This window comes from Crenobacter oryzisoli, assembly GCF_030385785.1.
Classification (GTDB): domain Bacteria; phylum Pseudomonadota; class Gammaproteobacteria; order Burkholderiales; family Chromobacteriaceae; genus Crenobacter_A; species Crenobacter_A oryzisoli.
Window position 1 is genome coordinate 1 of record NZ_JAUEDK010000031.1, and the last position, 55,100, is coordinate 55,100.

The window sequence follows — 55,100 nt, forward strand, 5'->3', positions numbered from 1 at the left end:
GCCTTGACGGCTTGCTGGCGCATGACCTGGAGGGTGTGGTGGTCAATCCCGCGGGCGTCAGAGTTTCGTTTGCATTTCATGAAGAAAATTATCACATGAAATGGCATTACTTTCTAAAAGGTTAGTATCTGACAGGTTCTTCCTGCCTTTTCCTCAACGCTCACCACGAGAACTCTTTATTCCCGCAGCTTGAGGTGATTTGAAGCCCGCTCCTGTAAGCCGACTTCGAGGGGCCCGCCCTCATCTTCAATGAAGCATTGCTTCCGCAACCGCAGCGGTCGCATTCGTAGCACACCATGGACGCCCCAAATTTGCCAAGCGCTCATTTCATGGTGGCTCGAAGGTAGAGATTGCAGCCGTACATGCGGATTTTATGGAGACGTTGTGTCTCGATCCCTGATGGATTCCGCTGACTGAGTCCTCAGCAACAAAGCGCACTCGCAGTGCCTTGCATAAGTCAGGTTTGCTCAGTCACGGTCTGACCTGTATCGCCATCACATCATGATTGCCTGGGCAATCGGTAGGAAAGCCTTTCTTGTTGCTGACGGGGTTCAGTACAGGCGTTCACGCGGCCAACGGGGCCGGTACACCATACTGCCGATCATGGGCCAGCAGCACCCAAACGATCCGGGCATTCTTGTTGGCCAGCGCTACCGCCGAAATATTGCGGTTCCGCCGGCTCAGCAGGCGTTTCAGCCAACTCTCCGCCTGATCGCAGCGGCGCTCGATATGACTAATGACGGCCCGGGCGCCATGGATCAGCAGGGTGCGCAGGTAGACATCCCCCCGTTTGCTAATGCCCAGCAAGACCGGTTTGCCACCGCTGGAATGCTGACGGGGCACCAGGCCCAACCAGGCCGCCAGCTGTCGACCGTTGGCAAATGAGCGTGCATCGCCAATGCTCGCCACCAGTGCCGTGGCGGTGATCGGGCCAATGCCTGGGATCGCCGCCAACCGCTGCGAAGGTTCGCTCTGGCGATGCCACAGCTGAATCTGTTTCTCCAGCTCGGCCACCTGTTGATCCAGAACCCGAAGATGATCGGCGAGTCTGGTGACCAGCTCTCGCATCATCCCCGGTAGCCCATTGTTGCTATCTTCAAGCACCATCGGCAGGCGCTGCCGCAGCGAGGCCAACCCAACGGGAATCACGATCCCGAATTCGGCCAGCAAGCCGCGCAGCTGATTGGCCTGGGCGGTGCGCGCTTTGACGAACCCGGCGCGGGCGCGGTGCACGGCCAGCAAGGCTTGTTGCTCGGCTAGCTTCACTGGCACAAAGCGCATGTTGGGACGGGACACCGCCTCACAGATCGCTTCAGCATCAGCCGCATCAGTCGTGCTGCCTTTGACATAGGGCTTCACGAACTGGGGAGCCATCAGTTTGACCTCGTGCCCCAAGGCGGCCAGCTTGCGTGCCCAGAAGTGCGCGCTGCCACAGGCTTCCATCCCGACCAGACAGGGCGGCAGGTTGGCAAAGCAAGCCGCCAATGACGAACGAGCGACCTGCTTGCGCAGCACTACCTTGCCGTGCTCATCGACACCGTGAATCTGAAACACGTTCTTGGCCAGATCCAGACCGATCGTTCTAATGTTCATGGTGACGCTCCCTTCATTCAGTGAGGTGGTAGCAATCTCACTGTGGCACCGCGATGCCGGCCTAGGAAGGGGGCGTCCATTTCATTAACGAAGAGCAAGAGCCCTTAACTCGGCAAGCCAAACGACAAGGGTAATCATTCCGCTGATGCCCACTCACCGAGACAGCAGCATGAATCACGCCCATAGGAAATCTTTGGCATGACCTACCGGCCACCTCCCCTATGTGGAAGTTGACCGTAACCAGGGTGACACCAGCCAGCTTTGAAGACTGTCGACGCAGGAGCGGCCATTCATCGACGCCAGCCGAGAAATCTAACGCAGGTCTGGACTGAAATTGACTTGGTGGCTACGACGAAAGCATTGCGCACCGCTACCGCTATCCTATGCAGCAGAAGAGACGACCGAGTGAGAGCGACAGATCCATCAGGGCTGGCAAAGCCAACAAGGGCCTGATCGCCACCGATTTCTACCTGAACAAAAAGGCAAGAAGGCCGCACCGCCGGAAAACCACGTCCCCTCATAAACAGCTGCCCGACACTATCGGCGCCACACCAGACCCGAACGATAGGAAACGCAAACAGGCTGAGTGAGTGGCCAACCAAGCGACCACCAATTGGAGCAAGGACCAAGTTCGCCCGCTTGCATGGAGACATGGCATGTGAGTCATACCCCCAAGAAGTGGCTGTCAGCAAGGACGACATCTCCACGGCCTGTGAGCAATTCAAGGCACGGGTGCCACAGCCGGAAGGCGGCAGCCCGCACAGCATTTTGCCCACACAGACATATTGGGTTGGTAGAACACAACACAGCAATGTAGACGGAAAGCACGGCCAGCCGGAACGAGATCAATCACCACTGCAGCTGCACCCAAGCACAAAAGAGGAAACCACGACAGAACTGCCACATTTACTCCGTCGAGTTCGACGACTGGATGGTGGACACACTCATCCATCGCGCCCACCCCAGAGCGCATGCACAAGGCAATGACCGAAGAGCAGGAACCGACCCTTTTCGGCAAGAGGAACAAGAGCGTCAGCGCCGAGGAAGCCGGTCGCCGTCGGCAAAACCCTTTTTGCCCCCTCGGAGCTACACGGCAAAGACGCGCCAACTCCGGATGACTTGACCTAGTGTTTACACGAGCTAAGCGATTAGCTCAAAGAGCTTGAAGGCGAGCCAGGATAGATCAAGGCCAAAGAAGCGCCGACAGCAAATATCTTCGACGAACAGATACTTTAAGCACCGACACATTCGCCAATGCGATCAGAAATACAGAGGACAATAAAAAACTGCGCTTGCGGATGAGTCATTTCATCGACAAGGCGTATTGAATGGTGTAGATGTTGAGATGAAACATCGGCCGGACAGAATCATCGGGACAAATGAAAAGAGCCGTGAACCAACGGTTCACGGCTCAATATTTTGGCTCCCCGAGCAGGGCTCGAACCTGCGACCTGCGGATTAACAGTCCGTCGCTCTACCGACTGAGCTATCAGGGAACAACTTTCAAACTACAAAACCAGCATCGAGCTAATTTCTAAAACCTGGCTCCCCGAGCAGGGCTCGAACCTGCGACCTGCGGATTAACAGTCCGTCGCTCTACCGACTGAGCTATCAGGGAACGTTCTCATTTAAGAGAGGACGCATTATATGAATTGCCACTTAATACGTCAAGTCTTTTGTTTTATTTTTCCTAATTAAAAAAAGCCCACCGCTAAGCGGTAATGCCGTTCACTTAAGGAAAAAGCACCGCCCACCAAGGTGGAAAAACGGTGCTTTTTTGTTACTTCCAAGCGTTCTTCGAAGCTAAAATCCGGACTGAACGGCTTAAGTGAACGGCATTAACCGCTAAGCGGTGGGCTTTTTTTGGCTCAGTGACGGGTCTCCACTTGCACCAACGGAGCACCCACAACCTCACTCGCTGTCGACTGGCGGGCAACATCACGGCGACGCGGACCAGACTGCACTTCCACAGTCGCTTCTGGAGCCCTCTCAACATTTGTGGTAGTCACCATCACCAGGCCACCCAGATCGAGTTCCGCCGGCGACACCACCTCGGACGACTTAACAAGTTGCTCGGCCTGAACCGCAACCGGCTCTTCGCTCACCTGAGCCTTCACCGGTACAACAGCCTCGTGGATTTCAACCTGGGCTGAAACAACCTCGGCTGCCACAACCGGAGCTACCGAGACTTCTTCCACGATTTCAACCGGAGCAGGCTCAGCCTCCTCAACAACAGAAGCCGAAACAGGAGCAGGCTGGGATGCTACGACCTCTTCCAATGCCTGCTTCTGCTCTGCAACTTCCGGCTTCGCAGGTTTCGTCTCAACAGCAGCCGCTTCAACCGCCACCGACGAAACCGGCTCTGCCACAGGCTCTTCAGCCACTACGACAGGAGACGGAGTCGCTACCGCCGGGACTTCTTCAGTCTTGGTCGAGGCCACAGCTTCGGCCTTCTCTACAGTTTCGGCAATGACTTCAACCACATCAACACGCGACTCCACTGCGGTCTCTTGCACAGCAGGAACCGGCTCAACTACGGAAGCCTCCACCGCCATGGCTGCAGCGGCTGCAACCTCGCCAGCTTCCGTGCCTTGAACCACCCCACCCTCTTCCGGACGGCGATCGCGACGATTGCGACGACGACGACGTTCGCTACGCTCTCGCATTTCCGCTGCGGGCTCAGTAGCCGGAGCGACGACGTTCTGCTCTGCTTCGCCTTCCGCCTTCAGTTGCTCGGTACGAGCCCGAGCCTCGGCTTCAGCCACCTCTGCGGCAATTTGAACACCTCGACGACGATCCGGCTGCGGCTCGCGGCGCGGCGCTTCCGTCTGGGGCTGCTGACGTTCACGCGGCTGACGTTCTTCGCGCGGCTCGCGTGCCGCACCTTCACGCTCCTTGTTACGCTCGCGACGCGGCTCCTGGCGTTCGCGTCCCTCTTGGCGGGCATCCCGGCGACCACCCTCACCGGCTGCAGCGGCCTCGCCTTGCTGGCGACGACTACCGCCACGCTCGTCCTGCTGGTCGGCTTTACCACGGCGCTGCGGCTCTTCTCGCTCACGCTCGCGACGCTGGCCCGGCGCATTGCGACGACCTTCGCTGCCACCTTGGCGCGGCTTGTTTTGCGTCACCTCGCGGCGAGCCGGCTTGACCGGATGCTCGACCTTAGCTTCGGTAACGGCTGCTGGTTCACCCACCAAGCCCTTGAACCAGCCGACGATACGCTCAATCAGTCCAGGCTGGGCCTGCACCACCGGAGCTGCCACGGGCGCTTTTTCGACGGCAACCGGGGCCGGCTGCTGCGGGGTGATGCCCTTGACCGCCGGCTCCTGCCGCTCGACCTTCGGCTTGTCCAGGCCAAACACCAGCTTGCTCTCATCGGCTTCCGGCGCCTCAACGCGGCGGTAGCTCGGCTGGTCTTCAGTTTCCAGCAGATCATCGATGCGAACACGAATGATGTTATGGTTCGGCGTTTCCAGATGCACGTTCGGGATCAGCACGATGCTGACACCAAGGCGCTCTTCCAACGAGTAGAGCTCGATGCGCTTCTCGTTGAGCAGGAAGGTGGCCACGTCGACCGGCACCTGCGCGTGAACCGCGCCGGTGTTCTCCTTCATCGCCTCTTCCTGGATGATGCGCAGGATGTGCAGAGCCGACGACTCGGTGCCGCGGATGAAGCCGATGCCATGGCAACGCGGGCAGGCGATGTGGCTGGTTTCGCCCAGGCTCGGCTGCAGGCGCTGACGCGACAGCTCAAGCAGGCCGAAGCGAGACAGCTTGCCCATCTGCACGCGGGCGCGGTCGTGCTTCAGAACCTCGCGCAGGGTGTTTTCCACCTCACGCTGGTTCTTCGGGTTTTCCATGTCGATGAAGTCGATCACGATCAGGCCGCCCAGGTCGCGCAGACGCAACTGACGGGCGATCTCCTCGGCCGCTTCGACGTTGGTCTTGAGGGCGGTCTCCTCGATGTCCGCGCCCTTGGTGGCACGGGCCGAGTTAACGTCGATCGACACCAGCGCTTCGGTGTGGTCGATCACGATCGCCCCGCCGGACGGCAACTGCACGCTGCGCGAGAAGGCGGTTTCGATTTGGTGCTCGATCTGGAAGCGCGAGAACAACGGCACGTGGTCCTTGTAGACCTTGATGCGATTGACGTTGTTCGGCATTACGTGGCTCATGAACTGGCGAGCCTGCTCGTAGATTTCTTCGGTGTCGATCAGCACTTCGCCGATGTCCGGCTGGAAGTAGTCGCGGATCGCACGAATGACGAGGCTGCCTTCCTGCAGGATCAGGAACGGTGCATTCTGGGCACCGGCGGCGCCTTCGATGGCGCGCCACAGTTGCATCAGGTAGTTCAGGTCCCACTGCAGCTCTTCGAGCGAACGACCGATGCCGGCGGTACGGGCGATCAAGCTCATGCCATTCGGCACTTCGAGCTGACCCATCAGCTCCTTCAGTTCCTGTCGCTCTTCACCCTCGATGCGGCGCGATACGCCACCACCACGCGGGTTGTTCGGCATCAGCACCACGTAACGGCCAGCCAGGCTGATATAGGTGGTCAGCGCAGCGCCCTTATTACCGCGCTCGTCCTTTTCTACCTGTACGACGACTTCCATGCCTTCGCGCAGTACGTCCTGAATGCGCGGACGGCCACCTTCGTAGCTCTGGAAATAGGAACGGGCCACCTCCTTGAAAGGGAGGAAGCCGTGGCGTTCGGTACCGTAATCGACAAAGCAGGCTTCCAGCGAAGGCTCGATCCGGGTGATCACACCCTTGTAGATATTGCCTTTGCGCTGTTCCTTGCCAACGGTTTCGATATCGAGGTCGACGAGCTTTTGCCCATCGACGATGGCAACGCGAAGCTCTTCGGCCTGCGTTGCGTTAAACAGCATTCGTTTCATTCATGTCCCCGCGCGGCACTCACGCTAGGGAAGCAGCAAGTATTTGACGGCCCAGTGTCTAAGATGGGCGCTATCCGTCAGAAGAGTCCGGGTAAAGATCGCAAGAATTCGTATGGTTACAACTCAAGCCGACTTCCTGTGTGGGTTCCACAAACCGCCCGGGTGGTCTTGCGCTACAGGCTGAAGACCCGGGATTCAGCCAACCTTGTCTGGCTGGCAAATACCCGGCGGCAGGCGGTCGTGCCGGGTCAAACTTTGCTGCAAAATCCCCCGACGGGCTTGGCGTCAAGGGAGGGAAGCTGGTGAGTGCGCAGTGCGTATAAATGCATTACCATCGCTGCTTTTCGGTGAGCGAGACAACCGTGGCTGCGGCCTGGAGAGTACGGCGTCAGGTCAGGGACTAACCCTGCCGGCCGAACTGGCATTTCCGCAGCGGCGCTGCATGCCATTTTCGCATGCAACCGTGTTTTGCCTAAAGGTCGCATCAATCGCCCAAAAACAGGGCGCTGAGCGCCGAAAGTATAAGCAATATGACTGATAACCGCAAAGATTCTGTCACGTTCCACAAGGTGACGGAAGACGAAGCCGGGCAACGCATCGACAACTTCCTGATGCGGCTGCTAAAAGGCGTACCCAAAAGCCATCTTTACCGCATTCTGCGCTCCGGCGAAGTCCGGGTGAACAAAGGCCGCATTGACGCCTCCTACCGCCTCGAGGGAGGAGACGAGCTACGCATCCCCCCCGTGCGCGTTGCCGAGCGGGCAGAAAAAGCCGTGCCTGCCGGCCACTTCCCTATCGTGTTTGAAGACGATGCACTATTGGTAATAAACAAACCGGCCGGTGTTGCCGTGCACGGGGGCAGTGGCGTGTCATTCGGCGTGATCGAGCAACTGCGCCGCGCCCGTCCCGAAGCGCGTTACCTGGAGCTGGTGCACCGTCTCGACCGCGAGACCTCCGGCCTGTTGATGGTCGCAAAGAAACGCTCGGCGCTGGTCAAACTGCACGAGATGATCCGCAATGATGTGCCGCAGAAGCGCTATTTCGCGCTGGGCCTTGGCGCCTGGCCAAGCGATGTGAACCATGTTCGTCTGCCACTCTACAAGTGGCACACGCCGGAAGGCGAAAAACGCGTCCGGGTGCAAGAAGGCGGCCAATACGCGCATACTGTGTTTAAAGTCATCGAGCGTTTTGCCGACCTTACTCTGGTGGAGGCGCTACTCAAGACCGGCCGCACTCACCAGATTCGTGTGCATATGCAGGCAATCGGCTGCCCGATTGCCGGTGACGAGCGTTACGGCGACTTTGCTGCCAACCGCGAACTGGCTCGTGACGGGTTAAAGCGCATGTTCCTGCATGCCGCCAGCTTGAAGCTGCCGCACCCACTGACCGGCGAGCCGCTGGAGCTGAATGCCCCGCTCCCGACTGACCTGACCTCGTACATTGAAAAGCTGCGCAGCCATGGATAAACCGTTTGACCTGATCGTGTTCGACTGGGACGGCACCTTGATGGACTCCACCGCCCACATCGTCCACACCATCCAGGCCGCTTGCGCCGACCTCGGCCTCCCCGTTCCTGAGCGCGAACGTGCCAGCCACGTGATTGGCCTGGGGCTAATCGATGCGATGCGTTACGTCTGCCCAGGTCTCCCACCGTCCCGCTATGAGGAAATGGTGCACGCGTACAAGCATCATTACGTACTCGGCACCGAGACGATCGAACTGTTCGACGGCGTGCGCGAAGGGTTGGCCGAACTGAGGGCCAGCGGCGTGTTCCTAGCCGTCGCCACAGGCAAAGGACGCCCCGGCCTCGATGACGCCCTTGCGCGCACCGGACTGACATCACTGTTCGACGCCACTCGCACCGTCAACGAGTGTGCATCGAAACCTCACCCCGAAATGCTGCTATCACTAGCCGACGAACTGGGCGTCGAAAACCGCCGCACCCTGATGGTCGGCGACACCAGTCACGACCTGAACATGGCCAACAACGCGGGCACCCGTGGCGTCGGCGTCAGCTACGGCGCCCATCCAATCGACGAACTCTTGGCTTGCAACCCGCTGGCGATCTTCGACAGCTTCCGGAGCTTCCACGCATGGCTGCAACCGCAACTGGGCTGATTTGTCGCTCCGACGCGCTGGCCGACGGCGGCCTCGGTGTACGCTTCACCATCACGCTGGAGGATGGTCGCGAGGCGCCGGCGTTCGTGGTTCGCCACCAAGGCTCCGTCTATGGTTGGCTAAACGCCTGCCGCCACCAGCCCGCCCAGCTCGACTGGAAAGACGGTGAATTCTTCGATCTGAGCGGTCAGCATCTGGTGTGCAGCATGCACGGTGCACTTTACCTTCCGGATAGTGGCCTCTGCGTGGCTGGCCCCTGCCGAGGCGCCAAGCTGGTCTCAGTGGATGTCTGCGAGGCCGACGGCGAGGTGCGGCTCGGCGCATGACAAGCAATTTGCTAGACTCGGCTTCATTAGCCCGCTGGAGATAATCGCGTGAACGAACAGCCCAATTGGGATCGCAGTGTCATCGAAAAACTGGCCATGTCGGCACTGACCGAGCAGCGGCGAGCCCGGCAATGGAGGATCTTCTTCCGCCTGATCTGGCTGCTACTGACCCTGACCCTGCTGTGGGCAATCTTTTTCCGCGACAATGAAAAGGTCGATGCACTGTCCAGCAGAGAGCACACTGCACTCATCAACCTTGATGGGGTCATCGACAGTCAGAGCGACATTGCCAACAAGCTGATCGATGGACTGGAGGCCGCCTACAAGGACAACGGCACCAAGGGGGTGATCATCCGCGCCAACAGCCCGGGCGGCTCACCCGTGCTGTCCGGTCTTGCCTATGACGAGATCCGCCGCTTGCGCAAACTCCACCCGACCATCCCGGTCTATGTGGTAGTCGAAGATGTCTGTGCATCGGGTTGCTATTACATCGCCTCGGCGGCCGACAAGATCTTCGTCGACAAAGCCAGCATCATCGGTTCGATCGGCGTGCTTCAGGACGGTTTCGGTTTCACCGGCGCGATGGCGAAGCTTGGCGTTGAACGCCGCCTGTTGACAGCTGGCCAGAACAAGGCGATGGGCGACCCGTTCTCGCCGGTAAATCCGAAGCAACAGGAAATCGTCAAGACACTGCTCAATGACATCCACCAGCAATTCATCACGGCCGTCAAGCAGGGCCGCGGCAACCGTCTAAAGGCAGACCCGGACATGTTCTCTGGTCGCATCTGGATTGGCGAACAGGGTGTACCGCTTGGCCTTGCCGATGGCCTGGGCAACGTGCGCTCGGTGGCTCGCGATATCATCAAAGCCGACAAGCTGGTTGACGTCACCCCGGAAGATGATATTACCCGCCGTGTAGCTCGCCGCTTCGGCGTCTCGCTAGGTGAGGGCTTCCGTAGCCTGTTCGAAACCCGCTTGTTTTAAGCCACCAGGAATACACCATGGCGCGACGACCCTACCAGGAAGAGCCGGACAACCATGAACGGTGGCTGGTTTCCTACGCCGACTTCATTACCCTGCTATTCGCCTTTTTCGTGGTGATGTATGCGATCTCCTCGATTAATGAGGGCAAATACAAGGTACTGTCGTCGGCAATCCTGAATGCATTCCGACCGGTTGGCGATCTGTCGATTGGCGCGACCCCGCCCACCGGGGGCGCCAATACCATGATTCAGGTGCCAAGACCCAAGCCGGTCGCTCAGGCGATCAAGGACCTGAAGGCGAAGGAGCAAGCCAAGATGACGGGCCTCGTCACCGATCTAAATAAGGTGCTCCGGCCATTGGTGACAGGCGGACAGGTGCAGATCTCCCAGACCGAACAGGGTGTGGCGATCCAGATCAAGGACAGCGCCCTGTTCCAGACCGGCCAGGCTACACCGTCACCACAATCGGTCACAGTGCTCGCGCAAGTCGCCAAAGTGCTGTCGCCGGTCGACAATCCGATCCGCGTCGAAGGCTTTAGCGACAATGTCCCCATCAGGACAACCACCTATCCATCCAACTGGGAACTATCAGCTGCCCGTGCCGGCAGCGTAGTGCGCCTGTTCCAGGAGAACGGCATCGTTGCACAGCGATTGGTCGCTATCGGCCGCGCCGAGAATCTGCCGATCGCCGACAACGCCCAGTCGGAGGGGCGCGCCCAAAACCGCCGCGTTGCAATCAGCGTGTTGACCCACAAGGACCCAATCACGACGCGCGACGCCAGCGAAATCATGGCAGACCAATGAGCCGACCCATAACCCCGCTTTGCGAGAAGACCCTATGAGCACCCCGATTCACGCTGTCGCACTCGACCAGCTGTTCAACAACGCCCGCACCTTCAGCCACTGGCAAGCGCGCCCAGTGGCCAAAGAGACGCTGCAGCAATTGTTCGACTTGCTGAAACAGTGCCCGACAAGCGCCAACTCATCGCCGGCGCGTTTCGTGTTCGTACAGGGCCAGGAAGCCAAGGAAAAACTCAAGGCCTGTTTGTCCGAAGGCAACATCGAAAAAACAATGGCCGCGCCAGTCACAGTGATCGTAGCGATGGACATGCGCTTCTACGAGCACATGCATACGCTATTCCCTCACGCCGATGCGCGCAGCTGGTTCGAAGGCAACCAACCGGTGATCGACGCCACCGCGTTCCGCAACAGCTCGCTGCAGGCGGCCTACCTGATCATGGCTGCGCGCTCGCTCGGCCTTGACTGCGGCCCGATGTCCGGCTTCGACGCCAACCTGCTTAACGAAACTTTCTTCCCCGACGGCCGCTTTAAGGTCAACCTGCTGATTAATCTCGGTTACGGCGACGCCAGCAAGCTGCACGAACGCTCGCCGCGCTTTGCCTTTGCCGACGTCTGCCAAGTACTGTAAAGCCGTCAACACCCCTACCAGACCCGGTATACTACCGGGTCATTTTTTTGAAGATTATTGAAGAGACTGCCCGATGCTCTACCCGCTGTTGCGCCCCCTGCTGTTCTGCCTCGATGCCGAGGCCGCTCATGAGGCCACCCTGAAATTGCTGGATCAGGTCCATGCGCTGAAACTCGACGGCTTGCTCAGCTGCTCGATTCCGCGCCAGCCGGTGGAAGCGATGGGACTCACCTTCCCCAATCCGGTCGGCCTGGCAGCTGGTCTCGATAAGAACGGTGCACATATCGATGCGCTGGCCGCTCTCGGTTTCGGCTTCATCGAGATCGGCACGGTCACGCCGCGCCCACAAGCAGGCAACCCCAAGCCGCGCCTGTTCCGGGTAGCATCGCATCAGGGCATCATCAACCGGATGGGGTTCAACAACCACGGTGTCGACGAGCTGCTCGAAAACGTACGCAACTGCCGCTTCAAGGGCATTCTCGGCATCAACATCGGCAAGAATGCCACCACGCCTATTGAGAACGCTGTTGACGATTATTTGATCTGCCTCGACAAGGTCTACGCCTACTCGAGCTACATTACCGTCAACATCTCGTCACCAAACACCAAGAACCTGCGTCAGCTGCAGGGCGAAGACGAGCTGACCGCCCTGTTGTCGGCTCTGAAACAACGCCAGACTGAGCTGGCCGACAAGCACGGTCGTTATGTACCGTTGGCGGTAAAAATCGCGCCGGACCTCGACGATGAGCAGATCGCCGCCGTGGCACGCACCCTGACTACCCAGAAAATCGATGGGGTGATCGCCACCAACACGACGCTATCGCGTGAAGAGATCGCCGGCCACCCGCTGGCTGGCGAAGCCGGCGGCCTGTCCGGCCGCCCGGTGCGCGAACGCTCAACCCAGCTGATCCGCAAGCTCGCCAAGGAACTCGATGGTGCCTTGCCCATCATAGGAGTAGGCGGCATCCTGCATGGCACGGATGCCGTAGAGAAGATTGAAGCAGGCGCTGCACTGGTACAGCTCTATAGCGGCCTGATTTACCGTGGGCCGGCCCTAGTCGCCGAATGCGCCCAGGCATTGGCTAACGCTAAACGATAAAAGCAGCAGTTCGCAAAGAACTGCTGGCAAGCATGAGGAGATAAAGACATGGTTAAACAGCTAACCCGTATGACGCTGATCGGTGCAACCTGCCTTGGCGTTTTGGCGGGCTGCACCACTTCCGACTCCGCCGCCGTTTACTCCAAGAGCCAAATGCGCCAGGCGCAAAACGTCGAGTTCGGCACTGTCGTGTCGGTGCAGAATGTCAAGATGGAGGGAGAAAACAACGAATTGCTGACCGTTGGCGGCGCCGCCCTTGGTGGCCTAGCGGGCAGCGAAGTCGGCCATGGAAATGGTTCGATTGCCGGCGCCATCGTTGGCGCTCTGGCCGGCGGTTTCGGCACCAAAGCTATACAGCATAGCGCGGGCACCAAACCGGCGCTGGAAATTACGGTTAAGCTCGACCGCACTGGTCACATGATCTCGATCGTGCAGGAAGCTGATATCCCGTTTGTCGCGGGGCAGCGTGTCCGCGTGCTGACCGGTGGCGGCAACGACCGTGTCTCGCCGATGTAAACAAGCGATTGCCAGAAAAACTTAAGGGGCGTATACGCCCCTTTGTTTTTTTGACCTATATGCTTCCTGCTCCTGCCTCACTCGCGACGGAAGGGTTGCCAACGACCGTCGATCAACGCCTCTAAAGGCTGGTACGCCGACTTGTAGGTCATCTTGCGGCAGTTTGCGATCCAATAGCCCAAATAGAGATAGGGCAAGCCCAGCTGCTCGGCCAGATCCAACTGCCAGAGCACGTTGTAGACCCCGTAGCTTGCGTGCAGATCGTCCGGTTCGTAAAAAGTGTAGACTGCCGACAGCCCATCGGACAGATGGTCGACCAGACTGACCATCTTCAGGATCCCCCTCTGGCGGAACTCGACCAGTGAGCTTTCCACCCCGCTTTTCAGAATGAACTCGGTATATTGCTGCGGGTCGTCCTCGGCCATGCCGCCACCAGCGTGCCGCGAACGCTGGTAACGTCGATACAACAGGTAGTGATCGTCATGGAACTGCAATGGCAATAACCGGGCAGTCAGATCGTTGTGCCGTCGGAATGCCCGCCTCTGGCTGCGGTTCGGCTGGAACCGCTCAACTGGCACCCTTACCGGCACACAGGCCTTGCAGCTGTCGCAATACGGACGATAGGTGTACAAGCCACTGCGACGAAAACCGAGCCGCACCAGCTGGCTATAGACAGGGGCATCGATCGTATCGGCCGGGATCGCCACCTGCGAGCGCGCCTGCAAGCCGGGCAGATAGCTGCACGGGTAGAGGGCGGTCGCGTAAAAATGAATGGCGACCGCCTGCTGACTCGGGTCACGATGGCTCATTCTGGTACCGATAAGTCCACATGGCGTCCGGCTGCGGCAGGACAATCTGTTCCTTCAGCGTAGCAAGAAAACGCTCGCGCTGTATCAATTGCGCCCCCAAGCTCTCAAGGTGAGGGGTATGCATCTGACAGTCGATCATGCGCACACCGCAGCTCGCCAGATGGCGAGCCATGTGCACGAAAGCGAGCTTGGACGCATCCCGACGGCGTGAAAACATCGACTCGCCAAAGAACATCCGGCCCAATGCCACGCCGTAAAGACCCCCGACCAGCTCGCCCTCCTCCCATACTTCGAACGAATGAGCGTAACCATGCTGATACAACCGGCAATACGCATCAATCATCGTCGGTACGATCCAGGTGCCTTGCCGACCATCACGAGGACTGCCACACGCCTCCATCACAGCTCGGAATGCGTAGTCGGTCCGGACTTCATAGGGGCGATTGCGCAGCGTCTTGGTCAGCGAACGGCTGACCTTCAGCGCTTCGGGAAACAGCACCATCCGCTCGGCCGGCGACCACCAAAGAATGGGGTCGCCTTCGCTGAACCACGGAAAAATGCCATGAGAATAGGCGGCTAACAAGCGCCGCACAGAGAGGTCGCCACCGGCGGCGAGCAGGCCGTCTGGGTCGGCCAGTGCAAGCTCGACCGGCGGAAACACCGGCTCGGGACCGAGCCAAGGGATCACGGCTTATCTACGGGTGTGCTTGCCGGCGCAGTCGGGGCACTCGCCGTACATATAAAGAGCATGGTCAATGATGCGGAAACCGTGCTGCTCGGCGATGCGATCCTGCAGCGCCTCGATTTCCGGATCGAAGAATTCGACCACTTTGCCACAGCTGATGCACACCATGTGATCATGGTGACCGCCTTCGTTCAGTTCGTAGATCGCCTTGCCCGACTCGAAGTGGTGGCGCACTAGAATGCCCGCCTGCTCGAACTGGGTGAGCACTCGGTAGATGGTGGCAAGACCGATATCGATATTCTCGGCCGACAGCTTGCGGTAGACATCTTCAGCCGACAGGTGCCGAACGTCGCTGTGCTCGAACAGATCAAGAATTTTCAGGCGCGGACCGGTGGCTTTCAGGCCAATATCTTTGAGGTGACTGGCTTTGTTCATCATGTTATAAAGTGGGCACGTTTCTGCAGGATATGATAAAGCCTTTTAATGGCTTTGCCTAATTCGACAGCCACTCACTACCCCGAGTACACAATCCCAAAAGTATGCGAGTTCTGATTATAGCCGCGGCCCTCATCCTCGCCGGCTGCGGCAGTTACAGCCCTACCCAATGGGTGCCGTCTTACAAAATGGATATCCCGCAGGGCAACGCCGTCACCGAAGATGCCGTTGCCAAGCTGAAACCAGGCATGACCCGCGCCCAGGTACGCTTCGTGTTGGGAACACCGCTTTTGACTGACCCGTTCCATGCCAACCGCTGGGACTATGTGTATGAAGTGTCCAAGGGGGGCAAGCTCCTGGAACGCAAACACCTCACTGTCTATTTTGACGGCGACAAAATGACCCGTTACGAAGGCGAGGTTCTGCCAGCCGAGCGCGCGATCCTGCCTAGCGGCAATGCCAACGCGCCGATCGCCGCCTCTGCCCCTACCCAGGAAATCAAACCATGAGCAAAGCGCTGAATGTCGTGATCGTCGGCGCCGGCGGTCGCATGGGCCGTACGCTGATCGAGTCGGTACTGTCCACCCCGAACACCAAGCTGCACGCCGCCATTGATCGCAGTGGCTCCGACTTCATCGGTCAGGATGCCGGCCTGTTTGTCGGCAAGAAAACCGGCGTGATCGTCTCCGACGATCTGGCTACCGCCCTCGATGGCGCCGACGTGTTGATCGACTTCACCCGTCCCGAAGCCACCCTCGACTATCTTGCTGCCTGCACTAGCCGTGGCGTGAGCATGATTATTGGGACCACCGGTTTCGACGATGCCGGCAAGACCGCGATCAAAGCCGCTTCCGAGAAGATCCGCATCGTTTTCGCTGCCAACTACAGTGTCGGCGTCAACCTGACCTTCAAGCTGCTCGACATCGCGTCGCGCGTGCTGGCTGAAGACTACGACATCGAGATCATCGAGGCGCATCACCGTCACAAGGTCGACGCTCCATCGGGCACTGCCTTGCGCATGGGTGAAGTGATCGCCAACGCGCTCGGCCGCGACCTGAAGCAGTGCGCGGTTTACGGCCGCGAGGGCGTCACCGGCGAGCGAGACCCGGGCACCATCGGCTTTGCCACCGTACGCGCCGGCGACGTGGTCGGCGATCACACTGCCCTGTTCGCCACCAACGGCGAACGCGTCGAGATCACCCACAAGGCCTCGAGCCGAGCCACCTTCGCCAATGGTGCTGTCCGCGCCGCCCGCTGGCTAGCCGACCAACCCGTCGGACTCTACGACATGCAGGACGTGCTCGGCTTGCGCTAAGCCCGCGAGGCCGGCCATTGAGCCGGCCTTCTCATTCTGCGATGCCCTACTACCGCTCCCTCCTGCTTTCCTTCTTGCTGCTTGCGCTGGCGTTGCTGACCGGCCTGCTGCTTGACACCCCGATAGGCTCCAGTCTGCCCAGCCTATTCGGCCACGCTCACGACCCCCTTACCCGCCAACTGCTGCTGGAATTGCGTTTGCCGCGCGTACTGAGCGCAGCCGCCAGTGGCGCCCTGCTCGCCTGCGCCGGTGCCGCGGCCCAGTACCAGTTCCGCAACGCATTGGCCGAGCCTGGCCTGATTGGCGTGTCAGGCGGAGCGGCCCTTGCTGCGGCACTGGCCCTGGAAGCCGGGCTTGGAGGCGGCCTGGTGGCCATGACGGCTTTCGTCGGTGGACTGGTGGCACTCTGGCTGACCTGGCGGCTGGCCGGCCCGCGCAGCCCCTCCAGCCAATTGATTTTGGCCGGTGTTGCGATCAATGCACTGACTGGCAGTCTCTTAACCCTGCTGATCGCTACCCTGCCCGATGATTCTCTGCGCACCGTCACATTCTGGTTGATGGGCAGCTTTGCCAGCGTCAACTGGCGACAGGCATCGGCCTTGTTGATAGCCCTGCCGCCGGTCTGGGTGCTGTTATGGCGGCATTGGCGCTACCTCAACCTGCTGCAACTTGGCGATGCGGCGACCTTTCACGCGGGGTATCCGCTGGCCAGAGGCAGGCTACAAGTCGTTGCGCTGGCAGCACTGGCAACCAGCCTGGTCGTTGCCAACTGCGGCATGATCGGCTTCGTCGGCCTGATGGCGCCACACCTGGCTCGATTGATCACTGGCGCCGATGCTCGGCGCGTCCTGCTACTGGCTCCTCTGCTGGGCGCCTTGCTTGCTGTCATTGCTGACACCATCTCGAGATTGGCCATCGCCCCCGCCGAGTTACCGGTCGGCGTCATCACCAGCCTTGCCGGTGCGCCTTTCTTTCTATGGTTGATGCGACGCGCGCTGATGGGGTCGGATAATGCTCGTGCTTGAGCACGCTTCGCTGCGCGATCGAATCGAAGACGTCAGCCTGCAGTTGCGGCCTGGCGAGGTATTGGCACTAATCGGGCCGAACGGCGCCGGAAAGAGCAGCTTGCTCTCGCTGTTGTCGGGGCTGACCATGCCAGATCGAGGACAGGCATTACTAGGCGACACCCCATTGCGGCACCTGAGTGCCGGCCACCTTGCCCGCCACCGAGCGGTATTGGAACAGCGGACGGAGGTCGCCACCGGGTTTACCGTGCGGGAAGTGATTGCAATGGGCAGCTATCTACATGGACATGCCAACACCACTGCCCTGGCAGTGGCGTTGGCCCGCGTAGAGGGATTACTGGAGCGGCGGCTGAGTACGCTGTCAGGCGGCGAGACACAGCGAGTACTGCTGGCGCGAGCACTGGCCCAACTGCTCGGTTCGACGGAGAGCGAACGCTATCTGCTACTCGACGAACCGACCGCCGCACTCGATATCGGCATGGCCGACGGACTCATGCTGCAGATCGGCCGCATCGCCAAACAGCACCGGATCGGCGTGCTGGCCGTGGTGCATGACCTCAATCTTGGATTGAGGCACGCGGACCGCGTTGCACTCCTCGACCGGGGCCACCTTGTTGCATGCGGCCCTACGGCAGAAGTCATGCAGCGCTCCCGCTTGGAGGAGGTCTACGGCGTCCGCCTAGCGGAGCTGATTCACGATGAGCACGAAGATCTGCGCGCTTTCGTGCCTCTGCCCCCTCACGAAAGTTGAAGTTCTCGATGTCCAGTGGCACAAGAGAAGGTCTGCCGGACATGACCCTGATCGTCGACACTTTCCAGCCTTACGTCGAACCCCCATAGCCGTGCAACATGGCGCAGCACTTCCTCGGCACTCTCCGGCTCGAGCGGCCGGCGGTTGTGCATGCTATGGCGCAAGGTCAGACTGCGGTCGCCGCGCACATTGACCGACCAGACCTGAATATTCGGCTCGCGCGAGCCGAGGTTGTACTGTTCGGCCAACAGCTGACGGATCTCGCGATAGCCTTCCTCGTCGTGAATCGCCTCGACCTCGAGCTTGTCGTCCTGATCGTCGTCGCGGATCGCGAAGAAGCGGAAATCGCGGATCAGCTTGGGTGACAGGTACTGTGAAATAAAGCTCTCGTCCTTGAAGTTCCGCATCGCGAACTCGAGTGCGTCGCGCCACGGCGTGCCGGCAATATCGGGAAACCATGCGCGATCCTCGTCAGTTGGCTCTTCGCAGACGCGACGGATGTCCTGATACATCGAGAAGCCCAGCGCATAGGGGTTGATGCCGCGGTACCACTGGGCGTTGACCGGTGGCTGGTACACCACATTGGTGTGGCTTTGCAGGAACTCCATCATGAAACCGTCGGTGACCAATTTCTTCTCGTACAGGCGGTTCAGGATGGTGTAGTGCCAGAACGTTGCCCAGCCCTCGTTCATCACTTGGGTCTGCCGTTGCGGGTAGAAGTACTGGGCAACTTTGCGCACAATCCGCACCACTTCACGCTGCCACGGCTCCAAGAATGGCGCCGACTTCTCGATGAAGTAGAGCAGGTTTTCCTGCGGTTCGGGCGGGAAACGCAAGGCAGCCTGGCCGCCATCACCTTTATCCCGTTTTGGGATGGTGCGCCACAGGTCGTTGACCTGCTGCTGCAGATAGTGCTCGCGCTCGGACTGGCGCGCCTGCTCCTTGGCCATCGACAGCTTCTGCGGCCGCTTGTAGCGGTCGACACCGTAGTTCATCAAGGCATGGCAGGAATCGAGCAGCTCTTCCACTGCGTCGATGCCGTAGCGCTCCTCGCACTGCGACAAGTATTTCTTCGCAAACACCAAGTAGTCGATGATCGCTGACGCGTCGGTCCAGGCCTTGAACAGGTAGTTGCCCTTGAAGAAGGAATTGTGACCGTAGGCGGCGTGGGCGGTGACCAGCGCCTGCATCGTCATGGAGTTTTCTTCCATCAGATAGGCGATGCAGGGGTTGGAGTTGATCACGATCTCATAGGCGAGCCCCATGTGACCGCGCTTGTAGCTCTTTTCGGTGGCGACGAAGTGCTTGCCGAACGACCAGTGGTGGTAATTGACCGGCATGCCGACAGACGAATAGGCATCCATCATCTGCTCGGCGGAGATCACCTCAAGCTGAATCGGGTAGACGTCGAGCTTGAATTCATCGACCGCGATCTCACGTATCGCCCGCTCGTACTCGTCAATCAGTTCAAAGGTCCATTCGGACCCGGTAGAAATCGGCGTCATGACCGTCCCCTTCGCATGGACTAACGAGTCGGCGTCGGCTGCCGTTTGAACAGCTCGCGGAACACCGGGTAGATGTCGCCCGCCGAATGGATTTTCTGCATCGCGAAATGGCGGTGCCGTTCCTGAACCTTCAGGTATTCGTACCAGAGGTTCTGCGGCTCGCCCTCGGTGATTTCGATATAGGCGTAGTACTGGCAGGCAGGCAGGACCGCTTCATCGAGGATGTGGGCACAGTTGGCCGAATCACTGTCCCAGTTGTCCCCATCCGATGCCTGCGCGGCGTAGACATTCCATACATCGCTTGGGTAGCGCTTGGCGAGAATCTCCTTCATCAGGTTGAGCGCCGATGAGACTACGGTACCACCCGACTCGCGCGAATGGAAAAAGTCGTGTTCGTTGACCTCGACCGCACTGGTGTGGTGGCGAATGAACACCAAGTCGATCTTTTCGTAATTGCGCTGCAGGAACAGGTACAACAGGATAAAGAAGCGCTTGGCCATGTCCTTCTTGGCCTCGTCCATCGAACCGGACACGTCCATCAGGCAGAACATCACTGCCTGGCTGGTCGGTTTGAGCTGTTTCACCCGGTTGTTGTAGCGCAGGTCGAACGGATCGATGAAGGGGATGCTGCCCAGCCGCTCACGCAGAAAGTGCAGACGGCGACGGCGCTCGCGCACTTCGAAGCCGCTCTCTTCGTCGGACTCGAGAAGGGTGTCAAGCTCCTCTTCGGTCTTGTTGATCTCTTCCAGCGTCGGAGCCGCCATGGCGACGCGACGTGCCAAAGCCCCACGCAGCGAGCGCACGATATTGATATTGGCCGGCGTACCGTCGTTGGTAAACCCGGCACGGACGCTCTTGAGCTCGTCGATGCCCATCAGCTGATTTTTGACCAGATTTGGCAAAGCCAGATCATCGAAGAATACGTTCATGAATTCTTCGTGGCTCAGCTCGAAGGCAAAGTCATCCTCACCCTCGCCATCCTTGCTTGCCCGGCCGCCACCGCCGCTACCGGAGCCACCCTGAGGGCGACTGAAACGGTCCCCCTTGATGAACTCTTCGTTGCCCGGATGTATGTGATCCCAAACGCCGCCCTTCCCGTGGTGGAAGATCGGTTCGGCAATATCCTTCACCGGGATGGAGACCTTCTCTCCGCTCTCGATGTCGGTGATGCTGCGTCCCTTGATCGCCTTGGAGACCGCTTCCTTGATCTGCGCCTTGAAGCGACGCAGGAAACGCTCGCGGTTCACCGTGGATTTGTTCTTCCCGTTGAGACGCCGGTCTATGATGTGCGACATGGTCACCTCGCCTTTGTCTGATTGCTCCCGTTACGGTCGAAGCCATCCGGCCAACTCCGGGCGGGGAGTTGGCCGAACGCTCTTGAGCGCGGCCTCGAGCCAAACGGGCGGGGGTCAGGAAGACTTTCTGACGCGCAAATACCATTCGCACAGCAGCCGCACCTGCTTCGGCGTATAGCCCTTCTCCACCATGCGATTGACAAAGTCCTCGTGCTTCTTCGAGTCGTCGACACTGGCCTTGGCATTGAACGAGATCACCGGCAGCAACTCTTCAGTATTCGAGAACATTTTCTTCTCGATGACCGTGCGCAGTTTCTCGTAGCTGGTCCAAGCGGGGTTCTTGCCTGCATTATTGGCCCGCGCGCGCAGCACGAAGTTGACGATCTCGTTTCGGAAGTCCTTCGGATTGGAAATACCCGCGGGCTTCTCGATTTTCTCCAGCTCAGCATTCAGCGCCGTGCGGTCGAAGATTTCACCGGTGTCCTGATCGCGATATTCCTGATCCTGTATCCAGTAGTCGGCAAAGGTCACATAGCGGTCGAAGATGTTCTGACCGTACTCTGAGTAGCTTTCAAGATAGGCCGTCTGGATTTCCTTGCCGATGAAATCAACGTACTTCGGTGCCAGGTATTCCTTGATGAAGGTCAGGTATTTCTGCTCGGCCTCCTGCGGAAACTGCTCCCGTTCGACCTGTTGTTCGAGCACGTACAACAGATGCACCGGGTTGGCCGCCACCTCGCTATGGTCGAAGTTGAACACCTTGGACAGGATCTTGTAGGCGAAGCGGGTCGACAGGCCGCTCATACCCTCGTCCACCCCGGCAAAATCGCGGTACTCCTGAATCGACTTGGCCTTCGGATCGGTGTCCTTGAGGTTTTCTCCATCGTAGACCTGCATCTTGCTATAGATGCTCGAGTTTTCGGGCTCTTTAATCCGCGACAGGACGGCAAATTGCGCCATCATTTTCAGCGTTCCAGGAGCGCACGGTGCGTGAGCCAAGGACGAGTTGCGGATCAGCTTGTCGTAAATGCGGATTTCGTCAGACACGCGTAGGCAATACGGCACCTTGACGATGTAGATACGGTCGAGGAAGGCCTCATTATTCTTGTTGTTTTTGAACTGCTTCCATTCGGATTCGTTCGAGTGAGCAAGGATGATGCCCTCGAACGGAATCGCGCCAAAGCCTTCCGTTCCCTTGAAGTTGCCTTCTTGGGTCGCGGTCAAGAGCGGGTGCAGCACCTTGATCGGCGCCTTGAACATTTCGACGAATTCGAGCAGACCCTGGTTGGCGAGGCACAGACCGCCGGAGTAGCTGTAGGCGTCCGGGTCGTCCTGCGCATATTTTTCCAGCTTGCGAATATCGACCTTGCCGACTAGCGAGCTGATGTCCTGGTTGTTCTCGTCACCTGGTTCGGTCTTGGACACGGCGATCTGCTTGAGCACCGACGGATAGCGTTTCACCACGCGGAACTGGCTGATGTCGCCGTTGAACTCCTGCAGCCGTTTCGCCACCCACGGGCTGGGGATGGCACGCAGGTAGCGACGCGGAATGCCATATTCCTCTTCGAGGATGCTGCCGTCCTCATCATGGTGGAACAGGCACAGCGGTGAGTCGTTGACCGGGCTGCCTTTCAGGCAATAGAACGGCACCCGCTCCATCAACTCCTTGAGCTTTTCGGCTATCGACGATTTACCGCCACCGACCGGACCGAGCAGATAGAGAATCTGTTTCTTTTCCTCGAGGCCTTGGGCGGCGTGGCGGAAGAACGCCACCACCTGCTCGATTACCTCCTCGGTGCCGTAGAACTCGCGAAAGGCCGGGTAAACCTTTATGACCTTATTAGAGAAGAGCCGGGACAAGCGCGGATCATGCCGGGTGTCGATAAGCTCGGGCTCACCGATCGCCATCAACATGCGTTCGGCCGCCGTGGCATAGGCTGCCGACTCGCGTTTGCACAGTTCCAGATATTCTTGGACGGTGAGCTCTTCTTCGCGGGTACGGTCGTAGCGGGCGGAGTAGTGGCTGAAGATATCCGATTGCATGGCTCGCCTCCTGGCTCATACAGGGGAGCGCACGAGTTGCGCCACGCATCTCGCGATCCCCTTGTTGATTTAGAGTGTTTACTACTGTGGCGGTTCTTCTTTAGTTTGGGTATAGCACACAGCCCCTCCATGCCAACGGCAATCCACAAAAAAATTCGTGGGTTCAAAATGCCGTGGCGTGACAGGGAAAAAACCTTGCGATCAGGGTTCTCTCTCGACGATCGTCGCGCCTATTTCATACAGTAGACCGCTGACGATTTCGCTGCAGCGGCGCACTTCAATATCCAGGTAAAACGGCTGAATCAATTCTCCCGCGCTCGGCAACGGCAACAGTACGACGCTGAGACGCTCACCCTGCTGCGGTACATATGATGAGCGCAAGGCGATGCCATCGACCGACAGATCGACGCAGTGGCCGTAGGTCGTCTCCCCGCTGACTTGCGACTTGATCCTGGCCTTGCAACCAAGCGGGATACGACGCGATGACCGCAGTTCACGCGGCAAGAAGGAGTAATTCACCTTTTGAGCGAGCCCGAGAGATATGCTGTTAACCAGTGTAGGCCAACAATTGTCTTGCTGTCGGTGATTCTCCCGTCCAGTGACATAGTCAGCACTTCTGACAACGGCATCGTCAACACCTCCAGGAACTCGCCATCGTCCAGTTGGCGCTCGGTCTGGGTTAATTGCTCGGCAAGGTAGTAGTGGATCACCTCGTTGGAGTAACCGATGCAGGGGTGAGCGGTGCCGAGGAAGGTCCAGCGCTCTGCCTGGAAGCCGGTTTCCTCGAATAGCTCGCGCTCGCCTGTGACGGCAGGGTCCTCATCTGGGTCGATTTTGCCTGCAGGAATCTCGATGAACTCCTGGCCGACCGGGTAGCGGTACTGACGCTCCATCACCAGCTGGCGGTCTTCGGTCAGTGCCAGCACCGCCACTGCACCTGGATGCAATAGAAATTCACGCTCGGTGCGCTGGCCGTCTGGCAGGCGCACGGTGTCGCGGCGAAGGGTGAGAAATTTGCCACGGAAGGAGACGGTTTCCTCGAGCGGGGTTTCGACTAGCTCCACAGGTTTCCTTTCTAAAACAGATTAATAGCGCCCGGCTGGGCTGTTTGGCCAAGGTCGATATTGCATGACAACAATCGCACTACCTCTCAACTTTACCTTGCCAAAACCGGGCAAATAATTTAAACAAACGTTTGAATAGCAAGCCGGTTGCCGCGTAGGCGGCTGGCACCTTACACCCGGGTCGTGTCCTCACGGCCGCTACAAACGGAGATTTCAGCATGCCTGCCTACACCGCCCCGCTGCGTGACTTTGCCTTCGTGCTCAACGAGCTGATCAAGGTCCAGGAGGTCGTCCCTACGCTACCCGGGTACGGCGATGCCACCGAAGATGTCTATGCCTCCTACCTGGAGGCGGCAGCCAAGTTCTGCGAAAGCGAGCTCGCTCCGATCAATCGCAGTGGCGACGAGGCCGGCTGCACTTTCAATCCGGCCGACCATAGTGTGACCACGCCAGTAGGGTTTGCCGCAGCTTATCAGCAATACTGCGAGCTGGGCTTCCCCGGCCTAGATTGCGACCCAGCCTACGGTGGCCAGGGCATGCCGAAGACGCTGGCGTTCCCGGTGATGGAAATGCTGACCTCGAGCAACGTGGCCTGGTCGATGTACCCCGGTCTGTCGCACGGCGCCTACTCGGCGATTCATGCCCACGGCACCGCCGAGCAGAAAGACACCTATCTGCCTAAGCTGGTTTCCGGCGAGTGGACCGGCACCATGTGTCTGACCGAACCGCACTGCGGCACCGACCTGGGGCTGCTCAAGACCAAGGCGGAGCCGAACGGCGATGGTAGCTACGCGATTAGCGGTACCAAGATCTTCATCTCGGCCGGTGAGCACGACCTGGCCGACAACATTATCCACCTGGTGCTGGCACGCCTGCCGGATGCACCGAAGGACGTGAAAGGCATCTCGCTGTTCATCGTGCCGAAGTTCCACGCCGACGGTAGCCGCAACGGTGTGTTCTGCGGCAGCCTGGAACACAAGATGGGTATCAAGGCCAACGCCACCGCAGTGATGAACTTCGACGGCGCCAAGGGCTACCTGATCGGCGAGCCGAACAAGGGACTGGCCTGCATGTTCACCATGATGAACGCGGCGCGCCTGGGCTGCGGCATGCAGGGCCTAGGCTTGGGTGAGGCATCGTTCCAGGGCGCGCTGACCTATGCCAAGGAACGCCTGCAGATGCGCGCTGCCAGTGGTCCGGCCTGCCCGGACAAGGCAGCCGACCCGATCATCGTCCACCCGGACGTGCGCCGCATGCTGCTGACCCAGAAGGCCTACACCGAGGCTGGCCGTGCGCTGACCGCTTTCCTGGCGCTGCAGCTGGACATCGAGGAGAAGCACCCGGATGCCGACCATCAGAAAGAAGCGGCCGACCTGGTCGCCCTGCTCACTCCGGTGGCCAAGGCGTTCATGACTGACAACGGCTACATCGCCACCAATATGGGCATGCAGGTGTTCGGCGGCCACGGTTTCATCCGCGAATGGGGCATGGAGCAGCTGGTGCGCGACTGCCGCATCTCGCAGATCTACGAAGGCACCAACGGCATCCAGGCGCTCGACCTGATCGGCCGCAAGGTGCTGCTCGACCAGGGCCAGAAGCTGCGCAAGTTCAGCGGCCAGATCGTGACATTCTGCAAGGCGCAGGAGGGCGACGAGCGGATGCGCGAATTCGTTGAGCCGCTGATGAAGCTCTTGAAGGACACCGGCGAGCTGACCATGCACATTGGCATGGCGGCGATGAAGAACCGCGACGAGGCCGCCGCGGCCGCCACCGACTACCTGCGTGTGATCGGCCATGTGACCTACGCCTGGCTGTGGGCGCGAATGGCCAAGGTAGCCTTCGAGCAGGGCGACGGTGCCGAGCCGTTCTACCAAGCCAAGATCACCACCGCGCGTTTCTACTTCGCGAAACTTCTGCCGGAGGTGCACGGTCTGATCGCCAGCATCAAGTCGGGCGCCGTCCCGCTGATGTCATTGGACGCCGAACACTTCATCTTCCAGTAACAAAAACTGGAAATAATTTCCAAAGCGGCCGGTTGGCCGCTTTATTTTTGCACAAAGATATTGATAAAACTCGGGACCGCGTAGCAGAATGATCCGATCGGCATAAGACCGAGTGTGCAAAGACACACAAAATACAAAGGAGACAACAATGGAAATCCGCAGCGCAACCCTGGCAGACACCTCCCTCCTCAACCGCTGGACCCGCCAGCTGCAAGAGGAGCAGGGTCGTAGCCCCTCCTTGGACGAACTGCTGGCGATCCTGCAGCGCCAGACTCTTCTGCACGACAGCGACTGCCGCCTGTATATTTTCCGCGATGCGGAAGGCGATCTCGGATATGCATTGGTTCGCGAAGAGGGGGAAGAGTTGGTACTGCAACCGTTCTTCATTGCACCGGAACGCCGCCGTCGCGGCCACGGCCGTACCGCGTTCAACCTGCTACGCAAACAATTGCCACGCAACCGCAAGCTGACAGTGACGGTGATGTCGCGCAATACTGGTGGAATGTGTTTCTGGAAACGGATCGGCTTTGCCGATTATGCGGTCAATCTGCAGATTCAGCCGACGCTGCCCTGCGCAGCCTGAGTCTCCGTTCGGCCAGCCCCAAGGGTGGTCGAAAACAAAAAACCCACGCTGGCGTGGGTTTTTTCATTCCGGTCAGCCGGTTCAGGCCTTGCCGTGGCAGGCCTTGTACTTCTTGCCGCTGCCGCACGGGCACGGATCGTTGCGGCCGACCTTGTCGCCTTCGCGGCGCACGGTGGTCGGGGCGGCCTTCTTGGCCTGCCAGTAGTTGTAGACGGCCTGTAGCGAGGTGGTCAGGTCATCCTTCAGCTCGTCGAGGTCTTCCTCAGTGAATTCGACCAGCACTTCGCCTTCCTGCTCGAACATGCCGCCCAGCGCCATCATCGGATAGAGCAGGTCTTCGAAGCCTTCGTCCTCGACTTCGAACCAGTCGGTGTCGACCACGTCGAGCGCGAACAGGTAGGCGTTACACCACGGCAGGTAGTCGGCCTCGCCGTCGTCGCCCTCGTACAGGGTCAGGTCGATCTCCTGCCCTTCGGCCAGGGCAGCCTGCACGTCGGCCATCATGTCGCGCAGCAGCTGCTTGAGCTCGGTGAGCTGCTCTTCGCTGTAGTCGTGCTTGGTGCCCAGCACGTGCATCATCCAAGTCGACTCGTCCACCGCGTCCGGGCCGCTGGCCAGCGCCACGAAGAAGCCCTGGACCTCGTCCAGGCGCATGGTGTCGCCTTCTTCGGCGCGGCCGGACAACAGGTTTTCCAGGCGGTCGATCGCTTCGGCGCTCATTGCGGTCATGTCGGTTTCCTTACAGGGTTCGGTTAACGGCACGGATTGTGCCCGTTTTCGGCGCGCTCGGCCATGCTGTCAGCCGGCCGGCTGCACCGGCATGTGGCTGGTGGTGATGTCGGCGATCAGGCGCCCGTCTTTGCCTGTGACGGTAGTGCGGATCACGCTGAGCCGTTTGCCGCGGCGCACGAACTCGGCGGTAGCGGTGAACACGCCGTCCGGCTGGTTGCCGAGGAAGTTGGCGTTGAGGTTGATCGCCAGCGGAAAACTCTGGCGGTTCGCTTCGAAATCACTGCCGCCGAAGGCGAGCACCGAGGCGGCCACGTCGGCGAACCAGACGATGGCGCCGGCGTTGGCGATGCCGTAGGGGTTGAGGATGCCGGCCAACACCGGCATTTCGGCGACGACCCGCTCCGGCCTCTGCTCGACGATGGTGAATTCGATCTGACCGGTGTATTTCATACCGTGCTCTCTTCTAACGGAAGGAAGGGATTCGGCCAAGCTTGAACTTGGCCGAACGGTCTGGTGCCCCCCCCCAGCGAAGCGCTCCTGACTAGGCGCGCGGCTGCAGACAGTACAAATAGTGCGGCAAGGCCACGCAACAACGCCAAGGGGGAGTTGTCGGCAGCGCTGCTTACGCGGTGCGCTGCTCGGCGAGGCCCAGCTTCTCCTTGCTGGCTTGGCGCATCAGGTATTTCTGGATCTTACCGGTGATCGTCATCGGAAAGGCGTCGACGAACAGGATGTAGCGCGGAATCTTGTAGTGGGCGATCTGCCCTTGGCAGAACGCGCGGATCTCGTCCTCAGTAGCACTCTCTCCGTCACGCAGCCGAATCCACGCGCACAGCTCCTCGCCATAGCGATCGTCCGGCACGCCGATCACCTGCACGTCCTGGATCTTCGGGTGGCGGTAGAGGAATTCCTCGATCTCACGCGGATAGACGTTCTCGCCGCCGCGAATCACCATGTCCTTGGCGCGGCCGACGATGTTGCAGAAGCCATCCTCGTCGATCACCGCCAGGTCGCCGGTGTGCATCCAGCCGGCCGCGTCAACCACCTCGCGGGTCCTCTCCTCGTCGCCCCAGTAGCCGAGCATCACCGAATAGCCGCGGGTCAGCAGCTCGCCGGTTTCGCCGCGCGGCACGATGCGGCCGTCGATGTCGACCAGCTTCACCTCCAGGTGCGGGTGGATGCGCCCGACGGTGCCGACCTTCTTTTCCACCGGGGTGTCGGTGGCGCTCTGGAAGCTGACCGGGCTGGTCTCGGTCATGCCGTAGGCGATGGTGACCTCGGCCATGTTCATCCGCTCCACTACCTTGCGCATCACCTCGATCGGGCACGGGCTGCCGGCCATGATGCCGGTGCGCAAGGTGGACAGGTCGAATTCGGCGAAGCGCGGGTGATCGAGCACTGAGATAAACATCGTTGGCACGCCGTGCAAGCCGGTACAGCGCTCCGCCGCCACCGTCTCCAGCACCGCCAGCGGCTCGAAAGCCTCGGACGGGTAGATCATCGTCGCGCCGTGGGTCAAGCAGGCCAGATTGCCCAGCACCATGCCGAAGCAGTGATAAAGCGGCACCGGGATGCACAGCCGGTCCCCCGGCACCAGCCGCATCGCCTCGCCGACGAAGAAGCCGTTGTTGAGGATGTTGTGGTGGCTGAGCGTGGCGCCCTTGGGGCTGCCTGTGGTGCCGGAGGTAAACTGGATATTGACCGGGTCATCGAACTGCAGCTGCGAGCCAAGCTCGGCCAGCGCGGCGCGCTCGCTCTCACTCGGTACCCCCAGCAACGCTGGGAAATTCACTGTACCCGGCGTGGTCTCGTCGCCAAGCCTTATCACCGCCTCCAGCGTCGGCAGCCTGGCTGAACGCAGCTGGCCCGGCACCGCCTCGGCCAGTTCGGGCGCGAGATCCGCCAGCATCTCCAGGTAGTCGCTGCTCTTGAAGCTCGGCGCGACGATCAGCGCGCGACAGCCAACCTTGTTGAGCGCATATTCCAGCTCGGCGCGGCGGTAGGCTGGGTTGATGTTGACCAGCACCAGCCCGGCCTTGGCAGTGGCAAACTGGGCCAGCACCCACTCGGTGTTGTTTGGTGACCAGATGCCGATGCGGTCGCCCGGGGCCAAACCAAGTCGACGCAGCCCGCAGGCCAGCCGGTCGACCTGTTCGCGCAACTCGGCATAGGTCCAGCGCGTACCCTGGTGCCGCACCACTAGCGCATCGCGCTCCGCGTAGCGCGCACAGGCGGCATCGAAATACGCCCCCATGGTCTGGCCGATCAGGGGGATGGCGCTAGCGCCGTGGACGTAACTCGGCAGGGGCATCGGCTGGTCTCCTCATAATTGATGGGATGAATGAGCTGCGGATTTCTTGTTGTGGGTGCCAGCAATAATGACTATTACGTAAACGTAAGTCACGACAACTGTTGGCCACCGTGGGAAAAACGCTACAATGCTGCATTCGATACAGGACGATTCCATCATGGCCGAGCAAGCGCTCTATAGCATCTCGGATCTTGCCAGCGAATGCGACGTGACGCTGCGCACCATCCGTTTCTACGAGGAACAGGGCCTGATCATGCCCGCTCGCCAGGGCCGCCAGCGCGTCTACACCCACCGCGACCGTGCCCGGCTGAAACTGATCCTGCGTGGCAAGCGCATCGGCCTCGCCCTGTCGGAAATCCGCGAGATCCTCGACCTGTACGAACTGGCGCGCGACGAAGCTAGCCAGTCGCTGAAACTGCTGCAGCTGTTGACCGAACGGCGCCAGCAGCTGGAGGAACAGCGCCGCGACATCGATGCGGTCCTTGCCGAGATCGACACGCTGGAATTGCACTGCCGCAGCGTGATCGACGAGCTGACCCAGCACCCCCAAACCGCCTGAGGCGGTTTTTTTACGCCATATAGTTGACGTTTACGTAAGCGTAATTAAAGATAGAAGCACAGTCCACGAGGAGAAAGCCCCATGTTCACCCGCCTGAATTTCGGCCACGACGACAGCTTTGAGCTGCTGCGCGATACCGTCCGCGATTTCGCCGAACGCGAGATCGCCCCGCGCGCCGCCGATATCGACCGCGACAACCTGTTCCCGGCCGACCTGTGGCGCAAGTTCGGCGAGCTGGGCCTGCTCGGCATCACCGCTGGCGAGGAATACGGTGGCGCCAACATGGGCTATCTCGCACACATGATCGCGATGGAAGAGATAAGCCGCGCCAGTGCCTCGGTGGGCCTGTCCTACGGCGCGCACTCCAATCTGTGCGTGAACCAGATCAACAAGAACGGCAGCGCCGCGCAGAAGGCCCGTTACCTGCCAAAGCTGATCTCGGGCGAACACGTCGGTGCGCTGGCGATGTCGGAACCGAACGCCGGCTCGGACGTGGTCAGCATGAAGCTGCGCGCCGACAAGCAAGGCGACCACTACGTGCTCAACGGCAGCAAGATGTGGATCACCAACGGCGGCGACGCGGACGTGCTGGTGGTGTACGCCAAGACCGACGTCAACGCAGGCCCGCGCGGCATCACTGCCTTCATCGTCGAGAAGGGCTTTAAAGGTTTCAGCGCCGGCAGCAAGCTCGACAAGCTCGGCATGCGCGGCTCGAACACCTACCCGATCTTCTTCGACGACTGCAAGGTGCCGGCCGAGAACGTGCTGGGCCAGGTTGGCGAGGGCGTGAAGGTGCTGATGAGCGGCCTCGACTACGAACGTGCGGTGCTGGCGGCTGGCCCCTTGGGCATCATGCAGGCGTGCCTGGACGTGGTAGTGCCCTACCTCACCGACCGCACCCAGTTCGGCCAGGCGATCGGCGACTTCCAGCTGATGCAGGGCAAGCTCGCCGATATGTACGTGACGCTCTCGGCCAGTCGCGCCTATGTTTATGCGGTAGGCCAGGCGCTGGACCGCGGCGAAGCCGGCCGCAACACCCGCAAGGACGCCGCTGGCGCCATCCTGTACAGCGCCGAGAACGCCACCAAGATGGCGCTGGACGCGATCCAGTGCCTGGGCGGCAACGGTTATATCAACGAATACCCGACCGGCCGGCTGCTGCGCGACGCCAAGCTGTACGAGATCGGCGCCGGCACCAGCGAGATTCGCCGCTGGTTGATTGGCCGCGAGCTGCTGGCCGAGACTCGTTAATTCGATGGGGCGCTGCGGCGCCCTCCTCTTCTCTCTGGAGTCGACACATGCACGACGCCGAACGCATCGTCCAGGCCCAGCTGGATGCCTACAACGCCCGCGATCTCGACCGTTTCATCGCCTGCTACGCCGACACTGTCAAGGTGTTCCGCTTCCCGTCGCAGCAACTGGCGATCGACGGCAAGGCCGCGCTGGCCGAACACTATGCCGAGAACCGCTTCAATCGACCGGCGCTGAACGCCGAACTGATCAGCCGCATGGGGCTCGGCAACACGGTGATCGACCGCGAGGTTGTCAGCGGCGTCGGCGATGCCACCATCGACGCGATCGTGATCTACCAAGTCGCCGATGGACTGATCCAGACCGTCTGGTTCGTCGACGCTCAATAAGTCGCCCGCAAGGACCCCTCATGCCGATACTGGAATCCACCCTCTCCCCGCGTTCGGCCGAGTTCATCGCCAACAGCGACAAGATGCGCGCGCTGGTCGCCGACCTGCAGGACAAGGTTGGCCGAATCGCCCAAGGTGGCGGCGACAGTGCTCGCGCCAAGCACGTAGCCCGCGGCAAGCTGCTGCCACGCGAGCGCATCGATCTATTGCTCGACGCCGGCTCCCCGTTCCTAGAGCTATCGCAGCTGGCTGCCTACGGCATGTACGGCGACGCGGCGCCCGGCGCCGGGCTGATTGCCGGCATCGGCCGCATCAGCGGCATCGAATGCCTGATCGTCGCCAACGATGCTACCGTCAAGGGCGGTACCTACTATCCGATGACGGTGAAGAAGCACCTGCGCGCACAGGAAATCGCCCGCGAGAACCGCCTGCCCTGCGTCTATCTGGTCGACTCCGGCGGCGCCTTCCTGCCCCTGCAGGACGAGGTGTTCCCCGACCGCGACCACTTCGGCCGCATCTTCTACAACCAGGCCACGCTGTCGGCCGCCGGCATCCCGCAGATCGCGGTAGTGATGGGCAGCTGCACCGCCGGCGGCGCCTATGTGCCGGCGATGTCGGACGAGACGGTGATCGTGCGCAACCAGGGCACCATCTTCCTCGGCGGTCCGCCGCTGGTAAAGGCGGCTACCGGCGAAGTGGTCGACGCCGAGGAGCTGGGCGGCGGCGACGTGCACGCGCGCCTCTCCGGCGTGGCCGACCACCTGGCCGAAAACGACGCACACGCGCTGGGCATCGCCCGGCGCATCGTCGGCGGCCTGAACTGGAAGAAACAGGGCGAGCTCGACCGCATCGAGCCGAAACCGCCGCGCTACGCCGCCGAGGAGCTGTACGGCGTGATCCCGGCCGACGCGAAGAAACCGTTCGACGTGCGCGAAATCATCCTGCGGCTGGTGGACGACTCCGCCTTCGACGAATTCAAGCAGAACTACGGCACCACGCTGGTCACCGGCTTCGCGCGGCTAAACGGCTACCGCGTCGGCATCGTCGCCAACAACGGCATCCTGTTCTCCGAGTCGGCGCTGAAGGGCGCCCACTTCGTCGAGCTGTGCAGCCAACGTGGCATCCCTCTGATTTTCCTGCAGAACATCACCGGATTCATGGTGGGCAAGAAGTACGAGAACGGCGGCATCGCCAAGGATGGCGCCAAGCTGGTCACTGCGGTGGCCTGCGCCCGGGTGCCGAAGTTCACCGTGCTGATCGGCGGCAGCTTCGGCGCCGGCAACTACGGCATGTGTGGCCGCGCCTACTCGCCGCGCTTCCTGTGGATGTGGCCAAACGCACGCATCTCGGTAATGGGTGGCGAACAGGCCGCCGGCGTGCTGGCGCAGGTGAAACGAGACCAGTTGGGCGATAGTTGGCCGAAAGAGGACGAGGAAGCGTTCAAGGTGCCGATCCGCGAACAGTATGAGCACCAGGGCCACCCCTACTACGCCAGCGCGCGACTGTGGGACGACGGCGTGATCGATCCGAAGGACACACGCAACGTGCTTGCACTGGCGCTGGAGGCGAGTCTGAACGCGCCGATCGAGGCGACCCGCTTCGGCGTATTCCGGATGTGACGCGCCGACCCACGCAAACCTGAAAAGCAAGAACAACACGAGGAAAGCCATCATGACCCTAAAGACCGCTCTCGACAGCCGCGGCGTCGCCACCATCACGCTGGCCCGCCCGGAGCTGCACAACGCCTTCGACGACAAGCTGATCGCCGCGCTGACCGCCCACCTCGAACAGCTGGCCGCCGACCCGGCAGTGCGGGTGGTGGTGCTCGGCGCCGAGGGGCGCAGCTTCTCGGCCGGTGCCGACCTCAACTGGATGCGCCGCGTCGCCGGCTACAGTGAAGAGGAAAACGTGCAGGATGCGATGGGCTTAGCGACGCTGATGCACACCCTCGACAGCCTGCCGAAGCCGACGGTGGCGCGGGTGCAGGGCGCGGCTTTCGGCGGTGGCGTCGGCCTCGTCGCCTGTTGCGACGTGGTGATCGCCAGCGAGCGTGCCAGCTTCTGCCTGTCCGAGGTGAAGCTGGGCCTGACCCCGGCGACGATCAGCCCCTATGTGGTCGCCAAGATCGGCGTGTCGGCGGCGCGTCGCTACTTCCTCACCGCCGAGCGCTTTAACGCCGACACCGCCTGCCGCCTGGGTCTGGTGCACGAAGTGACCACCGAAGAGCTGCTCGACGACGTGGTTGAAGGCCTAGTCAGCGACCTGCTCAACAACGGCCCACAGGCGATGCGCGAGGCCAAGCAGCTGATCGCCGACGTGGCGTGGCAGGAAGCCGACACCGCACTGCTGACCGACACGGCCCGGCGCATCGCCAAGTTGCGCGGCAGCGCCGAGGGCCGCGAGGGGCTGTCGGCCTTCCTGGACAAGCGCCGCCCTCACTGGCCATGAGACCGTTCGGCTAACGTTGTCGCCAAGGCAAAACCATGTTTGCCACGAAACTGCCAAAATACGTGAAAACGGCCGGCGTTGAGGGTGTTTATTGCGTGTTCTTGCATGACTTTCATGGCTCAAGATGCCGATGAGCTAACAGTTTGAACCTGCTGTGTGGGTCACCCCTATGTTCAAGAAAATACTGATCGCCAACCGTGGCGAAATCGCCTGCCGCGTGATCCGCACTGCGCGCCGCCTGGGCATCCGCACCGTCGCAGTGTATTCGGACGCCGACGCCGAGGCGCTGTTCGTCAAACAGGCCGACGAAGCGTGGCGGCTCGGCCCGGCGCCGGCCGCCGAGTCCTACCTGAAGGCCGAGCTCATCCTCGATATCGCCCGGCAAAGCGGCGCCGAAGCGATCCACCCCGGCTACGGCTTCCTGTCCGAGAACGCCGGCTTCGCCGAGGCCTGCGCTGCTGCGGGCATTGCCTTCATCGGCCCGCCGGCCAGCGCCATCGCCGCGATGGGCAGCAAGTCGGCGGCCAAGACGCTGATGGAAGGCGCCGGCGTGCCGCTGGTGCCTGGCTACCATGGCGACAACCAGGACGCCGAGTTCCTGAAGCAGCAGGCCGACGTGATCGGCTACCCGGTGCTGATCAAGGCCAGCGCCGGCGGTGGCGGCAAAGGCATGCGCATCGTCGCGCGTAGCGAAGACTTTGCCGCCGAACTGGCCGCCTGCCGCCGCGAGGCCAAGGCGAGCTTCGGCGACGACAAGGTGCTGGTCGAGAAATACCTGACCCGGCCGCGCCACATCGAGATTCAGTTGTTCGCCGACACGCACGGCAATGTCGTCTACCTGTTCGAACGCGACTGCTCGGTGCAGCGCCGCCACCAAAAGGTGCTGGAAGAAGCCCCGGCACCAGGCATGACCGACGAGCGCCGCCAGGCGATGGGCGAAGCGGCCTGCGCCGCCGCGCGCGCAGTCGGCTATGCCGGCGCCGGCACCGTCGAATTCATCGTCGACACCGCCAGCAACGCGTTCTACTTCATGGAGATGAACACCCGGCTGCAGGTGGAGCATCCGGTCACCGAGTACATCACCGGCCAGGATCTCGTCGAATGGCAGCTTAAGGTGGCGGCAGGCGATCCCCTGCCGCTGACGCAGCAGCAGCTGACGCTGTCCGGTCACGCGATCGAGGCGCGCGTCTACGCCGAGGACCCGGACAACGACTTCCTGCCCGCCACCGGCAAGCTCGTGCATCTGAGCGCCCCGCAGGAATCGGGCACGGTACGGGTCGACACCGGCGTCGCCGAGGGCGACACGATCACGCCGTTCTACGACCCGATGATCGCCAAGCTGATCGTCTGGGGCAAAGACCGCGCCAGCGCCCTGGCGCGGCTGGACGCTGCGCTGGCCGACTACCAAGTAGCCGGTCTCGTCACCAACCTGCCGTTCCTGCGCCGGCTGGCCGGCCACCCGGCCTTCGTCAGCGCCGACCTCGACACCGGCCTGATTGCCCGCCACGCCACCGAGCTGCTGCCGCCACCGGCCGCGCCGAGCGCCGAACAGCTGGCGCTGATCGCACTGGCCGACACCCTGGCCGAACAGGCCGAGGGCGACGCGGCCTGGACCGCCCTACCCGGCTGGCGGCTAAACGCCCGCCAGCGCCGCCGCCGCGACTATCGCCACGGCGAAGCCAACTACACGGTCGAGGTCGAGTACGCCGGCGACACTTTCATGCTATGCGTCGGCGACGAATGCTTCACCGCCAGCGGCAACCTGAACGACACCGAACTGTCGGCCAACCTGAACGGCCGCCGGCTCAACGCCGACTTGGTGCGCCACGGCAACCAGCGCACGCTGTTCTGCCAGGGCGAGCGGCTGATGGTCGAGTGGCTGGACCCGATGGCAGTCGAGGCCGGCGCTGCACACGGCGAGGCGCACCTACGCGCGCCGATGCCGGGTCGCGTGGTAGCCTGGCTGGCCGAACCGGGTGCCACAGTCAGCAAGGGCACGCCACTGATGATCCTGGAAGCGATGAAGATGGAACACACCCTGGCCGCGCCGTCCGACGGCAAGGTAGCCGCGTTCTACTACGCGCCGGGCGAGCAGGTGGATGACGGCGCCGACCTGGTCGACTTCGAGGCAGCTTAGCGCCACACACAACCCCTTCCGGCCTTGTTGCGCTGCCTTGCCGCACGGCCCCGTACTGTCCTTCGGCAGCTCGCCTAGCCGGCGCCGCTAGGCTGGGCTTTGTGAGCGGCAGCGTCTATCCGATGAGGAATGCACATGCAACACGTGAAGATCGTCGAAGTCGGCCCGCGTGACGGGCTGCAAAACGAGAAACAGCAACTGTCGGTGGACGAAAAACTGGCGCTGATCGCCGAACTCGCCGCCGCCGGGCTGACCCATATCGAGGCTGGCGCCTTCGTCTCGCCCAAATGGGTGCCGCAGATGGCCGACAGCGCTGATGTGTTAGCCGGCCTCGACCTCTCCGGCCCCATCCACTACCCAGTGCTAGTGCCGAACGAGAAGGGCCTCGACGCCGCGCTCGTTGCCGGGGTACGAGAGATCGCGGTGTTCGGCGCAGCCAGCGAGTCGTTCAGCCAAAAGAACATCAACTGCAGCATCGCCGAGAGCCTGGCGCGCTTCGAGCCGGTGATCCGCCGCGCCCGCGACGCCGGCGTGGCGGTGCGCGGCTATGTGTCCTGCGTGGTCGCCTGCCCGTATGAAGGGCCGATTGCCCCGGCGGCGGTCGCCAGCGTAGCGCAAGCGCTGGCCGAAATGGGCTGCTACGAGATCTCACTCGGCGACACCATCGGCGTCGGCACGCCACGCCAAGTGCTGGCGATGCTGGAAGCGGTGGCGCACAAGGTGCCCATCACCCAACTGGCCGGCCACTACCACGACACCTACGGCATGGCGATCGCCAATATCTGCGCATCGCTGGAGTTTGGCCTGCGCACCTTCGACGCCTCGGTTGCCGGGCTGGGCGGCTGCCCCTATGCTCAGGGAGCGTCCGGCAACGTTGCCAGCGAAGACGTAGTCTACCTGTTACACGGGCTGGGTTACGAAACCGGAGTCGACCTGGACAAACTCGTCGCCTGCGCTCACCGCATCGCCGCCCGACTCAACCGGGCCCCGTCACGGGTCGCGAAGGCGCACCACTAGGGCCGCCGACCGCTGCGGAGCGCTCATGCGTCGGTGCCCATATTGGGAGAGACCATGAGCGATACCCCCCTCTGGCAACCACCGCCGGCCCGCGTGGCCGGCACTCACCTTACCGCCTTCACCCGCCTCGCCGAGAGCGCATTCGGCCACCCCTTTCCCGACTATCACAGCCTGTGGCAGGCCAGCGTCGATACGCCGGAAACATTCTGGGCACTGCTCTGGAACTATGCAGGCGTAATCGGCGAGCGCGGCGAGACGGTACTCACCGACGGTGCCGACCTACTCCGCGCACGCTTTTTCCCCGACGCCCGGCTCAACTACGCCGAAAACCTGCTGCGCCGTAGCGACGACGGGCTGGCGGTCGTGTTCTGGGGTGAGAGTAAGGTCAAGCACGAGTGGAGCCATCGCGAGCTGGCCGAACGGGTATCTCGGTTGCAGCAGGCGCTCGCCGCCACCGGCGTGAAGAGCGGCGATAGAGTCGCCGGCTTCATGCCCAACCTTCCCGAAACGCTGGCGGCCATGCTCGCCGCCACCAGCCTGGGCGCAGTGTGGACCAGTTGCTCGCCCGACTTCGGCATCGACGGCGCGCTCGACCGCTTCGGCCAGACCGAGCCGACCGTACTGTTCTGCCCGGATGGCTACTGGTACAACGGCAAGGATATCGACATCGCCGACAAGCTCGCCGCGATCAACGCCGGCCTGCCATCGTTGAAAAAGACCGTGGTGGTACCTTATATGGGCCGCGCCGACGCCATCGCCGCGCGCCTCACCGACGGCGTCACGCTCGACGCCTTCGTCGCGCCCTACCAGCCGCAACCACTGCGCTTCGAGCAGGTGCCGTTCCGCCACCCACTGTTCATCCTCTACTCCAGCGGCACCACCGGCAAACCCAAGTGCATCGTCCACGGCCACGGTGGCACGCTGCTGCAGCACCTGAAGGAGCACCAGCTGCATGCCGACCTGCATCGCGGCGACGCGCTGTTCTACTTCACCACCTGCGGCTGGATGATGTGGAACTGGCTGGTATCGGGCCTAGCCAGCGGCGCCACCCTGCTGCTCTACGACGGCTCACCATTCGCCGCCGACGGCCGCATCCTGTGGGATTACGCCGACGCTTACCACTGCACCCACTTCGGCACCTCGGCCAAGTACATCGACGGCCTGCACAAGCTGGGCCTAGAGCCAGGCCGCGAATGGCCACTCATCCATCTACGCGCGGTGCTGTCGACCGGCTCGCCGCTGGTCGCCGAGAGCTTCGAATGGGCATACCGCTCGATCAAGGCCGACATGGACCTGGCATCGATCTCGGGCGGCACCGACATCGTCTCCTGCTTCGTGCTCGGCAATGCCAACCTACCGGTCTGGGCGGGCGAGCTGCAGTGCCGGGGGCTCGGGATGGCGGTCGACGTGTGGAATGAAAGCGGCCAACCGGTGCGCGGCGAGAAGGGCGAGCTGGTCTGCACCAAACCGTTTCCATCGATGCCGGTGGGCTTCTGGCGCGATGCGGACGGCGAGAAATACCGCAAGGCCTATTTCGACCGCTTCCCCAATGTATGGTGCCACGGCGACTTCGCCGAGATCACCGAGCACGACGGTCTGATCATCCACGGCCGCTCCGACGCGGTGCTCAACCCTGGTGGCGTACGCATCGGCACTGCCGAAATCTACCGCCAGGTCGAGGCGTTCGACGAGATCATTGAGGCGCTGGCAGTGGGCCAGCACTGGCAAGACGACGAACGGGTCGTACTGTTCGTGCGGCTGCGCGACGGCGTCAAACTCGATGAAGCACTAGAGAAGCGAATCAAGGACAAGATCCGCCACGGCGCCAGCCCACGTCATGTGCCGGCTCGTATCGTCCAGGTCACCGACATCCCCCGCACACTGTCGGGCAAGGTCGTCGAACTCGCGGTGCGCAACGTGATCCACGGCGAGCCGGTCAGCAATGTGTCCTCGCTGGCCAACCCCGAGGCGCTGAAACAGTTCGCAGACCGGCCTGAATTGAAATCATAAGGGTCAATCAACGGAGGCCCTGCACACCTTCGCGTGCAGGGCCTCCGATCTTCACTCACTGCCTACTCCGCCTGCTGAGCCAGGGTGAGCTTGAAGAGCGACGGAGCAATACGCCAATCCGGCTGTTGTGCCTTCGGCCAGACCCCCGGGTTGTCAGTCGCATTGAAATAGACCAGCATGGTCACCAGAGGCAGCATCTCGGCCATATCCTTCAAATCGAGCAGCTGCTCGCGCTGGCGTACGCCGCGCCCTTCGACCCCCAGTTCCGCGACGATGACCGGCAGGCCATAGCGTGCGACTCGGCGATATTTTTCGCGCAGGATGCTGGCGGCCGAATGGGCATCGCCCGCAGGCTGAACCCCGCATTCCGGGCAATCGAACACCGACAGACCAATATCATCGACGTAGGCACGCCCAGGGAAGTATTCCGTCAGGCCCCGATCTCCTCGGGGTGACCAAACGAAACGCAAGCGCTTTGAGACGAGCCGGCACTGGTCGACGAAATGTCTGTAGGCAGCAATGTACCCTGCTGGGTCGTTACTGGCCCACGGATAACGACCGGTCGCGGTCTCCATCTCGTGCCCCCAGCGCACCAGCAACGAGCTGTTTAGCGCCCCCATGGTTTGGCAGATCTCATGGATCTCGCTGTCGTACGCCCCGTCACGCACCTCACGCAGAAGGGCCTGCCCGCTCCATCCCTGTTCCGGCCACGGCTCAAGGGTGACCATCAACTGGCGATGCCGGCTCGTCGCATAGTCGAATGCACCCACGATACGGGCACTCGCGTCGGGATCTGACCAGGAGACGAAAACATGTTCGAGCTTGACCGAACTGTCGTTGGCCGAGAACACGTGCTCAGGGTCATAGATGCCGAGGGTCAACTGCCCTTTCACTGGCTCGGCAAACGCGATAGGCGCCTCCATGCCTGAACGCCAGAACAAGGCTTCCACCCCGGACGGCACGCGTGCGTACAAGCCGATTGCCAGCGCCAGCGCGGTGGTGGCAAAGACGCCCCGTTCCAGTATTGAACCGTCACCGAACAGCAAACTTATCACCGACTTACCCTGCCCACGTTCACGGGCATGGGCAGCCACGATCAGCCCGGCTATCAGCAAATAGATCAGGCTGTTGATGATCGACAGAACGTAGAAGCCGCTTGCACTACCGGCATCGCCGACGATAAGCACCGGCAGGCTGCAAAACAGCGAGATCAACAGATAAGGCAACACCACACGCACAGGCGGCCGGGTATCGGCCGTCGCGGTTTTGGGTGTCACTCGGAACGCGAACTCACGCCCGCGGAGGCAGTCGGCCAAGGCGGACAGGGAACCGAGCAGCGACCATGGCCAGCGAGCAAAATGAAACAGCGTGCCTTCCCACGACAGCACCTTCCCGTCATAAGGCCGGTAGCAACCAGTACGTCTGACCCAAGCCATCAGAGTCAAGATGCTGATCGTCACCGCTCCGGCGTAAAGCAGGTAGGAGGGATACGCAATGCTGGCCCATACCCGATGTGTCCACAGCGCGATGGCGGGCATAACGATCGATGCCACCATCGTCAACGAAAACAGCGTGTACCACAGCTGTGAAAACAGGAACTGGGCCTTCATCCGCCACGGCAACCGTCCAATATAGTGTTTCGTATAGCGGAACAGAATCACCGTTAGGCTTTTCGCCCACTGGAACTCTTGTGTCGCCATGTCGGCAAAGGTGCGCGGCCCCTCGCCGTGAGCGATGGCATCGATAGCATGAATGCCGGCCCATCCCTTAGCGTTCATCATCAGGGTCGTCGAGTGGTCCTCGGCCAACTCCGGCCCTAGACCACCAATGTCGCGCAGCGCCGTCATCCGCACCGCGTAATGCGAACCGATGCACAGCGGCGCCAGACCACCGTTGTACCCAGCTTGCAGTGCGCCATGCAGAGCAGCCTCGGCATACAACCGCCCCCTTGCTGACCAGCTGGTGGCAGCATTGCTGTCACAGATACTCGGCGCAGAGACATAGCCTATCCGATCATCCATGAACGGCCGCAGCATTGCCTCGAGATAGCCCGGCGCCGGTACATGGTCGGCATCCAACTGCGAGACGAAGTCATAACGCTCGTAGCCGAAGCGGTCGTAGAAATAGGCAAGATTGCCCTCCTTGCACTTCGTCCTGCGTGGCCAGGAAGCGTTGTGATAAGCGGCAACCCCCCGACGCGACGACAGGAACACGCCATGCTGCGTACACCAGTCGATGGTCTCGTCGCTCGGGTCCTCATCGGCAAGCCAAGTATCATGCGGGTAGGATTGGCCGAGCATGGCGACCAGCGTCTCGCGCACCACCTCAAACGGTTCGGAGGGCGCCTTGGTGACCACCATCGCCACACGCCAGCCGGCAGGAATCGGCCGCGCGGTGTTGGATACCCGAGCGCGCGCAAACACGATCACGAAATACCCGGGGATGATCGTGCTCCAGAACAGGATGAGCGAGTTCGCGACATATCTGAACGCGTCGGCGTTATGTTCCGGGCGCAGCCACCACGTCCAGAACAGCACCAGGCTGCAGACCCAGACCAGGCTCAACAGCGCGAACACTACGCGCTGCCGCCCCGACAGCAGGGGCACCAGGAACGGCTGCTCATCCTTGCTGGACGACTGCGTGTCGGACGTAGCCTCATCTACTATGACGGAACGAATGCGCCAGCCCTGAGGCTGAGCTGCCAGCTGAGCCAACGGTGCATCGTAGCCGGCACGCTGGGGGCCGCGAGCGGTGGTCAACCGGCCAGGCGCCCCTCCCTCTCTGCCTGCGAGACGACGCCCCCGGTCACGCCAGTCTGTAAAGGAGGTGCGCACATTCATTGGTCTGTCCCCCTTTAATCGAGGCGAAGGTTAATCACGTTGCTCTGGCTGCCATCGAGCGACGCTGTAACGGTCGGGGACGAGGCCGATGCAGCGTCCCCCGTAGCATCGAATCCCGCGGCCTCGTCGCATGCCGCCACGGCATTGACTGACCGGGTGCCCGTATCAGCGATGGCAACAACCGGGGCAAGGGAATGATCGTTCACATGACCGGCTTGCTGCGGTCGGCACGGCCTCTCCGCCCCGCGCCCTACCCGGACATAGTGGCGGAAGCCGTTGCCGCGAACAGCCTGTTCATCGAACAGATTGCGCATATCCACCATCACTGGGTCGGCCATATAGTCGGAGAGCTCTCGCAGGTCGCAATCGATGAAGCTTTTCCAATCGGTCAGGATCACGAGGGCATCAGCATTCTTGATGGCATGGACGGGGGTTGCGCACATGCAGATATGGGGAAGCAGCCGGGCAGCCTCGGCCGGCTGCGACGGATCGTAGGCGTGGATCCTGGCACCACGCTCGACCAGCGCCCGGACCAGATCAATGCTGGGGCTTTCACGCACATCGTCTGTCTGCCCCTTGAAAGTAAGCCCGAAGATGGCCAGCCGTTTTCCCGCGACGGACCCGCCGCATGCGGCCTCGATCTTCTTCAGAACCACGTCCTTGCGCCGGGCATTCGCCTCGATTGCGGCGTCCACGATGCGCATCGGCACGACGTATTCGGATGCGGTCGCCTTAAGAGCGCGCGTATCTTTTGGAAAACAGGACCCCCCCCAGCCGGGGCCAGCCTTCAGGAAAGCCCCACCGATCCGGTGATCGAGCCCGATACCGGTGGCGACATGGTCGACATCGGCACCGACCGCCTCGCACAGATCGGCGATTTCATTGATGTAGCTGATCTTCACCGCCAGGAAGGCGTTGGCCGCGTACTTGATGACCTCGGCGGTTTCGATCTCGGTAGCCAGCACCTCGTAGCCCTGCTGTTCGAGCGGCGCATAGATACGCTGCAGGATAGCCATCGCTTGTTCATTCTCGGCACCGAAGACAATTCGGTCCGGATGCAGAAAGTCGCCGATGGCCGAGCCTTCACGCAGAAACTCCGGGTTGGAAGCAACCGCGGCGCTCTGGCCTTCGGGCAGGCAGCGTTCGACGATGCTCTGCACGAGCCGGTTCGTCCCCACTGGCACCGTCGACTTGATGACGATCACCGTAAACTGATCGATGTTGGATGCGACCTGTTCGGTGGCGGCGACCACATAGCGGAGGTCCGCCTGATCGGTTCCGGGATGGGAGGGTGTGCCCACCGCGATGAAGACCGCGTCGCGGCCTCTGACGCTCGCCGGCAGGTCAAGGCTGTAGCGCAAGGTTCCCCGCTGCACATTGCGGCTGACGAGCTCGTCAAGTCCAGGCTCGTAAATCGGGATGCGTCCGCTGTTCAACGCCTCGATCTTCTGCTTGTCGTTGTCGATGCACACCACGTCATGGCCAAGTTCTGCCAGACAGGCGCCAGTAACGAGCCCCACATAGCCGGTGCCCACGATCGCGATTCGTACGCTCATCTCGTACTCCCCGAAATGATTGGGTTTGTTATTTGATGTGATCCGGTTCGGCACTTGCCGCTACCAAGCCATCTCGTCCTGCGGTCGACCGGAACCAGTCCGCTGCGGTCGCGACCATTTGCTCTATGTCGACAAAGCATGGCTGCCAACCGAGCACCTTGGCGGCCAGTTCGGCCCTGGCATACAAGGCAGGCGGGTCGCCCGGCCTGCGTGGCGCATCCCTAACCGGCACGCGGCGCCCCAGCACCGCTTCGACAGCCTGGATGACTTCGAGAACGGAAGTACCCCGGCCGGTCGCCAGATTGAAGGCGCCGCTGTCGCCCCCCTCCGCCAGGTACTGCATCGCCAGGACATGGGCCTCGGCCAGATCGGTGACATGGACGTAGTCGCGGATGGCGGAGCCGTCCGCGGTGGGATAGTCCCGCCCCATCACGGAAAACGGTGGCGCCGTTCCCAGCGCCGCGCCAATCGCAAGGGGAATGGCATGCGTCTCCGGATCGTGCAGCTCCCCAAGTTCCCCCTCCGGGTCGGCGCCCGCCGCATTGAAATAGCGCAAAGCCACCCAACGCATGCCGTAGGCACGCTCGTAATCCGCAGCCATCCGCTCGACGGCCAGCTTGGTGAAACCGTAAGGGTTGACCGGCTGCCGTGGCGTGTCTTCCGAGATTGGCAATGTTTCCGGGATGCCGTAAGTCGCGCAGCTGGAAGAAAGCACGATGCGCGAGACACCATGCCGACGCATCGCATCGAGCAGGGTCTGGGTACCGGTGACGTTGACGCGGTAGTAGTTGCCGGGGTCAATCACCGACTCACCGACGTAAGCCAGTGCGGCAAAATGGAGCACGACGTCGGGGCGGTATAACGAGAACGCCGCGTCGAGTGCATCAGGGTCCAGAATGTCCCCCCGATGCAGCGGCCCCCAGCGCACGGCATCCGCATGCCCCGTCGACAGGTTGTCGAACGCGATCGGCACATGCCCGGCACGTGCCAGCGCCTTGCAGGTGTGGCTGCCGATATAGCCGGCGCCGCCGGTGACAAGGGCCTTCACGACAAGTGCTCCACAGCCCGCGGCTCAAGCCACAACTCGTTCTGGAAGCTCTCTATCGTGGCCCGTAACCCTTCACGCAGCGAGACCTTCGGTTTCCAGTCGAGCAGCGCCGTCGCCAACCCGATGTCGGGGCAACGCTGCCTGGGATCGTCCACCGGCAACGGGCACGAGATCACCGGTGAATTCGACCCGGTCATCTCGAGCACAAGCTGCGCCAGCTCCTGCATGGTGAACTCACCCGGATTGCCCAGGTTGACCGGGCCGGCCAGATTCCCCGAACTCCGCATCAGGCGAAAGAAGCCATCGACCAGATCGTCGACGAAACAGAACGAGCGAGTCTGCGCTCCGTTGCCGTAGATCTCGAGTGGCTCACCCAACAGGGCGTGCACGATGAAGTTGGACACGACACGCCCATCGTGCGGGCTCATGCGCGGGCCATAGGTGTTGAAGATGCGCGCAACACGGATGTCGACGCCGTAGCTGCGCTGGTAATCGAAGCACAGCGTTTCGGCAGCGCGCTTGCCCTCGTCATAGCAGGCCCGCGGGCCGACGGAGCTGACGTAACCGCGATAGCTTTCCACCTGCGGGTGGACTTCAGGGTCGCCATACACCTCGCTGGTGGATGCCTGAAACACACGGGCCCCGGTCTTGCGAGCTAGGTCCAGGCAACGCTTCATACCCATTACGCTGGTCATCAGCGTGTGCACAGGGTCCCGCTGGTAGCAAGGCGGCGAAGCCGGGCAGGCCAGGCTCCAGATCTCGTCGACCTCGATGTCCGGCAGCGAGTCGGTCACATCCGCCTCGATCAACGTAAAACCAGGGGATGACCGAAGATGAGCGATATTCGCACGACGACCGGACATCAGATTGTCAACGCAGTAGACTTGCTTCCCCTCGGCAATGAGCCGGTCGCAGACGTGACTACCCAGAAAGCCTGCGCCTCCGGTGACCATCGCCACCGATCGCTCTTTAACGGAATGAAACCGTGTTATAGCCATACGACCTCCACCTGCTTGTATGTCTGTGCCTCGAAGTCCCCACGCTCCGTGCATCTCAAACAACCAGAAGAGCCTGTTTTCCGTGCCCCCGGTCAGTCAATTTGACAAAAACATAAAAAAATCAGACAGATAATTGTTTTTAAGTATGCTTTACAACTCTAACAATGAAATACTAGTACATAAAATTAGCTCCGCAACCGCAGATGCCGTAGCAAAAAGTCAGGTCTTCGCCGAAAGGCGTTTTGTGCACCTAGGCAGCCGGTACCGACACCATCGGAATACCCATATAGGGTCTGGCACTTTCAAGTACTGGTTTGAACTGGAGCAGAATTGCTGCGGAAAACGATAAAACTGGGCCACATGGCTAATGCCGTTCACTTAAGGAAAAAGCACCGCCCACCAAGGTGGAAAAACGGTGCTTTTTTGTTACTTCCAAGCGTTCTTCGAAGCTAAAATCCGGACTGAACGGCTTAAGTGAACGGCATTAGGGCCACATGGCCCCTTTTCTCTAGGCAATGGGATTTACGCTAGGGTTGCGAGCGACGTAGGCAGGTGCAGGCATGAATACCGGCCAAGCGGCCATCCATGACATAGGGAAATGCAGAGTGGGAAACCCAGAATAGCGAACAAAGCGCTGCCGAACATCGCCATGTGCGGTCGCCCCAAGCACCACCGTTTCAAGGCGACCTCACCAGAGCAGGAAAATGAAGGGTGGCTATCGCCTGCCTGACAGCCACCATCAAAAAAGCCACCTTGTCAGGTGGCTTTATGGTTTCAGCTACTGTTTCGTGCGCTGATAGAGCCCGAACTGGATGTCGTCGCGCGGACGGCTACCACTCCACATCAACGTCCAACCTGGCTCGGCCAAACCGTCGTCCTTATGGCGCACCATCAGGCGCCAGTCGCACGGCACGTCCGGGCTGCCCTTCGGGAAAGTCTTGAATTTCATATTGCCGTACATTTCCCAGCTGAGCCGCGCCAGTCGGTTGCGATCTTCAGTAGCCACGCAGCTGACGTTCGGCGGCAGCGCATCGACCATCTGCTCGACCACCGGCCGGAAGCTCTTCGCTGCATCCAGCCACGGCAACCACAGCGTCAGCCCCAGCCCCCACAACAGCGTGATGCCCGCGGCCCAGTTGGTCACCGCCTGGCGACCGCGCAGATTACGACGGGTCACCGCCCAGACCCACACCAACGAGGCGATCAGCGCACATACCGCGGCAAAGGCCGACACCTGCGGCTGGTAATACGGACTGAAGTACGCCGAGCGTTCAGCCAACTTGGCCGGCCAGCCGAAGTTCATTGCCAGCCAGCCCAGCCACACCAGGAGGCCGAAGAAACCGAAAGTCATCAGCCCGAACCAGTTGAACAGCGCAGCAGCACCGCGCTTCAGGGTGTCGAGCTCCACCGCCGCCAGCACCGCCATCGGCAGCAGCAACGGCATCGCGTATTCCGGCGCCTGCCGGTCGGACAGCGTCAACAGGATCAACACCACCGCGAAGAACATCAGCGGAAGCTGCAACACTGGGCTGTTCAGCTCGCGGCGGCGATGCAGCGCCCAGGCCGCCAGCGGCCAGGCAGGAAAGCAGTACCAGAACACCACCTGGGGGTAATAGCCCATCTGGTGGAACAGCTGGATATGGCCGATGCCGTTGAGCGGCCCCAGCGCAAAGTAATGCCACCATTGCTGAAACTCGGCCGGATGCGCCTTCGCAAACGCCATCGGCCAGATCAATGCCAACGGTACCGCAATCAGCAGCGCCAGAATCAGCGTGATCGCATAGCTCTTGTTACGCCAGGCCGAGAATGCCGGCAACAACGCCGCGACGCTGGCGATCAGCACGACTTCCAGCAGGCTGGTCGACAGGAAGGTGACCACCAACCCCACACCCAAGATCGCACCAGCCAGGCCGGGCGAGGTCAAGGCCAGCGCCAGCGCGTAGAACGCCGCAGCGAAACCGGCAAAACCGGCGACAATCGGGTTCATCTGGTGGCCGGTGGTGATCAGGCCGATGCAGCCGATCAGGATCATCACCACGCTACGACCGTGGCGACGGCCGATCAGCAGCCGCCCCGCCCCGCCCATCAGCGTCAGTGCGATCGCCATAAAGAACGGCGTGGCGAGCCTTGCCGCATCCGGCATCGTCAACAGCCACGGCGAGAACAGCTTCACAAAACCCGAGGCGACCCAGTAGTAGAGCGGCGGCGAATTCAGGTGCGGCACACCCTGCGTGGTCGGCAACAGCCAATTATGCGTACTGAGCATGCCCTGCACGACCGCAGTGGCGAACGGCTCGACCGGCTTCCACGGATCGTGGCCGATGATGCCCGGCCATAGCCAGATGAACGTCAGCAACAAGAGCAGCCAAGGCTTCTCAGTCGGCTTGGCGAGGTTGGGGTCCTGCGGGGGGGTATACGTGAGCATGGGAGTAAGGATACCGGCAGCGCATGCGCTACGCACCAAGAGCGGCTAACAAAAGAGGCTTCGCCGCATTTGTGCGAAGCTAAACCCTCTCGGCACCAACATTACAACTTGTGCTGCCTGCGTCAACGCGCCGGCAGCAAGGGTTTCTTTCTGCAACCCTAAGACGCGGCCTCTGCCTTTTGGTTCGGCCGCGCGCAACAACGAAAAAGGCAGCCGCAGCTGCCTTTTTCGGTCCATGTCCGCGGGATTAGCGCTTGAACATGTTGCCGTATTTTTGCTTGAACTTGTCCACGCGACCGGCGGTGTCAACAATCTTCTGTTTACCGGTGTAGAACGGGTGGCATTGCGAGCACACTTCGATATGGAAGGTGTCTTTGGCCATCGTCGACTTGGTGGTGAACTGGTTGCCGCACGAGCAAGTCACGGCAACTTCGTTGTATTCCGGGTGGATACCAGCTTTCATTTCGCTTCCTTTATGTAAACGGGTGCAGGGGTTGTGCCTGCACTGCTTGGGAGTGGAGCATTATCCTCGCCCGGCCGGCACTTGGCAAGCGCCGGCCAATAGGCAGATCATGCACGGCGCCAGGTAGTGCCTTGCGCGCCGTCCTCGAGGATCACGCCGCTATTGTGCAGTTCGTCGCGGATGCGATCCGACTCTGCCCAGTTCTTGGCGGCGCGCGCGTCCTTGCGCGCCTGGATCAAGGCTTCGATCGCCTCGGCGCTCAGCCCGGCCTCGCCGGCCACGCCGTCCTGCAGGAAGGCCACCGGGTCGCGCTGCAACAGGCCGAGCACGCCGCCAAGTGCCTTCAGTTGCGCGGCCAGCTCCACCGAGTGGGTGCGGTTCACTTCACCGGCCAGCTCGAACAGCACCGCCATCGCCTCGACGGTGTTGAAGTCGTCGTCCATCGCGGCCTTGAAGCACTGCGACTGCGGCGCGTCCCAATCCACCTTCACTTCGCCCGTCACCGGCACGTTCTTCAGCGCGGTGTAGAGACGGGTCAGCGAACCCTTGGCGTCGTCCAGGTGTGCGTCCGAGTAGTTCAGCGGGCTGCGATAGTGCGCGCGCAGAATGAAGAAACGCACCACTTCGGCATCGTACTTCTCCAGCACCTCGCGGATGGTGAAGAAGTTGCCCAGGCTCTTGGACATCTTCTCGTTGTCGACGCGGATGAAGCCGTTGTGCAGCCAGTAGTTGACGAAGGGGTGATCGTGCGCGCCTTCGGACTGGGCAATCTCGTTCTCATGGTGCGGGAACTGCAGGTCGGCGCCGCCGCCGTGGATATCGAAGTGTTCGCCCAGCAGCTGTTCGCTCATCACCGAGCACTCGATGTGCCAGCCCGGACGGCCCTCGCCCCACGGGCTCGGCCAGGACGGTTCGCCCAGCTTCGCCGATTTCCACAGCACGAAGTCGAGCGGGTCGCGCTTGTACGGGTCGACGTCGACGCGTTCGCCGGCGCGCAGGTCGTCCAGCGACTTGCCGGACAGCTTGCCGTAGCCCTTGAACTCGCGCACCGCGTAGTACACGTCGCCGTTGCTGGCCGGATAGGCTTTGCCCTTGGCGATCAGCTGCTCGATCATCGCGATCATGCCCGGCACGTAGGCGGTGGCGCGCGGCTCGTGGTCGGGCTTGAGGGCACCCAAGCGTTCGAAGTCCTCGTCCATCGCGGCGATGAAGCGGCCGGTCAGCGCCTCGATCGGCTCGTTGTTCTCGGCGGCACGGCGGATGATCTTGTCGTCGATGTCGGTGATGTTGCGCACATAGGTCAGGTCGTAGCCCGCAGCGCGCAGCCAGCGACTGACCATGTCGAACACCACGATCATGCGTGCATGCCCCAGGTGACAGTAGTCGTACACCGTCATGCCGCAAACGTACATGCGCACTTTGCCGGGCTCGATCGGTTTGAAGACTTCTTTCTGTCGGGACAGGGTGTTGAACAGGGTCAGCATGGTGAACAGTCTGATATGGGTCGGTAAAAAATCATTCTAACAGAGCCTGTCAAGCCGCCGGAACCGCCGGCAGCTCACTCCCCCGGTGAACAGGGAGAAACCGGCATGAAAAAAGCGGGCCCGCGGCCCGCTTCTTCATAATATTACCCCCTCCAGCCAGAGCCTCTGCTCACTCCAGCGCAGCGGTCTTGGCCAAGCGTCCGGCCGAAGACAGTACGCAAAGTACGGCGAGACCGGGCAACAACGCCAGGAGGGGTACCCAGTGGCGCTTACTTGCTCCAGCTGTCCTTCAGGCCGACGGTGCGGTTGAACACCGCCTTCACGCCCGGCTGGTGCTCGTAGCGGTCGGTGACGAAGTAGCCGAGGCGCTCGAACTGGAAGCGCGACTCCGGCGCCGCCTGCAGCACCGAGGCTTCCACGAAGGCCGGCACCAGCTTCAGCGACTCCTGGTTCACGAACTGGCGGAAGTCGACATAGTCGCCGTCCTCGCCGCGCACCGCGTCAGGGCGCGGCTCGGTGAACAGGCGGTCGTACCAGCGCACCTCGGTCTCGATTGCGTGCTCTGCCGACACCCAGTGGATCACACCCTTGACCTTGCGGCCTTCCGGGTTCTTGCCCAGGGTGTCGTGGTCGATCGAGCACTTGAGCTCAACGATCTCGCCGTTAGCGTCTTTCACCACCTCGTCGCACTTGATCACGTAGGAGTAGCGCAGACGCACTTCACCACCGGCGGTAAGGCGCTGCCATTTCGGCGGCGGCACTTCGGCGAAGTCGTCCTGTTCGATCCAGATCTCGCGGGCAATCGGCACTTCACGCTCGCCGAACTCCGGGTGGTGCGGGTGGAACGGCGCGCTGCGGCTGGCGGTGACAGCCTCATCGTAGTTGGTCAGCGTCACCTTCAGCGGGTTGACCACGGCCATCACGCGCGGCGAGTCGTTTTCCAGCGTCTCGCGCACCGCGCCTTCCAGGATGGTCATGTCGATGATGTTCTCGCTCTTCGACACGCCGATGCGCTGGGCGAACAGCTTGATGCCGGCCGGGCTGTAGCCGCGGCGGCGCATGCCGGCGATGGTGGGCATGCGCGGGTCGTCCCAGCCGGTGACGAGGCCGTCGTTCACCAGCGCCTGCAGCTTGCGCTTGGAGGTCAGCGCGTACAAGAGTTCCAGGCGCGAGAATTCGATCTGCTGCGGGTGGTTGCCGATGCTGATGTTGTCCAGCACCCAGTCGTACAGCGGACGGTGGTCTTCGAACTCCAGCGAGCACAGCGAGTGGGTGATGCCCTCGATGGCGTCGGAGATGCAGTGGGTGTAGTCGTACATCGGGTAGATGCACCACTTGTCGCCGGTGCGGTGGTGATGCACGCGGCGGATGCGGTAGATGGCCGGGTCGCGCAGGTTGATGTTGGGCGAGGCCATGTCGATCTTCAGGCGCAACGTTTTGCTGCCGTCCGGGAACTCACCCTCACGCATGCGAGTGAACAGATCGAGGTTCTCTTCCACACTGCGGTCGCGGTACGGGCTGTTCTTGCCTGGCTCGGTCAGACCGCCGCGGTACTTGCGCATTTCTTCGGCCGTCAGGTCGTCAACATAGGCCTTGCCGGCCTTGATCAGTTCGATCGCGTAGTCGTACAGGCGGTCGAAGTAATCCGAGGCGTAGCGCACCTCACCGTTCCAGTGGAAGCCCAGCCAGGCGATGTCCTGCTTGAACGCCTCGACGAACTCTTCCGATTCCTTTTCCGGATTGGTGTCGTCCATGCGCAGGTTGCACAGGCCGTTATAGTCCTCGGCCAGGCCGAAGTTGATGCAGATGGCCTTGGCGTGGCCGATGTGGGCGAAGCCGTTCGGCTCCGGCGGGAAGCGCGTCACCACCGAGTTGCGGCGGCCCGTGGCCAGATCGTCGTCGATGATGTTGCGAATGAAGTTGCTGATTACCGGCGCGTTGGTTTCCGTGCTCATCGTCAAAAAAGGAGGCGAAAAGAGTAATCGGACGATTGTACCGCAAGCGGCCGGCCGCTGCCGAGCCGGCCGCAAGCCAGATCATGGACGCAGACGCAGACGCCGGTTGAGGCCGGCCACTGCCAAGTGCAGTACGCCACACAACAGGAAGTCCATCATTTTTATTTGCCGCTTAGCCGCTTGCCAAATGAAATTGCATAGGCGGGAGAGCGAAAAAGCAGGATCGGATCGTTCGTCGGCTCAATCCCGTCCGCCATTACGAGAGGATCGAAATTGATCCTTTCACATTCCGCACCTTTCTGCGATGTGACGGAGGCAATGGTCAATGTACCGATTTTGACCTCCTTGCGGTTGGAGGGCCAGGACAAGGTCGGATTGTTTTCGGGATCGCCGGGGGCGCCGATGGTCAGGATCATGTCCCAGCGAATAGACCCCTGCTTGACTCGGTCGATCAGCCTTTGTTCCAGGAAATTGGGGGGTGAGGACTTGAGTTCATCATCGGACAAGCGTTTCTCACCGTCTTGCGGAACAAACCGCCAACGGACCAACGTGGTCTTATTGGCCTGATTCACGAACTTGAACGTGTGAATGCCAAAGTAGCTGCTATTGGCCCAGCTAACCGGAGGGTTGTTTTTGTCCAAGTAGTCTGCCTGGGGCAAGCTGTCTGGATGGCTTGCCCTGAATGCCTTGATTTTCTCTGGATCAGGCTTGCCGGTTACCGGGTCAGGTTTTTTGGAAACAATGTCGTCGAAGAATGTTTGTGGTGTCGCCGCGCCGAACATAGGCGTATTCAACATGGTCATGTGCTGCAACTTGCCGTCAGGCAGCCGGAATTCCAAGGCCATGCCTCGAGCACTCTTTGCGGTATCCGGCACTTTGGGATTGCCGCCGGCCAAGGAAAAGCGGGCGATTACCGGCAGGGGCTTGCCCGAAAAGAGCGCTGAGCGGGTATAGTCGCGTGCAACCGGTGCGCCAATGAATTCACCAGCTGCACAGCTCCCCTTGATGTGATTGCGCCGTTCTCCCGCGTGAACGCCGAAAGTGCCCTCCAAGGCGGACACAACCTGACCTGCTGTCACCCCTGTTTCTGCCGCCGAGGCAAACAGCGTGGAGAGGGAAAGTATTGTCGCCAGTGAAAATGCCGGTAAATGACTTTTTTTGATGTACATATCCTCTTCTTCCGTTTCTAGATAGTGAAGGCGAGCGGCAAGATCAAACGCGGCGTTGTTAATTACTTTGCCGGTAGGCGGCCCCGGCCCAAATGGACTTCAGGCAAGTGCAACCGCCACCTTCAGACCCAGCCGGTTGAGCGTATTCAGAATGGCACAGCTCACCGGCATCTCGCCGCCTAACGCACAGACTGGCGAGCTGCCATTCCCCACCCCGTAATATGAAGCGCCACTAAGGATAGTCTCGATCACACTATGCCGAGGATAGCCTATCCATTTTTTCATAGCCGCCAGCCCAGATGCCTAGCTACCGCCAGGGTAGCATTGCGGGCACCCGTGAAATCGCCCCTTCCCACGACCTCCCGTTCCACCTCGGCGGCACACAGACCGCGTTTCATGATGACTTATATGGACGCCTCCCGGCTTGGCAAGCGATGTTCGATGCGGGCTTCGAGATCTGGCTGCAGACTTATATCCGGCCTTTATTGCAGACTCGGAGTCTGCTGGCCCTGATGGAATTCGCAGGGGAAGGCCTCATCTCCTTGGAGTCCTCGAAGGACTGGCCATCATTCAGGCTTACTTCCCCACGGTCCGACCTGTTCTGCCATCAAGCGCACATCAACCTGCGCAACCTTTCAGCGATCCACCTCCTAAAGGGTTCGTTAATCTTTTACGCGGCCTTGGCCACGTAGTCCGTTTGATACGTCCGGCCATGGGCCAACAGCGCCCAGATCGTTCGTGCCATCTTGTTGGCCAGCGCTACCACCGCCGCATTGAACGGTCGTCGCGCCAGCAACTGGTCCAGCCAGGGATCGCGCACCTTCTGATGCGTCGCCACTGCCCTGGCGCCATGAATCAGCAGCGTGCGCAGATACACATCACCGCGCTTGCTGATCCCCAGCAACTTCACTCGCCCGCCGGTGCCGCTCTGGCGTGGCACCAGGCCGAGGAAGGCGGCAAACTCGCGCCCAGACTTGAATGTCTTGGCATCCCCAATCATTGCTACCGCCGCTGTTGCGGTGAGCAAGCCGACACCCGGAATGGCCATCAGTCGTTTGGCTGCTTCATCTTCCTTCTTCCACACCGCCAGCTTGTGCTCAAGCTCGGCGATGTCTTGGCCCAATGTCTCAATTCGCTGTAGTTGGCTACGGATCGCTTCGATCACCATCACTGGCAACGTGTCTTCCAGCCGCGCAAGCTCATCAGGAATCCGCTCCAGCGCCTTGTGTCGCCCCTTTGGCAGCTCGGCTCCGAACTCGTACAACAGCCCGTGTAGCTGGTTAGTCTGCATCGTCCGCATCTTCACCAACTGCTCGCGCATCCGGTGCAACATCAGCACGCTTTGCTGGCCTTCGCTCTTGAGCGCGACGAACTTCATCCCTGGCCGCTGCGCCGCTTCCCAGATCGCCTGCGCATCGGCTGCGTCGGTCTTGTTGCTCTTCACGAACGGACGGACGAACTGCCCGGGAATCAGCCTGACCTCATGCCCAAGCTCCTGGAACAGCCGGCCCCAGTAGTGCGCACTGCCGCAGGCCTCCATCGCGATCACCGACGTTTCCCGGTTGGCGAAGAACTCGTTCAGTTGCGCCCGTTTCACTTGCCGGCGGCAGATTTCACCGGTAGCGGTATCCACCCAATGCAGTTGGAAAACCCGCTTTGCCAGGTCCAGACCGAATGTCGTAATCTTCATATCGAGCCCTCCTTACCGTTTGTGGTTGTTGCTACACCACCACTTTGGCACTTTAGATGCCGTCAGGTATTGCGAGGGCTCCTGTCGTTCTGCAGACCGCCGTCGTCACCTTCGGGCAGGAGGGAGGCGTCCATTACATCTCC

45 protein-coding genes and 2 tRNA genes are annotated in these 55,100 nt (G+C 61.1%); 22 read left to right on the forward strand and 25 right to left on the reverse strand.

Annotation, left to right across the window (positions count from 1 at the left end; genetic code table 11):
* Window positions 1-564 precede the first annotated feature (564 nt).
* From QU481_RS15770 to QU481_RS15785, 4 genes are all read right to left on the reverse strand, one after another.
* Window positions 565-1,593 carry an IS110 family RNA-guided transposase gene (locus tag QU481_RS15770; protein ID WP_289830991.1) on the reverse strand — a complete coding sequence of 343 codons (1,029 nt, stop codon included), beginning with the start codon at window positions 1,591-1,593 and terminating at the stop codon, window positions 565-567.
* Window positions 1,594-3,013: 1,420 nt separating this feature from the next.
* Window positions 3,014-3,089 (reverse strand) — tRNA-Asn (locus QU481_RS15775).
* A 46-nt stretch (window positions 3,090-3,135) separates the two neighbouring features.
* Window positions 3,136-3,211, reverse strand: a tRNA-Asn gene (locus QU481_RS15780).
* A gap of 250 nt (window positions 3,212-3,461) precedes the next feature.
* Window positions 3,462-6,491 carry an Rne/Rng family ribonuclease gene (locus QU481_RS15785; protein ID WP_289830992.1) on the reverse strand — a complete coding sequence of 1,010 codons (3,030 nt, stop codon included), beginning with the start codon at window positions 6,489-6,491 and terminating at the stop codon, window positions 3,462-3,464.
* Window positions 6,492-7,021: 530 nt separating this feature from the next.
* On the opposite strand from QU481_RS15785, the gene rluC reads away from it, so the two are divergent.
* The 8 genes from rluC to QU481_RS15825 all read left to right on the forward strand — a co-directional run bounded on the left by rluC (window position 7,022) and on the right by QU481_RS15825 (window position 12,962).
* The gene (gene rluC, locus QU481_RS15790) at window positions 7,022-7,957 is read left to right on the forward strand and encodes a 23S rRNA pseudouridine(955/2504/2580) synthase RluC (protein WP_289830993.1); all 936 of its coding nucleotides are present in this window, start codon (window positions 7,022-7,024) and stop codon (window positions 7,955-7,957) included.
* Window positions 7,950-8,609: an HAD-IA family hydrolase gene (locus tag QU481_RS15795; protein ID WP_289830994.1), complete on the forward strand. Its 660-nt coding sequence runs from the start codon at window positions 7,950-7,952 to the stop codon at window positions 8,607-8,609. The genes rluC and QU481_RS15795 overlap by 8 nt, the downstream gene beginning before the upstream one ends.
* Window positions 8,585-8,935, forward strand: a complete 351-nt coding sequence (locus tag QU481_RS15800; RefSeq protein WP_289830995.1) for a Rieske (2Fe-2S) protein — start codon at window positions 8,585-8,587, stop codon at window positions 8,933-8,935. Before QU481_RS15795 ends, QU481_RS15800 begins: the two co-directional genes overlap by 25 nt.
* A 96-nt stretch (window positions 8,936-9,031) precedes the next feature.
* Window positions 9,032-9,919 carry a S49 family peptidase gene (locus QU481_RS15805; protein ID WP_435382741.1) on the forward strand — a complete coding sequence of 296 codons (888 nt, stop codon included), beginning with the start codon at window positions 9,032-9,034 and terminating at the stop codon, window positions 9,917-9,919.
* A gap of 17 nt (window positions 9,920-9,936) precedes the next feature.
* Window positions 9,937-10,722 carry a flagellar motor protein MotD gene (gene motD, locus QU481_RS15810; RefSeq protein ID WP_289830997.1) on the forward strand — a complete coding sequence of 262 codons (786 nt, stop codon included), beginning with the start codon at window positions 9,937-9,939 and terminating at the stop codon, window positions 10,720-10,722.
* A gap of 34 nt (window positions 10,723-10,756) precedes the next feature.
* The gene (locus QU481_RS15815) at window positions 10,757-11,347 is read left to right on the forward strand and encodes a malonic semialdehyde reductase (RefSeq protein WP_289830998.1); all 591 of its coding nucleotides are present in this window, start codon (window positions 10,757-10,759) and stop codon (window positions 11,345-11,347) included.
* Window positions 11,348-11,420: 73 nt separating this feature from the next.
* Window positions 11,421-12,446: a quinone-dependent dihydroorotate dehydrogenase gene (locus QU481_RS15820; protein ID WP_289830999.1), complete on the forward strand. Its 1,026-nt coding sequence runs from the start codon at window positions 11,421-11,423 to the stop codon at window positions 12,444-12,446.
* Between the two features lie 48 nt (window positions 12,447-12,494).
* On the forward strand, window positions 12,495-12,962 hold the full coding sequence (locus tag QU481_RS15825; protein WP_289831000.1) for an outer membrane lipoprotein: 468 nt from the start codon (window positions 12,495-12,497) through the stop codon (window positions 12,960-12,962).
* A gap of 77 nt (window positions 12,963-13,039) precedes the next feature.
* Here QU481_RS15825 and QU481_RS15830 read toward each other — a convergent pair whose 3' ends face one another.
* The 3 genes from QU481_RS15830 to fur are packed head-to-tail and all read right to left on the reverse strand — an operon-like array spanning window position 13,040 to window position 14,891.
* Window positions 13,040-13,771 (reverse strand): arginyltransferase, encoded by a 732-nt coding sequence (locus QU481_RS15830; protein WP_289831001.1) that lies wholly within the window; start codon window positions 13,769-13,771, stop codon window positions 13,040-13,042.
* Complete coding sequence (aat, locus tag QU481_RS15835; RefSeq protein ID WP_289831002.1) at window positions 13,758-14,459, reverse strand: leucyl/phenylalanyl-tRNA--protein transferase; 702 nt, start codon at window positions 14,457-14,459, stop codon at window positions 13,758-13,760. The genes QU481_RS15830 and aat overlap by 14 nt, the downstream gene beginning before the upstream one ends.
* 3 nt (window positions 14,460-14,462) lie before the next feature.
* On the reverse strand, window positions 14,463-14,891 hold the full coding sequence (gene fur, locus QU481_RS15840; RefSeq protein ID WP_289831033.1) for a ferric iron uptake transcriptional regulator: 429 nt from the start codon (window positions 14,889-14,891) through the stop codon (window positions 14,463-14,465).
* A 188-nt stretch (window positions 14,892-15,079) separates the two neighbouring features.
* On the opposite strand from fur, the gene QU481_RS15845 reads away from it, so the two are divergent.
* From QU481_RS15845 to QU481_RS15860, 4 genes are read left to right on the forward strand one after another with little or no spacing between them, the layout of a single operon-like run.
* Window positions 15,080-15,400, forward strand: coding sequence for an outer membrane protein assembly factor BamE (locus tag QU481_RS15845; protein ID WP_289831003.1), 321 nt, complete (start codon window positions 15,080-15,082; stop codon window positions 15,398-15,400).
* Window positions 15,397-16,206 carry a 4-hydroxy-tetrahydrodipicolinate reductase gene (gene dapB, locus QU481_RS15850; RefSeq protein ID WP_289831004.1) on the forward strand — a complete coding sequence of 270 codons (810 nt, stop codon included), beginning with the start codon at window positions 15,397-15,399 and terminating at the stop codon, window positions 16,204-16,206. The genes QU481_RS15845 and dapB overlap by 4 nt, the downstream gene beginning before the upstream one ends.
* 41 nt (window positions 16,207-16,247) lie before the next feature.
* The gene (locus tag QU481_RS15855; protein WP_289831005.1) at window positions 16,248-17,231 is read left to right on the forward strand and encodes a FecCD family ABC transporter permease; all 984 of its coding nucleotides are present in this window, start codon (window positions 16,248-16,250) and stop codon (window positions 17,229-17,231) included.
* A complete protein-coding gene (locus QU481_RS15860; RefSeq protein ID WP_289831006.1) occupies window positions 17,218-17,982 on the forward strand; it encodes an ATP-binding cassette domain-containing protein in 765 nt (254 codons plus the stop codon). Before QU481_RS15855 ends, QU481_RS15860 begins: the two co-directional genes overlap by 14 nt.
* Here QU481_RS15860 and QU481_RS15865 read toward each other — a convergent pair.
* The 5 genes from QU481_RS15865 to QU481_RS15885 all read right to left on the reverse strand — a co-directional run bounded on the left by QU481_RS15865 (window position 17,970) and on the right by QU481_RS15885 (window position 23,889).
* Window positions 17,970-19,487 (reverse strand): SpoVR family protein, encoded by a 1,518-nt coding sequence (locus tag QU481_RS15865; protein WP_289831007.1) that lies wholly within the window; start codon window positions 19,485-19,487, stop codon window positions 17,970-17,972. The two genes, QU481_RS15860 and QU481_RS15865, sit on opposite strands and share 13 nt — an antisense overlap.
* 20 nt (window positions 19,488-19,507) lie before the next feature.
* Window positions 19,508-20,782 (reverse strand): YeaH/YhbH family protein, encoded by a 1,275-nt coding sequence (locus QU481_RS15870; protein ID WP_289831008.1) that lies wholly within the window; start codon window positions 20,780-20,782, stop codon window positions 19,508-19,510.
* Window positions 20,783-20,896: 114 nt separating this feature from the next.
* Entirely contained in the window at window positions 20,897-22,825 is a 1,929-nt protein-coding gene (locus tag QU481_RS15875) for a PrkA family serine protein kinase (protein WP_289831009.1), read from the reverse strand.
* A 201-nt stretch (window positions 22,826-23,026) separates the two neighbouring features.
* Window positions 23,027-23,329 (reverse strand): PilZ domain-containing protein, encoded by a 303-nt coding sequence (locus tag QU481_RS15880; RefSeq protein WP_289831010.1) that lies wholly within the window; start codon window positions 23,327-23,329, stop codon window positions 23,027-23,029.
* Window positions 23,330-23,340: 11 nt separating this feature from the next.
* A complete protein-coding gene (locus QU481_RS15885) occupies window positions 23,341-23,889 on the reverse strand; it encodes an NUDIX domain-containing protein (protein WP_289831011.1) in 549 nt (182 codons plus the stop codon).
* 218 nt (window positions 23,890-24,107) lie between these two features.
* Here QU481_RS15885 and QU481_RS15890 point away from each other — a divergent pair, with 218 nt between their 5' ends.
* Window positions 24,108-25,892, forward strand: coding sequence for an acyl-CoA dehydrogenase C-terminal domain-containing protein (locus tag QU481_RS15890; RefSeq protein WP_289831012.1), 1,785 nt, complete (start codon window positions 24,108-24,110; stop codon window positions 25,890-25,892).
* Window positions 25,893-26,040: 148 nt separating this feature from the next.
* Window positions 26,041-26,475 (forward strand): GNAT family N-acetyltransferase, encoded by a 435-nt coding sequence (locus tag QU481_RS15895; RefSeq protein WP_289831013.1) that lies wholly within the window; start codon window positions 26,041-26,043, stop codon window positions 26,473-26,475.
* 81 nt (window positions 26,476-26,556) lie between these two features.
* Here QU481_RS15895 and QU481_RS15900 read toward each other — a convergent pair whose 3' ends face one another.
* The 3 genes from QU481_RS15900 to QU481_RS15910 form a co-directional block, all read right to left on the reverse strand.
* Entirely contained in the window at window positions 26,557-27,204 is a 648-nt protein-coding gene (locus tag QU481_RS15900) for a YecA family protein (RefSeq protein WP_289831014.1), read from the reverse strand.
* A gap of 69 nt (window positions 27,205-27,273) precedes the next feature.
* Window positions 27,274-27,657 carry a PaaI family thioesterase gene (locus QU481_RS15905; RefSeq protein WP_289831015.1) on the reverse strand — a complete coding sequence of 128 codons (384 nt, stop codon included), beginning with the start codon at window positions 27,655-27,657 and terminating at the stop codon, window positions 27,274-27,276.
* 172 nt (window positions 27,658-27,829) lie between these two features.
* Window positions 27,830-29,518 (reverse strand): AMP-binding protein, encoded by a 1,689-nt coding sequence (locus QU481_RS15910; RefSeq protein ID WP_289831016.1) that lies wholly within the window; start codon window positions 29,516-29,518, stop codon window positions 27,830-27,832.
* A 127-nt stretch (window positions 29,519-29,645) separates the two neighbouring features.
* Here QU481_RS15910 and QU481_RS15915 point away from each other — a divergent pair, with 127 nt between their 5' ends.
* The 8 genes from QU481_RS15915 to QU481_RS15950 all read left to right on the forward strand — a co-directional run bounded on the left by QU481_RS15915 (window position 29,646) and on the right by QU481_RS15950 (window position 39,329).
* The gene (locus QU481_RS15915) at window positions 29,646-30,077 is read left to right on the forward strand and encodes a MerR family transcriptional regulator (RefSeq protein WP_289831017.1); all 432 of its coding nucleotides are present in this window, start codon (window positions 29,646-29,648) and stop codon (window positions 30,075-30,077) included.
* 81 nt (window positions 30,078-30,158) lie between these two features.
* Window positions 30,159-31,328 carry an isovaleryl-CoA dehydrogenase gene (locus QU481_RS15920; RefSeq protein WP_289831018.1) on the forward strand — a complete coding sequence of 390 codons (1,170 nt, stop codon included), beginning with the start codon at window positions 30,159-30,161 and terminating at the stop codon, window positions 31,326-31,328.
* A gap of 47 nt (window positions 31,329-31,375) precedes the next feature.
* A complete protein-coding gene (locus tag QU481_RS15925) occupies window positions 31,376-31,717 on the forward strand; it encodes a nuclear transport factor 2 family protein (protein ID WP_289831019.1) in 342 nt (113 codons plus the stop codon).
* Between the two features lie 20 nt (window positions 31,718-31,737).
* Window positions 31,738-33,336 (forward strand): carboxyl transferase domain-containing protein, encoded by a 1,599-nt coding sequence (locus QU481_RS15930; RefSeq protein WP_289831020.1) that lies wholly within the window; start codon window positions 31,738-31,740, stop codon window positions 33,334-33,336.
* A 52-nt stretch (window positions 33,337-33,388) separates the two neighbouring features.
* The gene (locus QU481_RS15935; protein ID WP_289831021.1) at window positions 33,389-34,165 is read left to right on the forward strand and encodes an enoyl-CoA hydratase/isomerase family protein; all 777 of its coding nucleotides are present in this window, start codon (window positions 33,389-33,391) and stop codon (window positions 34,163-34,165) included.
* A gap of 169 nt (window positions 34,166-34,334) precedes the next feature.
* On the forward strand, window positions 34,335-36,302 hold the full coding sequence (locus QU481_RS15940) for an acetyl/propionyl/methylcrotonyl-CoA carboxylase subunit alpha (protein WP_289831022.1): 1,968 nt from the start codon (window positions 34,335-34,337) through the stop codon (window positions 36,300-36,302).
* 135 nt (window positions 36,303-36,437) lie between these two features.
* Window positions 36,438-37,319, forward strand: a complete 882-nt coding sequence (locus QU481_RS15945; protein ID WP_289831023.1) for a hydroxymethylglutaryl-CoA lyase — start codon at window positions 36,438-36,440, stop codon at window positions 37,317-37,319.
* Between the two features lie 54 nt (window positions 37,320-37,373).
* Window positions 37,374-39,329 carry an acetoacetate--CoA ligase gene (locus QU481_RS15950; RefSeq protein WP_289831024.1) on the forward strand — a complete coding sequence of 652 codons (1,956 nt, stop codon included), beginning with the start codon at window positions 37,374-37,376 and terminating at the stop codon, window positions 39,327-39,329.
* 62 nt (window positions 39,330-39,391) lie between these two features.
* Here QU481_RS15950 and QU481_RS15955 read toward each other — a convergent pair whose 3' ends face one another.
* The 10 genes from QU481_RS15955 to QU481_RS16000 form a co-directional block, all read right to left on the reverse strand.
* Window positions 39,392-42,088, reverse strand: coding sequence for a glycosyltransferase family 2 protein (locus tag QU481_RS15955; protein WP_289831025.1), 2,697 nt, complete (start codon window positions 42,086-42,088; stop codon window positions 39,392-39,394).
* A gap of 95 nt (window positions 42,089-42,183) precedes the next feature.
* Complete coding sequence (locus tag QU481_RS15960) at window positions 42,184-43,725, reverse strand: UDP-glucose dehydrogenase family protein (protein WP_289831026.1); 1,542 nt, start codon at window positions 43,723-43,725, stop codon at window positions 42,184-42,186.
* Between the two features lie 28 nt (window positions 43,726-43,753).
* Window positions 43,754-44,773, reverse strand: a complete 1,020-nt coding sequence (galE, locus tag QU481_RS15965) for a UDP-glucose 4-epimerase GalE (RefSeq protein WP_289831027.1) — start codon at window positions 44,771-44,773, stop codon at window positions 43,754-43,756.
* A complete protein-coding gene (locus QU481_RS15970) occupies window positions 44,770-45,825 on the reverse strand; it encodes a UDP-glucuronic acid decarboxylase family protein (protein ID WP_435382742.1) in 1,056 nt (351 codons plus the stop codon). The genes galE and QU481_RS15970 overlap by 4 nt, the downstream gene beginning before the upstream one ends.
* Window positions 45,826-46,549: 724 nt before the next feature.
* Window positions 46,550-48,196: an ArnT family glycosyltransferase gene (locus QU481_RS15975; RefSeq protein WP_289831028.1), complete on the reverse strand. Its 1,647-nt coding sequence runs from the start codon at window positions 48,194-48,196 to the stop codon at window positions 46,550-46,552.
* 247 nt (window positions 48,197-48,443) lie between these two features.
* A complete protein-coding gene (gene rpmE, locus QU481_RS15980; protein WP_289831029.1) occupies window positions 48,444-48,659 on the reverse strand; it encodes a 50S ribosomal protein L31 in 216 nt (71 codons plus the stop codon).
* 107 nt (window positions 48,660-48,766) lie between these two features.
* Window positions 48,767-50,143 carry a cysteine--tRNA ligase gene (gene cysS / locus QU481_RS15985; protein ID WP_289831030.1) on the reverse strand — a complete coding sequence of 459 codons (1,377 nt, stop codon included), beginning with the start codon at window positions 50,141-50,143 and terminating at the stop codon, window positions 48,767-48,769.
* Window positions 50,144-50,412: 269 nt separating this feature from the next.
* Window positions 50,413-52,098, reverse strand: a complete 1,686-nt coding sequence (locus QU481_RS15990; protein ID WP_289831031.1) for a glutamine--tRNA ligase/YqeY domain fusion protein — start codon at window positions 52,096-52,098, stop codon at window positions 50,413-50,415.
* A gap of 161 nt (window positions 52,099-52,259) precedes the next feature.
* Window positions 52,260-53,267: a catalase family peroxidase gene (locus QU481_RS15995; protein ID WP_289831032.1), complete on the reverse strand. Its 1,008-nt coding sequence runs from the start codon at window positions 53,265-53,267 to the stop codon at window positions 52,260-52,262.
* Between the two features lie 670 nt (window positions 53,268-53,937).
* A complete protein-coding gene (locus QU481_RS16000) occupies window positions 53,938-54,957 on the reverse strand; it encodes an IS110 family RNA-guided transposase (protein ID WP_289828201.1) in 1,020 nt (339 codons plus the stop codon).
* Window positions 54,958-55,100 lie beyond the last annotated feature (143 nt).

Bases quoted from the DNA above. Each gene is read 5' to 3' on its own strand.
- QU481_RS15770 (WP_289830991.1), bottom strand. From the start codon at position 1,593: ATGAACATTAGAACGATCGGTCTGGATCTGGCCAAGAACGTGTTTCAG.
- QU481_RS15785 (WP_289830992.1), bottom strand. From the start codon at position 6,491: ATGAAACGAATGCTGTTTAACGCAACGCAGGCCGAAGAGCTTCGCGTT.
- rluC (WP_289830993.1), top strand. From the start codon at position 7,022: ATGACTGATAACCGCAAAGATTCTGTCACGTTCCACAAGGTGACGGAA.
- QU481_RS15795 (WP_289830994.1), top strand. From the start codon at position 7,950: ATGGATAAACCGTTTGACCTGATCGTGTTCGACTGGGACGGCACCTTG.
- QU481_RS15800 (WP_289830995.1), top strand. From the start codon at position 8,585: ATGGCTGCAACCGCAACTGGGCTGATTTGTCGCTCCGACGCGCTGGCC.
- QU481_RS15805 (WP_435382741.1), top strand. From the start codon at position 9,032: ATGTCGGCACTGACCGAGCAGCGGCGAGCCCGGCAATGGAGGATCTTC.
- motD (WP_289830997.1), top strand. From the start codon at position 9,937: ATGGCGCGACGACCCTACCAGGAAGAGCCGGACAACCATGAACGGTGG.
- QU481_RS15815 (WP_289830998.1), top strand. From the start codon at position 10,757: ATGAGCACCCCGATTCACGCTGTCGCACTCGACCAGCTGTTCAACAAC.
- QU481_RS15820 (WP_289830999.1), top strand. From the start codon at position 11,421: ATGCTCTACCCGCTGTTGCGCCCCCTGCTGTTCTGCCTCGATGCCGAG.
- QU481_RS15825 (WP_289831000.1), top strand. From the start codon at position 12,495: ATGGTTAAACAGCTAACCCGTATGACGCTGATCGGTGCAACCTGCCTT.
- QU481_RS15830 (WP_289831001.1), bottom strand. From the start codon at position 13,771: ATGAGCCATCGTGACCCGAGTCAGCAGGCGGTCGCCATTCATTTTTAC.
- fur (WP_289831033.1), bottom strand. From the start codon at position 14,891: ATGAACAAAGCCAGTCACCTCAAAGATATTGGCCTGAAAGCCACCGGT.
- QU481_RS15845 (WP_289831003.1), top strand. From the start codon at position 15,080: ATGGATATCCCGCAGGGCAACGCCGTCACCGAAGATGCCGTTGCCAAG.
- dapB (WP_289831004.1), top strand. From the start codon at position 15,397: ATGAGCAAAGCGCTGAATGTCGTGATCGTCGGCGCCGGCGGTCGCATG.
- QU481_RS15855 (WP_289831005.1), top strand. From the start codon at position 16,248: ATGCCCTACTACCGCTCCCTCCTGCTTTCCTTCTTGCTGCTTGCGCTG.
- QU481_RS15860 (WP_289831006.1), top strand. From the start codon at position 17,218: ATGCTCGTGCTTGAGCACGCTTCGCTGCGCGATCGAATCGAAGACGTC.
- QU481_RS15865 (WP_289831007.1), bottom strand. From the start codon at position 19,487: ATGACGCCGATTTCTACCGGGTCCGAATGGACCTTTGAACTGATTGAC.
- QU481_RS15870 (WP_289831008.1), bottom strand. From the start codon at position 20,782: ATGTCGCACATCATAGACCGGCGTCTCAACGGGAAGAACAAATCCACG.
- QU481_RS15875 (WP_289831009.1), bottom strand. From the start codon at position 22,825: ATGCAATCGGATATCTTCAGCCACTACTCCGCCCGCTACGACCGTACC.
- QU481_RS15890 (WP_289831012.1), top strand. From the start codon at position 24,108: ATGCCTGCCTACACCGCCCCGCTGCGTGACTTTGCCTTCGTGCTCAAC.
- QU481_RS15895 (WP_289831013.1), top strand. From the start codon at position 26,041: ATGGAAATCCGCAGCGCAACCCTGGCAGACACCTCCCTCCTCAACCGC.
- QU481_RS15900 (WP_289831014.1), bottom strand. From the start codon at position 27,204: ATGACCGCAATGAGCGCCGAAGCGATCGACCGCCTGGAAAACCTGTTG.
- QU481_RS15905 (WP_289831015.1), bottom strand. From the start codon at position 27,657: ATGAAATACACCGGTCAGATCGAATTCACCATCGTCGAGCAGAGGCCG.
- QU481_RS15910 (WP_289831016.1), bottom strand. From the start codon at position 29,518: ATGCCCCTGCCGAGTTACGTCCACGGCGCTAGCGCCATCCCCCTGATC.
- QU481_RS15915 (WP_289831017.1), top strand. From the start codon at position 29,646: ATGCTGCATTCGATACAGGACGATTCCATCATGGCCGAGCAAGCGCTC.
- QU481_RS15920 (WP_289831018.1), top strand. From the start codon at position 30,159: ATGTTCACCCGCCTGAATTTCGGCCACGACGACAGCTTTGAGCTGCTG.
- QU481_RS15925 (WP_289831019.1), top strand. From the start codon at position 31,376: ATGCACGACGCCGAACGCATCGTCCAGGCCCAGCTGGATGCCTACAAC.
- QU481_RS15930 (WP_289831020.1), top strand. From the start codon at position 31,738: ATGCCGATACTGGAATCCACCCTCTCCCCGCGTTCGGCCGAGTTCATC.
- QU481_RS15935 (WP_289831021.1), top strand. From the start codon at position 33,389: ATGACCCTAAAGACCGCTCTCGACAGCCGCGGCGTCGCCACCATCACG.
- QU481_RS15940 (WP_289831022.1), top strand. From the start codon at position 34,335: ATGTTCAAGAAAATACTGATCGCCAACCGTGGCGAAATCGCCTGCCGC.
- QU481_RS15945 (WP_289831023.1), top strand. From the start codon at position 36,438: ATGCAACACGTGAAGATCGTCGAAGTCGGCCCGCGTGACGGGCTGCAA.
- QU481_RS15950 (WP_289831024.1), top strand. From the start codon at position 37,374: ATGAGCGATACCCCCCTCTGGCAACCACCGCCGGCCCGCGTGGCCGGC.
- QU481_RS15960 (WP_289831026.1), bottom strand. From the start codon at position 43,725: ATGAGCGTACGAATCGCGATCGTGGGCACCGGCTATGTGGGGCTCGTT.
- QU481_RS15970 (WP_435382742.1), bottom strand. From the start codon at position 45,825: ATGCACGGAGCGTGGGGACTTCGAGGCACAGACATACAAGCAGGTGGA.
- QU481_RS15975 (WP_289831028.1), bottom strand. From the start codon at position 48,196: ATGCTCACGTATACCCCCCCGCAGGACCCCAACCTCGCCAAGCCGACT.
- rpmE (WP_289831029.1), bottom strand. From the start codon at position 48,659: ATGAAAGCTGGTATCCACCCGGAATACAACGAAGTTGCCGTGACTTGC.
- cysS (WP_289831030.1), bottom strand. From the start codon at position 50,143: ATGCTGACCCTGTTCAACACCCTGTCCCGACAGAAAGAAGTCTTCAAA.
- QU481_RS15990 (WP_289831031.1), bottom strand. From the start codon at position 52,098: ATGAGCACGGAAACCAACGCGCCGGTAATCAGCAACTTCATTCGCAAC.
- QU481_RS15995 (WP_289831032.1), bottom strand. From the start codon at position 53,267: ATGTACATCAAAAAAAGTCATTTACCGGCATTTTCACTGGCGACAATA.
- QU481_RS16000 (WP_289828201.1), bottom strand. From the start codon at position 54,957: ATGAAGATTACGACATTCGGTCTGGACCTGGCAAAGCGGGTTTTCCAA.